54 protein-coding genes and 1 pseudogene (1 of these 55 running past the window's edge) are annotated in these 57,671 nt (G+C 31.4%); 35 read left to right on the top strand and 20 right to left on the bottom strand.

Annotation, left to right across the window (positions count from 1 at the left end; all coding sequences use genetic code 11):
* A protein-coding gene (gene dnaN, locus CD121_RS01480; RefSeq protein ID WP_017636724.1) for a DNA polymerase III subunit beta crosses the window boundary here: on the bottom strand, positions 1-436 show its start. The gene continues 698 nt to the left of window position 1, outside the view; the window shows 436 of its 1,134 coding nt (coding positions 1-436); the start codon lies at positions 434-436; the stop codon falls past the left edge of the window.
* A 321-nt stretch (positions 437-757) separates the two neighbouring features.
* Entirely contained in the window at positions 758-2,122 is a 1,365-nt protein-coding gene (gene dnaA / locus CD121_RS01475; RefSeq protein WP_017636723.1) for a chromosomal replication initiator protein DnaA, read from the bottom strand.
* 745 nt (positions 2,123-2,867) lie between these two features.
* Here dnaA and rpmH point away from each other — a divergent pair.
* The 9 genes from rpmH to CD121_RS01430 all read left to right on the top strand — a co-directional run bounded on the left by rpmH (position 2,868) and on the right by CD121_RS01430 (position 10,132).
* Positions 2,868-3,005, top strand: a complete 138-nt coding sequence (rpmH, locus tag CD121_RS01470) for a 50S ribosomal protein L34 (RefSeq protein WP_000240855.1) — start codon at positions 2,868-2,870, stop codon at positions 3,003-3,005.
* A 189-nt stretch (positions 3,006-3,194) separates the two neighbouring features.
* Positions 3,195-3,542, top strand: a complete 348-nt coding sequence (rnpA, locus tag CD121_RS01465) for a ribonuclease P protein component (protein ID WP_017636722.1) — start codon at positions 3,195-3,197, stop codon at positions 3,540-3,542.
* Positions 3,543-3,708: 166 nt separating this feature from the next.
* Positions 3,709-5,088: a tRNA uridine-5-carboxymethylaminomethyl(34) synthesis GTPase MnmE gene (gene mnmE, locus CD121_RS01460; RefSeq protein WP_029056640.1), complete on the top strand. Its 1,380-nt coding sequence runs from the start codon at positions 3,709-3,711 to the stop codon at positions 5,086-5,088.
* Between the two features lie 84 nt (positions 5,089-5,172).
* The gene (mnmG, locus tag CD121_RS01455) at positions 5,173-7,050 is read left to right on the top strand and encodes a tRNA uridine-5-carboxymethylaminomethyl(34) synthesis enzyme MnmG (RefSeq protein ID WP_029056639.1); all 1,878 of its coding nucleotides are present in this window, start codon (positions 5,173-5,175) and stop codon (positions 7,048-7,050) included.
* Entirely contained in the window at positions 7,050-7,769 is a 720-nt protein-coding gene (rsmG, locus tag CD121_RS01450; RefSeq protein ID WP_017636719.1) for a 16S rRNA (guanine(527)-N(7))-methyltransferase RsmG, read from the top strand. The genes mnmG and rsmG overlap by 1 nt, the downstream gene beginning before the upstream one ends.
* Before the next feature lie 42 nt (positions 7,770-7,811).
* On the top strand, positions 7,812-8,651 hold the full coding sequence (noc, locus tag CD121_RS01445) for a nucleoid occlusion protein (protein ID WP_017636718.1): 840 nt from the start codon (positions 7,812-7,814) through the stop codon (positions 8,649-8,651).
* A 201-nt stretch (positions 8,652-8,852) separates the two neighbouring features.
* Positions 8,853-9,212 (top strand): DUF3147 family protein, encoded by a 360-nt coding sequence (locus tag CD121_RS01440; protein ID WP_108000078.1) that lies wholly within the window; start codon positions 8,853-8,855, stop codon positions 9,210-9,212.
* Between the two features lie 19 nt (positions 9,213-9,231).
* On the top strand, positions 9,232-9,627 hold the full coding sequence (locus CD121_RS01435) for a DUF3147 family protein (protein ID WP_029056637.1): 396 nt from the start codon (positions 9,232-9,234) through the stop codon (positions 9,625-9,627).
* Positions 9,593-10,132, top strand: coding sequence for a TetR/AcrR family transcriptional regulator (locus tag CD121_RS01430; RefSeq protein WP_029056636.1), 540 nt, complete (start codon positions 9,593-9,595; stop codon positions 10,130-10,132). The genes CD121_RS01435 and CD121_RS01430 overlap by 35 nt, the downstream gene beginning before the upstream one ends.
* A gap of 171 nt (positions 10,133-10,303) precedes the next feature.
* Here the strand turns inward: CD121_RS01430 and CD121_RS01425 are convergent, their stop codons facing one another.
* The gene (locus CD121_RS01425) at positions 10,304-10,978 is read right to left on the bottom strand and encodes a YIP1 family protein (RefSeq protein ID WP_126567327.1); all 675 of its coding nucleotides are present in this window, start codon (positions 10,976-10,978) and stop codon (positions 10,304-10,306) included.
* Positions 10,979-11,211: 233 nt separating this feature from the next.
* On the opposite strand from CD121_RS01425, the gene CD121_RS01420 reads away from it, so the two are divergent.
* Genes CD121_RS01420 through CD121_RS01410 form a run of 3 tightly spaced genes read left to right on the top strand, consistent with a single transcriptional unit; the run spans position 11,212 to position 14,220 of the window.
* A complete protein-coding gene (locus tag CD121_RS01420; protein ID WP_126567326.1) occupies positions 11,212-12,342 on the top strand; it encodes an efflux RND transporter periplasmic adaptor subunit in 1,131 nt (376 codons plus the stop codon).
* Positions 12,339-13,025 (top strand): ABC transporter ATP-binding protein, encoded by a 687-nt coding sequence (locus CD121_RS01415; protein WP_017636712.1) that lies wholly within the window; start codon positions 12,339-12,341, stop codon positions 13,023-13,025. Before CD121_RS01420 ends, CD121_RS01415 begins: the two co-directional genes overlap by 4 nt.
* A complete protein-coding gene (locus tag CD121_RS01410; RefSeq protein WP_126567325.1) occupies positions 13,018-14,220 on the top strand; it encodes an ABC transporter permease in 1,203 nt (400 codons plus the stop codon). The genes CD121_RS01415 and CD121_RS01410 overlap by 8 nt, the downstream gene beginning before the upstream one ends.
* A 187-nt stretch (positions 14,221-14,407) precedes the next feature.
* Here the strand turns inward: CD121_RS01410 and CD121_RS01405 are convergent, their stop codons facing one another.
* The gene (locus CD121_RS01405; protein WP_029056632.1) at positions 14,408-15,142 is read right to left on the bottom strand and encodes a glucose 1-dehydrogenase; all 735 of its coding nucleotides are present in this window, start codon (positions 15,140-15,142) and stop codon (positions 14,408-14,410) included.
* Between the two features lie 244 nt (positions 15,143-15,386).
* On the opposite strand from CD121_RS01405, the gene CD121_RS01400 reads away from it, so the two are divergent.
* From CD121_RS01400 to isaB, 3 genes are all read left to right on the top strand, one after another.
* Positions 15,387-16,235: a patatin-like phospholipase family protein gene (locus tag CD121_RS01400; protein WP_126567324.1), complete on the top strand. Its 849-nt coding sequence runs from the start codon at positions 15,387-15,389 to the stop codon at positions 16,233-16,235.
* A 174-nt stretch (positions 16,236-16,409) separates the two neighbouring features.
* Positions 16,410-17,120 carry an SDR family NAD(P)-dependent oxidoreductase gene (locus CD121_RS01395; protein WP_126567323.1) on the top strand — a complete coding sequence of 237 codons (711 nt, stop codon included), beginning with the start codon at positions 16,410-16,412 and terminating at the stop codon, positions 17,118-17,120.
* Between the two features lie 583 nt (positions 17,121-17,703).
* Positions 17,704-18,225, top strand: a complete 522-nt coding sequence (gene isaB / locus CD121_RS01390; protein WP_126567322.1) for an immunodominant staphylococcal antigen IsaB family protein — start codon at positions 17,704-17,706, stop codon at positions 18,223-18,225.
* 870 nt (positions 18,226-19,095) lie between these two features.
* Here isaB and CD121_RS01380 read toward each other — a convergent pair.
* The 3 genes from CD121_RS01380 to CD121_RS01370 are packed head-to-tail and all read right to left on the bottom strand — an operon-like array spanning position 19,096 to position 21,938.
* Entirely contained in the window at positions 19,096-19,290 is a 195-nt protein-coding gene (locus CD121_RS01380; RefSeq protein ID WP_017636703.1) for a VraH family peptide resistance protein, read from the bottom strand.
* A 19-nt stretch (positions 19,291-19,309) separates the two neighbouring features.
* Positions 19,310-21,190, bottom strand: a complete 1,881-nt coding sequence (locus tag CD121_RS01375) for an FtsX-like permease family protein (protein ID WP_126567320.1) — start codon at positions 21,188-21,190, stop codon at positions 19,310-19,312.
* Complete coding sequence (locus tag CD121_RS01370; RefSeq protein WP_126567319.1) at positions 21,180-21,938, bottom strand: ABC transporter ATP-binding protein; 759 nt, start codon at positions 21,936-21,938, stop codon at positions 21,180-21,182. The genes CD121_RS01375 and CD121_RS01370 overlap by 11 nt, the downstream gene beginning before the upstream one ends.
* A gap of 277 nt (positions 21,939-22,215) precedes the next feature.
* Between CD121_RS01370 and CD121_RS12185 the strand changes: the two genes are divergently transcribed.
* The 3 genes from CD121_RS12185 to CD121_RS01360 all read left to right on the top strand — a co-directional run bounded on the left by CD121_RS12185 (position 22,216) and on the right by CD121_RS01360 (position 23,728).
* Positions 22,216-22,353: a hypothetical protein gene (locus tag CD121_RS12185; protein ID WP_017636700.1), complete on the top strand. Its 138-nt coding sequence runs from the start codon at positions 22,216-22,218 to the stop codon at positions 22,351-22,353.
* Positions 22,354-22,380: 27 nt separating this feature from the next.
* Positions 22,381-22,956 (top strand): signal peptidase I, encoded by a 576-nt coding sequence (gene lepB / locus CD121_RS01365; RefSeq protein ID WP_070451795.1) that lies wholly within the window; start codon positions 22,381-22,383, stop codon positions 22,954-22,956.
* 229 nt (positions 22,957-23,185) lie between these two features.
* Entirely contained in the window at positions 23,186-23,728 is a 543-nt protein-coding gene (locus CD121_RS01360) for a GNAT family N-acetyltransferase (RefSeq protein ID WP_046467320.1), read from the top strand.
* A 65-nt stretch (positions 23,729-23,793) separates the two neighbouring features.
* Here CD121_RS01360 and CD121_RS01355 read toward each other — a convergent pair whose 3' ends face one another.
* From CD121_RS01355 to CD121_RS01340, 4 genes are read right to left on the bottom strand one after another with little or no spacing between them, the layout of a single operon-like run.
* On the bottom strand, positions 23,794-24,426 hold the full coding sequence (locus tag CD121_RS01355) for an ABC-2 transporter permease (RefSeq protein WP_017636696.1): 633 nt from the start codon (positions 24,424-24,426) through the stop codon (positions 23,794-23,796).
* A complete protein-coding gene (locus tag CD121_RS01350; RefSeq protein ID WP_126567318.1) occupies positions 24,426-25,268 on the bottom strand; it encodes an ABC transporter ATP-binding protein in 843 nt (280 codons plus the stop codon). Before CD121_RS01350 ends, CD121_RS01355 begins: the two co-directional genes overlap by 1 nt.
* A 48-nt stretch (positions 25,269-25,316) precedes the next feature.
* Positions 25,317-26,039 (bottom strand): DUF3169 family protein, encoded by a 723-nt coding sequence (locus CD121_RS01345; protein WP_126567317.1) that lies wholly within the window; start codon positions 26,037-26,039, stop codon positions 25,317-25,319.
* The gene (locus CD121_RS01340; RefSeq protein ID WP_017636694.1) at positions 26,036-26,239 is read right to left on the bottom strand and encodes a helix-turn-helix transcriptional regulator; all 204 of its coding nucleotides are present in this window, start codon (positions 26,237-26,239) and stop codon (positions 26,036-26,038) included. Before CD121_RS01340 ends, CD121_RS01345 begins: the two co-directional genes overlap by 4 nt.
* Before the next feature lie 134 nt (positions 26,240-26,373).
* Between CD121_RS01340 and CD121_RS01335 the strand changes: the two genes are divergently transcribed.
* Positions 26,374-26,574: a hypothetical protein gene (locus CD121_RS01335; RefSeq protein WP_108000190.1), complete on the top strand. Its 201-nt coding sequence runs from the start codon at positions 26,374-26,376 to the stop codon at positions 26,572-26,574.
* Positions 26,525-27,085 (top strand): annotated as a pseudogene (locus tag CD121_RS01330) (MepB family protein). The gene CD121_RS01335 and the pseudogene CD121_RS01330 overlap by 50 nt, the downstream one beginning before the upstream one ends.
* A gap of 463 nt (positions 27,086-27,548) precedes the next feature.
* Here the strand turns inward: CD121_RS01330 and CD121_RS01325 are convergent.
* Positions 27,549-29,273, bottom strand: a complete 1,725-nt coding sequence (locus tag CD121_RS01325; RefSeq protein ID WP_126567316.1) for a glycoside hydrolase family 3 protein — start codon at positions 29,271-29,273, stop codon at positions 27,549-27,551.
* A gap of 14 nt (positions 29,274-29,287) precedes the next feature.
* The gene (locus CD121_RS01320) at positions 29,288-30,124 is read right to left on the bottom strand and encodes an HAD family hydrolase (RefSeq protein ID WP_126567315.1); all 837 of its coding nucleotides are present in this window, start codon (positions 30,122-30,124) and stop codon (positions 29,288-29,290) included.
* Between the two features lie 51 nt (positions 30,125-30,175).
* On the opposite strand from CD121_RS01320, the gene CD121_RS01315 reads away from it, so the two are divergent.
* The 10 genes from CD121_RS01315 (at position 30,176) to CD121_RS01270 (ending at position 42,213) form a co-directional block, all read left to right on the top strand.
* Positions 30,176-31,408: an AraC family transcriptional regulator gene (locus CD121_RS01315; RefSeq protein ID WP_046467328.1), complete on the top strand. Its 1,233-nt coding sequence runs from the start codon at positions 30,176-30,178 to the stop codon at positions 31,406-31,408.
* Positions 31,409-31,816: 408 nt separating this feature from the next.
* Positions 31,817-32,449: a bifunctional 2-keto-4-hydroxyglutarate aldolase/2-keto-3-deoxy-6-phosphogluconate aldolase gene (locus CD121_RS01310; RefSeq protein WP_126567314.1), complete on the top strand. Its 633-nt coding sequence runs from the start codon at positions 31,817-31,819 to the stop codon at positions 32,447-32,449.
* 12 nt (positions 32,450-32,461) lie between these two features.
* Entirely contained in the window at positions 32,462-33,472 is a 1,011-nt protein-coding gene (locus CD121_RS01305) for a sugar kinase (RefSeq protein ID WP_108000187.1), read from the top strand.
* Between the two features lie 15 nt (positions 33,473-33,487).
* Positions 33,488-34,891, top strand: coding sequence for a glycoside-pentoside-hexuronide (GPH):cation symporter (locus CD121_RS01300; protein ID WP_029056613.1), 1,404 nt, complete (start codon positions 33,488-33,490; stop codon positions 34,889-34,891).
* A gap of 14 nt (positions 34,892-34,905) precedes the next feature.
* A complete protein-coding gene (gene uxaC / locus CD121_RS01295; protein ID WP_119622768.1) occupies positions 34,906-36,309 on the top strand; it encodes a glucuronate isomerase in 1,404 nt (467 codons plus the stop codon).
* A gap of 12 nt (positions 36,310-36,321) precedes the next feature.
* Positions 36,322-37,368 (top strand): mannonate dehydratase, encoded by a 1,047-nt coding sequence (uxuA, locus tag CD121_RS01290; RefSeq protein ID WP_126567313.1) that lies wholly within the window; start codon positions 36,322-36,324, stop codon positions 37,366-37,368.
* Between the two features lie 20 nt (positions 37,369-37,388).
* Complete coding sequence (locus CD121_RS01285) at positions 37,389-38,231, top strand: SDR family oxidoreductase (RefSeq protein ID WP_126567312.1); 843 nt, start codon at positions 37,389-37,391, stop codon at positions 38,229-38,231.
* A 19-nt stretch (positions 38,232-38,250) separates the two neighbouring features.
* Positions 38,251-40,059: a beta-glucuronidase gene (uidA, locus tag CD121_RS01280; protein WP_046467333.1), complete on the top strand. Its 1,809-nt coding sequence runs from the start codon at positions 38,251-38,253 to the stop codon at positions 40,057-40,059.
* Between the two features lie 575 nt (positions 40,060-40,634).
* Complete coding sequence (locus tag CD121_RS01275; RefSeq protein ID WP_126567311.1) at positions 40,635-41,819, top strand: acetyl-CoA C-acetyltransferase; 1,185 nt, start codon at positions 40,635-40,637, stop codon at positions 41,817-41,819.
* Between the two features lie 139 nt (positions 41,820-41,958).
* Complete coding sequence (locus CD121_RS01270; protein ID WP_029056607.1) at positions 41,959-42,213, top strand: type II toxin-antitoxin system Phd/YefM family antitoxin; 255 nt, start codon at positions 41,959-41,961, stop codon at positions 42,211-42,213.
* Positions 42,214-42,259: 46 nt separating this feature from the next.
* Here CD121_RS01270 and CD121_RS01265 read toward each other — a convergent pair whose 3' ends face one another.
* The 4 genes from CD121_RS01265 to CD121_RS01250 all read right to left on the bottom strand — a co-directional run bounded on the left by CD121_RS01265 (position 42,260) and on the right by CD121_RS01250 (position 44,865).
* On the bottom strand, positions 42,260-42,901 hold the full coding sequence (locus tag CD121_RS01265; RefSeq protein ID WP_029056606.1) for an LPXTG cell wall anchor domain-containing protein: 642 nt from the start codon (positions 42,899-42,901) through the stop codon (positions 42,260-42,262).
* A 199-nt stretch (positions 42,902-43,100) separates the two neighbouring features.
* A complete protein-coding gene (locus tag CD121_RS01260; protein WP_126567310.1) occupies positions 43,101-44,021 on the bottom strand; it encodes a membrane lipoprotein lipid attachment site-containing protein in 921 nt (306 codons plus the stop codon).
* A 29-nt stretch (positions 44,022-44,050) separates the two neighbouring features.
* On the bottom strand, positions 44,051-44,371 hold the full coding sequence (locus CD121_RS01255) for a hypothetical protein (protein WP_017637593.1): 321 nt from the start codon (positions 44,369-44,371) through the stop codon (positions 44,051-44,053).
* A gap of 14 nt (positions 44,372-44,385) precedes the next feature.
* The gene (locus CD121_RS01250) at positions 44,386-44,865 is read right to left on the bottom strand and encodes an HTH domain-containing protein (protein WP_126567309.1); all 480 of its coding nucleotides are present in this window, start codon (positions 44,863-44,865) and stop codon (positions 44,386-44,388) included.
* 686 nt (positions 44,866-45,551) lie between these two features.
* On the opposite strand from CD121_RS01250, the gene CD121_RS01245 reads away from it, so the two are divergent.
* On the top strand, positions 45,552-46,697 hold the full coding sequence (locus tag CD121_RS01245) for an MFS transporter (RefSeq protein WP_126567308.1): 1,146 nt from the start codon (positions 45,552-45,554) through the stop codon (positions 46,695-46,697).
* A gap of 259 nt (positions 46,698-46,956) precedes the next feature.
* On the opposite strand, the gene CD121_RS01240 is transcribed toward CD121_RS01245, so the two are convergent.
* The 3 genes from CD121_RS01240 to CD121_RS01230 form a co-directional block, all read right to left on the bottom strand.
* On the bottom strand, positions 46,957-47,589 hold the full coding sequence (locus CD121_RS01240; RefSeq protein WP_185817736.1) for a class I SAM-dependent methyltransferase: 633 nt from the start codon (positions 47,587-47,589) through the stop codon (positions 46,957-46,959).
* A 191-nt stretch (positions 47,590-47,780) separates the two neighbouring features.
* On the bottom strand, positions 47,781-47,963 hold the full coding sequence (locus CD121_RS01235; RefSeq protein ID WP_126567306.1) for a hypothetical protein: 183 nt from the start codon (positions 47,961-47,963) through the stop codon (positions 47,781-47,783).
* Positions 47,964-48,224: 261 nt separating this feature from the next.
* Complete coding sequence (locus CD121_RS01230; RefSeq protein ID WP_257214178.1) at positions 48,225-48,530, bottom strand: SdpI family protein; 306 nt, start codon at positions 48,528-48,530, stop codon at positions 48,225-48,227.
* A gap of 345 nt (positions 48,531-48,875) precedes the next feature.
* Between CD121_RS01230 and CD121_RS01225 the strand changes: the two genes are divergently transcribed.
* From CD121_RS01225 to CD121_RS01210, 4 genes are all read left to right on the top strand, one after another.
* A complete protein-coding gene (locus CD121_RS01225; RefSeq protein ID WP_126567305.1) occupies positions 48,876-51,671 on the top strand; it encodes a type I restriction endonuclease subunit R in 2,796 nt (931 codons plus the stop codon).
* A 45-nt stretch (positions 51,672-51,716) separates the two neighbouring features.
* Complete coding sequence (locus tag CD121_RS01220) at positions 51,717-53,273, top strand: type I restriction-modification system subunit M (protein ID WP_126567304.1); 1,557 nt, start codon at positions 51,717-51,719, stop codon at positions 53,271-53,273.
* Entirely contained in the window at positions 53,266-54,465 is a 1,200-nt protein-coding gene (locus tag CD121_RS01215; RefSeq protein ID WP_126567303.1) for a restriction endonuclease subunit S, read from the top strand. Before CD121_RS01220 ends, CD121_RS01215 begins: the two co-directional genes overlap by 8 nt.
* A gap of 72 nt (positions 54,466-54,537) precedes the next feature.
* A complete protein-coding gene (locus CD121_RS01210; protein WP_126567302.1) occupies positions 54,538-57,501 on the top strand; it encodes a DNA-directed RNA polymerase subunit alpha C-terminal domain-containing protein in 2,964 nt (987 codons plus the stop codon).
* The last annotated feature ends 170 nt before the right edge of the window (positions 57,502-57,671 follow it).

Raw genomic sequence — 57,671 nt, 5'->3', positions numbered from 1 at the left:
TATTTTTTAATACTTTTACAGATAATTGAATTGCATCATCTCTAGATACCTCAGGTAATAATGGATATTGATCTGGATCTAAACCACTTAAGTTAAATTCAGAATGACCTGATGTAATTAGTGTTTGGAATTGTTCATTAGTAGATAATTTAACGTCTTTTCCTGGTAACTTTTTGATAATATCAACGAAGAAACGACCAGGAAGTACGACTGAACCAGTTTCTGATATATCTACAATATCTTCACCATCTACTTGTTTAGGGATTGAGATTTCAATTGAGATTTCAGAATCTGAACCAGTTAAGATGACTTCATTATCTTTAGCATCGATTTTAATACCTGTAAGTATAGGTAATGTAGTTCTTGGTGAAATAGCTTTTAGTGTATCGTTTAATTGATTAATAAAATAATCTCTTTTAATAGTGAATTCCATCATTAAAATTTAAACTCCTTCCAGTCGTTTATATATAATTATATAGGTTTTAAATTCATAGTAATAGTAGTAGGGCTTGTGAATTAGTGGATAAGTGACATTAAGTCTGATGTGCCAAAGTTATACACATGTGGATAAAGTGTGTATACTGTGTACACCTTTTCAACATTGTCCACAATCCACAAGTTGATTATCTCTGTTAGCTTTATAAAAGAAAAAATAAGCGAAATAAAATATTCGATGTAATTATTCCCTTTTAGAGTTAAATTCAATCTTAAATTATAGCTGTATTATAACAGCTTAATATTTAAAATTATTTCCCAACTATTGATTTCTAATTTCTTTCTCTAAATTCTCTACTTCTTGTTTGAATGTTGGATCTGCTTTAATATCATTTACAATTTTTTCGTGAGCGTGAATCACAGTAGTATGATCACGACCGCCGAACTCTTCCCCAATCTTAGGTAATGAGAAATCTGTTAGTTCTCTTGAAAGATACATCGCGATTTGTCTTGGATAGGCAATGGATTTAGTACGTTTTTTAGCACTAAAGTCTTCAATACGTACATTGTAGTATTGACCTACCACTTTCTGAATATCTTGAATTGTAATCTTTTTAGATTTAGGTGCTTGAATAATATCTTTTAAAGCTTCAGCAGCTAATTCAGTTGTTATTGGTTTACCTTGAAGTTGTGAATAAGCCAACAAACGTGTTAGTGCACCCTCGAGTTCACGAATATTGGATTGAATTTGATTAGCAATATAGTTTAGAGATTCCATTGGTATATCTAAATTTTCTTCTTCTATCTTTTTCTGTAAAATAGCCATTCGTGTTTCGTAGTCTGGTGGTGTGATATCCACAATTAAACCCCACTCGAAACGTGAACGAAGTCTATCTGATAGTTTAGAGATTTCTTTAGGTGGGCGATCGCTTGAAATAACTATTTGTTTACTATTATTATGTAGCTCATTAAATGTATGGAAAAATTCCTCTTGGGTTTGTTCCTTATTTTGGATGAACTGAATATCGTCGATTAATAATACGTCGATATTACGGTATTTCTCTCTAAATGCATCACCTTGATTATCACGAATAGATTTAATAAATTCATTCGTAAATTTCTCACTAGATGTATAAATCACATTAGCATTAGGATTATTACTTAAAACATGATGCCCAATCGCATGCATAAGATGGGTCTTTCCTAATCCAACTCCACCATAAATAAATAAAGGATTATATGCTTCTGCTGGTGCTTCAGCTACGGCTAAACTGGCTGCGTGTGGGAAGCGGTTGCCTGGACCAATAACAAATGTATCAAACGTATTATGTGTATTAAATTGTTCGATACCACCTGGGTTTTCAACATTATGTGAAGTTGTTTGTTCTTTAGTAGAAGTTGGTTCAGGTTGTTTTTGATCTGGGTTCATATATTTAGACAATTCTTCTTCAGTTATAAAATGTGGTTTAACCTCATAACCAATGACGTCATATATGATGCTTTGCATAATCTCACTATATTTTTGATTTAGCCAACTCGCATTAAATGATTCACTTACTAATACGATGGCTTCGTCATTTTGGAGTGAATAGAGTTGCGTATCTTTTACGAAGGTATCAAAGCTTATTTTTGAAATTCGTTCTTTGGCAAGATCTAATACTTTTTCCCAAATTTCTTTTTCAGACATAAATAACTCCATCTTTCTCAAAAATTTTTAGTTATACACAAAAATAACAGCCGTGGATAAAAATAATCACAGCATGTTAATAATTATCCACAAGTTAATCACAGACAGTGGATAACTTAATTCATACTATGATTTGTTCACAGACTTTTTGTATATAAATCTAATAAATAAATCCTTATAAAATCAATGATTAAACGACTTATCCACACAATTATACTTTTTCAGTCAGATAGATGTCAAATGACTGTGAATATGTTCGTAAAAGATGTGTAAACTTGTGCATAGTATAGTAATTATCCACACAGAAAACACGAATCACTGTTGATAAGTGGATAACTCAACGTCATACTTATTAATAATGAAAACAAGGGACTATAACAGTTTGGGAAATAATTTATAAAGCTGTATGAAAAATGAATATGAATAAGAGGCTATGTTTTTAAGGAAATAAAAAATCACTAATTACGGTTAAGATTAAATCGTAATAGCGTATTTAAAATGAGCTTGCTTTATAAGTAGTAATTTGTTATATTGTAGTAGTTGCTTGAAATATGACTAGATAATAAGTATATTAAACCAAGAATTTCTTATAGCAGTCAGTCAATAAGAGGTATCTCTTATATATAAGTTTTGTTGCTATTACATTAATAGTTACACACTTTAACAATTTATCTATCTATGAAATTTATCAGGAAGTTTAATCCTGGAGATGTTAGATAACTTAATAAAGATGGAGGTGTTTTGCATGGTAAAACGTACTTATCAACCAAATAAACGTAAACATAGTAAAGTTCATGGTTTCAGAAAACGCATGAGCACTAAAAATGGCCGTAAAGTCTTAGCGCGTCGTCGTCGTAAAGGCCGTAAAGTATTATCTGCATAAGATCACTGACTCATCAGTGGTCTTTTTTTTCGTTTAGAATAAGAAAAGCTAACTAACTTTAGACAAATGATACAACTAGACTTCAATTGAAATCAGCGTTTTCCCGATAAATGCTGGTTTATTTTTAGTTAAAAAATGAAATGAGTTATAATAATGCAGTAAGAGAATTTAATAAGCGAGTGATGTTTGGTGGAAAAAGCGTACCGTATAAAAAAGAACTCAGATTTTCAAAAGATATATAAAAAAGGAAAGTCTGTTGCAAATAGACAATTTGTTGTATATACCTATGACAATAGTGAACAAGAACATTTTCGCTTAGGCATTAGTGTTTCAAAAAAGATAGGAAATGCTGTCACAAGAAATAGAATTAAGAGAGCGATAAGAGAAAATTTTAAAGTTCATAAACAAGATATGATCTCGAAAGATATTATAGTTATTGCAAGACATCCTGCAAAAAATATGTCGACATTAGAAATACAAGGAAGCTTAGAACATGTTCTCAAAATAGCTAAAGTATTTAATAAGAAGATTAAGTAGGGTAGGGGAAAGAAAAAAGGGACGGACTTTTAGACGTACATCAGTCTAACCTCAGACAACCCTAAGTCTAACCTGTCTATTTAAAAACAAGATAATAGCTTTTTAAAAAGAAACAATTTACAATATAATATTGAAAATTTACTTGAATAAGGAGGCCAGCCTAACAATGGATTTTGATACAATAACTAGTATTTCAACGCCAATGGGTGAAGGTGCAATTGGTATTGTGAGACTCTCAGGTCCACAAGCAATTGAAATTGGCGATAAGTTATATAAAGGTAAGAAAAAATTAGCAGAAGTAGATTCACATACAATTAATTACGGTCATATTATTGATCCGGATACTAATGAAACAGTTGAAGAAGTTATGATTTCAGTTTTAAGGGCACCTAAAACTTTTACTAGAGAAGATATCATCGAAATCAATTGTCATGGCGGTATATTAACAATTAATCGTATTTTAGAATTAACAATGACACATGGTGCACGTATTGCTGAACCAGGTGAATATACAAAACGAGCTTTCTTAAATGGAAGAATTGACTTATCTCAAGCAGAAGCAGTAATGGATTTTATTCGTTCTAAAACAGATCGTGCTTCTAAAGTGGCGATGAATCAAATTGAAGGTCGTTTAAGTGATTTAATTAAACGTCAACGTCAATCAATATTAGAGATACTCGCCCAAGTAGAAGTGAATATTGATTATCCTGAGTATGACGATGTAGAAGATGCAACCACAGAGTTTTTATTACAACAATCTAAACGTATAAAACAAGAAATTAATCAATTACTAGAAACAGGTGCTCAAGGTAAAATTATGAGAGAGGGGCTCTCAACTGTTATTGTAGGTCGACCAAACGTAGGTAAGTCTTCCATGTTAAATAACCTTATTCAAGACAATAAAGCGATTGTGACTGAAGTAGCTGGTACCACACGTGACGTACTTGAAGAATATGTTAACGTCAGAGGCGTACCATTACGATTAGTAGATACAGCAGGTATTCGAGATACTGAAGATATTGTTGAAAAAATAGGTGTTGAACGATCCCGTAAAGCACTTAGTCAGGCAGATTTAATCTTATTTGTATTAAATAATAATGAAGCATTAACAGAAGATGACCAAACATTATATGATGTCGTTAAAAATGAAGATGTCATTGTTATTATCAATAAAACAGATTTAGAAACGAATTTAGATATAAATGAAGTAAAAGAAATGATTGGTGACACACCATTAATTCAAACGTCTATGTTAAAACAAGAAGGTATTGACGAATTAGAGATACAAATCAGAGATCTATTCTTTGGTGGAGATGTTCAAAACCAAGATATGACATACGTATCAAATTCACGACATATTTCATTACTTAAACAAGCAAGACAGTCTATTCAAGATGCGATTGATGCGGCAGAATCTGGTATTCCGATGGATATGGTACAAATCGATTTAACACGCACTTGGGAAATACTAGGTGAAATTATAGGTGAGTCAGCAAGTGACGAACTTATCGATCAATTATTTAGTCAATTTTGCTTAGGAAAATAAGGATTTACATGATTAAAGGCAGTCAAAAATAAAATCAAAATGTGAGATGTATATAGATTTACGATTAATAAGGAGGTTAAACAATTGGTTCAAGAATATGATGTAATTGTAATTGGTGCAGGCCATGCAGGTATTGAAGCAGGTTTAGCATCAGCAAGACGTGGCGCTAAAACATTAATGTTAACAATCAATTTAGATAATATCGCTTTTATGCCATGTAACCCATCTGTTGGCGGCCCAGCTAAAGGAATAGTTGTACGTGAAATAGATGCATTAGGTGGACAAATGGCAAAAGCAATAGATAAAACGCATATCCAAATGCGTATGCTGAATACTGGTAAAGGACCTGCTGTAAGAGCATTACGTGCCCAAGCAGATAAAGTACTATACCAACAAGAAATGAAAAATGTCCTTGAAGACGAAGAAAATTTAGATATCATGCAAGGTATGGTAGATGAATTAATTATTGAAGATGAAGAAGTTAAAGGTGTACGTACAAATATTGGTACTGAATACCGTTCTAAAGCTGTTGTTGTAACAACAGGTACATTCTTACGCGGTGAAATCATTCTTGGTAATATGAAATATTCAAGTGGTCCTAATCACCAATTACCATCTGTGACATTAGCAGATAACTTAAGAGGATTAGGTTTCGAAGTTGTACGATTTAAAACAGGTACACCACCACGTGTAAATTCTAAAACAATTGATTATTCAAAAACTGAAATCCAACCAGGTGATGAAGTTGGACGTGCATTCAGTTATGAAACAACTGAATACATTTTAGATCAATTACCATGTTGGTTAACTTATACAAATGATAAAACGCATCAAGTTATTGATGATAACTTACATTTATCAGCAATGTACTCAGGTATGATTAAAGGGACTGGACCAAGATATTGTCCTTCAATTGAAGATAAATTTGTACGTTTCAATGACAAACCACGTCATCAACTATTCTTAGAGCCAGAAGGACGTAATACTAATGAAGTTTATGTACAAGGACTTTCAACAAGTCTACCTGAACATGTTCAAAGACAAATGTTAGAAACAATCCCAGGCCTAGAAAAAGCAGACATGATGCGTGCAGGTTATGCTATTGAGTATGATGCAATTGTTCCAACTCAATTATGGCCAACACTTGAAACTAAAAAAATTAAAAACCTTTATACTGCAGGTCAAATCAATGGTACTTCTGGTTATGAAGAAGCGGCTGGACAAGGTATTATGGCAGGAATTAATGCTGCTGCGAAAGTATTAGGTAAAGAGGAAGTTATCTTAAGTCGTTCTGACGCTTATATCGGCGTTTTAATTGATGACTTAGTAACTAAAGGAACTAACGAACCATATCGTTTATTAACATCACGTGCAGAATATCGTTTATTGCTACGTCATGATAATGCTGATTTACGCTTAACTGATTTAGGTTATGAATTAGGTATGATTTCTGACGAACGTTATGAAAAATTCAACCATAAACGTCAACAAATTAAAGATGAAATTCAAAGATTAACTGAAATTCGTATTAAACCAAATGAACATACTCAATCTATAATTGAAGCAAATAATGGTTCTAAACTTAAAGATGGTATTTTAGCAATTGATTTATTACGCAGACCAGAAATGACTTACAATACTATTCTAGAAATTTTAGAAGAAGACCATCAATTACCTTCAGATGTTGAAGAACAAGTTGAAATTCAAACTAAATATGAAGGTTACATCAATAAATCATTACAACAAGTTGAAAAAGTAAAACGCATGGAGAAAAAGAAAATACCTGAAGACTTAGATTATAGTAAAGTGGATAGCTTAGCTTCTGAAGCAAGAGAAAAATTAGCTGAAGTTAAACCATTAAACATTGCACAAGCATCAAGAATTTCAGGTGTAAATCCAGCAGATATTTCAATTTTACTTGTGTATTTAGAACAAGGTAAACTTCAAAGGGTGAATCAATAATGAGTATAGAATGGCTATCTGAGAAATTAAAAGAACACGACATCGAATTATCTAACACTCAAAAAGAACAATTTCAGACATATTATCAGTTACTTGTTGAATGGAACGAAAAAATGAATTTAACAAGTATTACCGATGAACATGGTGTTTATTTAAAACATTTTTATGATTCCATTACACCTAGTTTTTATTACGACTTTAATGGACCATTAACTTTATGTGATGTGGGTGCAGGTGCAGGTTTCCCTAGTATTCCATTGAAAATTATTTTTCCTGAATTAAAAGTTACTATTGTTGATTCATTAAATAAACGTATTCAATTTTTAAACCACTTAGCAGATGCTTTAGGACTACAGGATGTAAGTTTTGTTCACGATCGCGCAGAAACATTTGGTAAAGGAGACTACAGGGAGTCTTACGATATCGTTACTGCTCGTGCTGTAGCCCGTTTAACAGTACTAAGTGAATTATGCTTACCATTAGTTAAAAAAGGCGGACAATTTATAGCTTTAAAATCATCTAAAGGCGAAGAAGAGTTAGATGAAGCCAAGTTTGCGATTAATGTGTTAGGTGGTAACGTGAAAGAGACGTTTAACTTTGAATTACCAGAAGATGCAGGAGAAAGACAAATGATTGTCATTGATAAACGACGACAAACATCTAAGAAATACCCGAGAAAACCCGGTACACCCAATAAATCCCCTTTACTTGAAAAGTAAGATGTGATGATATAGAAATAAATGAGAGGGAGCGAATGGATTATGAAGAAACCTTTTTCAAAATTATTTGGTTTAAAAAACAAAGATGACATCATGGGTTCTATTGAAGAAGACCGAAATAATAATGTTGAGTCCATTCATATTGAACGTATCGTACCTAATCGTTATCAACCACGACAAGTATTTGAACCAAGTAAAATCAATGAACTTGCTGAATCTATTAAAGAACATGGATTATTACAGCCGATTGTAGTAAGACCAATCGAAGAAGATATGTTTGAAATCATTGCTGGTGAACGTAGATTTAGAGCAATGCAATCTTTAAATATGTCTCAAGCAGATGTGATTATTCGCGATATGGATGATGAGGAAACTGCAGTTGTTGCACTTATTGAAAATATTCAACGCGAAAACTTATCTGTCGTTGAAGAAGCGGAAGCCTATAAAAAACTACTTGAACTTGGTGATGTGACACAAAGTGAATTGGCTAAAAGTCTTGGTAAGAGCCAAAGCTTTATTGCTAATAAGTTACGTTTACTTAAATTAGCACCTAATGTTATTACACGATTAAGAGAAGGTAAAATAACAGAACGCCATGCTCGAGCTGTCCTTGTACTATCACATGAAGATCAAGAAGAATTGATTGAACAAGTCATAGCACAGAAATTAAATGTGAAACAAACAGAAGATAAAGTTCGCCAAAAAACTGGTCCTGAAAAGGTTAAAGCTCAATCATTCCAATTTTCACAAGATGTGACACAAGCGCGAGATGAAGTAGGTAAAAGTATCGAAGCTATACAACAATCAGGTTTATATGTTGAACAAAAAGATAGAGATCATGATGATTATTATGAAATTAAAATAAGAATATATAAGAAATAGCGATAACTCCTTTTGTCTGTAACTGACGGAAGGAGTTTTTTTGTTGAAACAAATTTAGAAAAGACCTAATGGACGGCTGTAGCAAACGTTAATAATTAGAAAATTAGGTATATTTATTTTAATCTTTACAAGATAGTAGGACAGTTTTAAACTAAAAGTAAACGAAACGTTTCGTTTAATAATTAGCAAAGAAGGATTATTGTGTTCGGAATATCTATTTCAAGTGCGATACTTCATTTTGTCATTGGTGGGTTTGCAGTAGCATTAGCTTCTATTATTGCTGACAAAGTTGGTGGTAAATTAGGAGGTATAATAGCAACAATGCCTGCAGTCTACTTAGCAGCAGTAATAGCATTAGCTATAGATCATCGTGGAGATTCGCTCGTTAAAATGTCTATGCATTTAAGTACAGGTGCCATTGTCGGTATTATCTCTTGCATTTTAACTGTATTTTTCACCTCAATTTTTATAAAAAAGAAAGATTATAAGAGTGGTACAGTATTTGCCGTATTATGTTGGTTTATTATTTCTGTAGCTATTTTTATAGTCAGACATTTATAAAAAGGGAGGTACATTTTTGATGAAATTAACAATAATTAAGTTTTTAGTTGGAGGCTTAGCAGTATTAGTCAGTTACATCGTATCAGTAGTACTTCCTTGGAAAGAATTTGGAGGTATTTTTGCTACGTTTCCTGCAGTCTTTTTAGTGTCTATGTTTATATCTGGTATGCAATATGGAAATAAAGTAGCTATGCATGTCAGTAGAGGTGCGATCTTCGGAATGACTGGTGTTTTATTCAGTATATTAGCTACATGGGGCATGCTAAAGGTAACAAATATTTGGTTGCTTAGCATTATTGTTGGATTTATAGTATGGTTTGTTAGTGCATTTATAATATTTGAAATCGTGGAAGTCATTGCACGAAAAAGAAGGGAAAAATATGGCTGGAAGACCGAAAGACCCAACAGTAAATAAAAAAATTTATCAAGAAATTAATCGTTTATTAGAAACAACACATTTTAAAGATATGACCATTGATCAGATTGCTGAAAATACAAGTGTATCAAAGGCAACAATTTATCGTCGATGGAGAGACAAAGAATCAATGATTGTTGATATGTTTGTCGACCAATCACGTATTATTGAGCCAGAATTCGATACTGTATTTGATAATTTATATGACTTTTTAATAAAAATAATGAACATCTATAAGACACCTTTAGGTAGTGCAGTGATAGAAATTCTAATTAGTAATCAGCAAACTGAAGCAAAAGATAAGTTTATGAAAGAATACTTTGAACGTAATAGAAGTATTTTAAAGTCAATTATTAGTAAGGATATTGATGAAGCGGACCAAGATTTATTTATAGATATTATTTTTTCACCTATTTATTTTAATATTTTAATTAAACCGCAATCATTAACTAAAGAGTATATAGAAAATATGTTGAACATTGCTTTAAAAGCTTATGATATATAATTTTACGACGTCCTTGATAGAGGGCGTTTTTAATTTGTCTAGAATAAGGGGATAGTCTAAAGGAAGTCTTATGAAAGCTATTTTAAAGAGATAGATTATCGCAATTCGATTAACTATACTCATACATAAATATATCCTGAGACACTTTCCTATGTCCCAGGATAATTAATTTTATTGCATGTTAGCTAAGCCTTTCATAGATTCTGTAAACGCAGCTCCTCCTAGCGTAAAGCCAACCATCACGATTAAGGCAATGACTGCCCAAATAATAGATGCTTTTTTAGAAAGTTTACTTGTACCGTAATAAACTGTAAAAATAACATAGGCAGCTAATAAATTCGATAAACTAAAGGCGGCTAAATAATTATTACCCTTGTCGAATATATTCAGGCTATCTAATTGAGTTTCTGGAATTGTAAGACCAAATAATGCTTGTATCGCATAAACAATAATTGAAAATGAAGTTGTAATGATTAAGTAAGAGATAGATGCAGAAAAAATATGTATTGCTTGTGCATCAGATTTCATAATTTTAGAGATAACTAAGAAAATAACAAATGTGATTAATAATCCTAGGATAAGACCACCAATTGATTGTCCAATAGTAACTGCTAAATTGAATTGGTTTTGTTTATCAATTTCAGATTGGCTCATTCCCATATCTTTGAGCATTTTGGTGTTGTCAGTTATATGTGCAGTTAAAAGTCCTAAAATAATAGATAACACAATAAGTACAATTAATTTCACTATCCATTTAGGATTTTGACGGATTTTTCTAAAGTGATCAACAAAAGGTAAGTTAGAACTTGTCGCTTCTTCAGTCTGTGCTGCATTAGATTGTTCCATTTATGTATCTCTCCTTTTTTAATATTTATTAACAGAATAACATTGTTAACTAATATTTAAAATATCAATTTTTATTTTGAATAAGTATAATAAATAGACTAAGTAAAAATAATATTAAAAACATTTCATTAATCTCAAACTTAAAAATAACTTAAATATCCTTAAATTCAATATATATAATAATTAAAGTGTGTTATCATGCAAAATATAATACATTTTAAGGAGCATAGGATATGAATAAGAAACTATTATGGAGTATTATTGGCGTGGCAATTATCTTACTTCTTATCATTGCCGCATTTATCGCAAAGCAATCAACAAGCTCTGACGATAAAGATAGTAAGGGATACGATACATATACAGTTAAAAAAGAAACACCGATTAGTTTGGAAGGTAAAGCATCTCCCAAATCAGTCAAAACATATAACAACAATAGCCAAATAGGCACATTCCAAAGTCCTGCCGTAGACGATGGTCAAAAGGTTAAACAAGGCGACCGTCTCTTAAGCTACGACACGAATAATAGTAAACGCCAACAACTCGCAAATAAAGTTGATCAAGCACAACAACAAGTGAACGATGATTATCAAAAGGTCAATCAAAGTCCAAACAATAATCAACTACAGTCTAAATTGACGCAAGATCAAAGTTCACTCAATGAAGCACAACAACAATTATCACAACATGATAAACAAATGAATGACAGTATTTATGCATCATTTGACGGTAAGGTAAATATTAAAAATGGTGAAGATGCTGGTGATGGTCAACCTGTTCTACAATTGATTTCAGACAATCCACAAATTAAATCAACGGTTACTGAATTTGATGTCGATAAAATCAAAGAGGGTGACGAGGTTGATGTAACCGTGAATAGTAACGGTAAAAAAGGCAAAGGTAAAATCCTTAAAGTAGATGAACTACCAACTAGCTATGATGATAGCGCGAGTGGTGAATCAAGTGGAGCTCAGGCAAGTGCTGGAGGTCAAGGCGAAGATAGTGAAGAAGGCGCAAGTGCAGCCCAAGCTTCTAATCCAACAGTTAACAATCCTTCTGGTGGTAAAGAAGGAGACACGTCTAAATATAATGTTATTATTGGTGATTTAGACATCCCTGTACGTGCTGGATTCTCTATGGATGCTAAAATTCCTTTAAAAACTAAGAAATTACCTAATAATGTGTTAACAAAAGATAATGATGTGTTTGTAGTAGATAAACATAATAAAGTTCATAAACGTGATATTAAAATTGATCGTAGTAATGGCCAAATTATTGTGAAAAAAGGACTTAAAGCAGGTGACAAAGTCATCAAAAATCCTAAAGGTAATCTAAATGATGGAGAAAAAGTTGAGGTGTCATCATGATTGAATTGAAAAAAATCAATCGACACTTCAAAAATGGTGACGAAACGAATCATATCTTAAAAGATATTGATATCCATATTGATGAAGGCGAATTTATTGCTATTATGGGACCATCCGGTTCAGGTAAGAGTACCCTCATCAATATCCTTGGATTTATTGATCGTGGTTATGAAGGTGAATATCTTTTTAATGGTGAAAATTATAAAAAAAGTTCAGATAATAAACTCGCAACCATTCGTAATCACACAGTAGGATTTGTCTTCCAAAACTTTAAGCTTATTCAAAATAATACAATTCTTGAAAATGTCAGCATCCCACTCATATACAACGGTATGGGTAGTAAAGAACGTAAAGACAAAGTATTGAAGGGATTAGAAGATGTTGGCCTTCACAACAAGGAAGACTTACTTCCCAATAAATTGTCAGGTGGTCAACAACAACGTGTAGCTATCGCAAGAGCCATTATCAATGAACCTAAGTTTGTCATTGCTGACGAACCTACAGGGGCTCTTGATTCAAAAACATCAAAAGACATTATGGATTTATTCGTAACGTTAAATAAAGAAAAAGGTACAACCATGATTATGGTAACCCATGATCGTGAGGTCGCTAACAAAGCGGATCGTATCATTCACATTTTGGATGGTCGTGTGAAAGAGGAAGAGGTGTTGGCGCATGAGTAACTTTTCTAATATTTTGTCTGTCGCCTTTCGCTCTATTTTAAAAAATAAACGCCGTAATATCTTTACGATGATAGGGATTATTATCGGTATTGCTGCTGTTATTACGATTATGGCATTGGGTAATGGTTTCAAAAAGACAACCAATGAACAATTTGATGATGCAGGTGCAGGTAAAGACCAAGCCATGATTACTTATATGACAGAAGATATGAGTGCACCTAAAGACAACCCGTTTAAACAAGAAGATCTCAGTGTTGTAGAACAAGTTAAAGGTGTTAAAAGCGCGAAAGTAAAGGAAAGTAAAGATAGTACTTATGCCGCTAAAATTACAAATACTCATGGAAGTGGCGATGTTGATTTGAAAAAGGCGAGCCATGTATCAGATGTCGATCATGGGCATGGTTTTACAAAAGATGATAATGACACACAGGAAAAAGTTGTGGTTATAGATAATAAAGTCGCTAAAAAAGTCTTTCATAATGCAGATAGTGCGGTAGGAAAATCAATTTATATTAATGGGGAAGGCTTTAAAGTCGTTGGTGTTGGTGATGCAAGCGGCCAAGATGCGAGTGGCATGCCTCTCGAAACGGTTGTTCAAATGCCAACGAAAACAGCTGACCATTATATGAGTAACCTGTCTCAAGGAACACCTCAAATACAAGTAAAGGTCAATGATGGCGAAGATAAAAAAGAGATCGGTAAAAAAGTTGAAAAAGAACTGAATAAAAAAGGAACTGGTGTTTCAAATGGCCAGTATAGTTTTAATGATAACGAAGAAATGATGAAAAGCATTGGTAAAGTCTTAGATACCATCACATACTTTGTGGCAGCAGTCGCAGGTATTTCACTATTTATCGCAGGTATTGGTGTCATGAATGTGATGTATATTTCTGTTACAGAACGAACAGAGGAAATTGCGATACGTCGTGCCTTCGGTGCTAAAGGACGAGACATTGAAATACAATTCTTAGTTGAAAGTGTCGTACTTTGTCTACTCGGTGGTATTATTGGATTAATTCTAGGCATTATCATTGCCACAGTGGTCGACATGGTAACACCAGATATGGTTAAAAGTTCAGTTAGTATAAGTTCAGTCATCTTAGCTGTAGGCGTATCAACGCTTATTGGTGTTGTCTTCGGTTGGATACCAGCCCGCGCAGCCTCTAAAAAAGAATTAATAGATATTATTAAATAATAACATTTCAATTTTAACTAAATATATGAAAAGTTCGTCACAATTATCATTTGTGGCGAACTTTTTCTACTCCAATTATTACAATATAAATAATATTTTCTGAGATACAGTATTTATTTTTATAACTAAAAATTAACAAGTTTGTATGAGATGTATTTATGTTTAATTAACATTTTATCTATATTAATTAAATCGCTGTAATGCCACCATCTATAACAAATTCTGAACCTGTAGAGTAAGAAGCCTCATCGGATGCTAAGAAACAAACCATGTTTGACACTTCTTCAACTTCAGCTATACGTCGCATTGGTATTTGTTTAGCAAATTCATCGACGGCTTCTTTAACATCTTTTTGTTGAATCATAGGTGTATTAATAACACCTGGGTGAACAGAATTTACGCGAATATTATACGGCGACAATTCATGTGCTGCAGCTTTAGTCATACCTCTTACTGCAAATTTTGTATCAGTATAACCAATGGCACCTCCAACTAATCCATCAATAGAAGAAATATTGATAATGGCACCACTTTGTTGTTCTTTCATGACTTTAGCTACTGATTTGATACCTAAAAAGACAGAGACTTGGTTAATATTAACAATCTTCATATAATCGTCTAGTGTTAAAGACTCTAAAGGCTTGTTATAAGTCATACCTGCATTATTAACTAGAACATCAATTTTCTTCCACTTTGCTAAAACAGTTTCAATTACATTTTGCCAATCATCCTCACTAGTTACGTCATGCTTGATAAAAAGAGCATTAGAGCCTAAAGTTTTGGCTAATTCATTTCCTTTTTCCTCATTGATATCAGTGATAACGACTTTAGCACCATGTTCTATAGCTTTTTTTGCGTGCATTTCTCCCATACCTTGAGCGCCACCAGTAATAATCATTACCTTATTATTTAGCTTTTGCATATTGTTATTCCTCCTTAAAAATGCGACATCCCTTTATATGAAATAATTATAAAAATTATTATAAATAAAGTGTAATACTAACTAAAAGTTAGGATGATTTTTGTTGTGTAAATCCTTATTGTTTGAAATTTTACCTGTTATAAGTACAATGCTTTTAACTGTTTATATAATGGGAAATAATATATTGTATATAATCATAGTAACAACATGTAATTTAGACGGAATAACGAGGGGGTAGTCTAAAATGAGTAAGGATAAAGCACTTGTATTAGGTGGCGGTGGTATTACAGGCATTGCTTGGGAAACTGGCGTACTAGCAGGGTTAATAGATTCAGGTATAAAAATGGATCAAGTAGATAAAATATTAGGTAGTTCTGCAGGTTCATTTGTTGGAGCGATTTTAGCAAATAATCAAAACATGCAAGCATATTATCAAGATTTAGCAACACATCATAGTGAATCCGATAATGCTCAACTTGATCCAGCGATATATGGCTTGTGGACTAAAGCATTTATTAAAGGTAGGGATAATGAACAATTAATCGGTCAGTATCTAGGAGATATTATTAATAGTCACCCATCAAATGTTTCACCAGAGACTCGAAGTGATTCAATACAACAAAGATTAGGTAATGCTAAATGGACGGATCAACTTGAAATTACTGCGATAAATGCAAGGACAGGCAAGTTGTCGACTTTTAATGAGAATAGCGGCGTGAGCTTAAAAGAAGCAGTGACAGCTAGTGGTGCCGTTCCGGGTCTTTGGCCACATATTAATTTATTAGGAGAATCTTGGATTGATGGTGGTATGGTTTCATCAACAAATGCGATGTTAGTGTCAGACTATCAAGATATTATTATTCTGGCTCCTCTTAGTCAAAAACTAGGTCAAGTGCCTTCAGTGTATGAAGAAGCGGAGAAATTAAAAGAACAAAGTAACGTTACCTTAATTGTACCTGACGAAAACAGTAAAGGTAGTATAGGTCAAAATATTTATTCATCAAAAAATATTAAAGAAATTGGTGATGCTGGATATGAACAAGGGAAGACACTAGCGACATCCTTAACTGAAAATATCGAGAATTGGAAATAAAATATGAAATTGTAACAAAAAAAACCTCATTAATGATTGTAGTGAGGGAATTTTTTCTTTAACAATGAAAGTATTATTGTCAGCTATTATATTAAGAGGTGTGTCTAGTTAATAAAGCAATATTGTAGTAATGTAAATTTAAAGAGAGAAGTCATGAATAAAGAGGAATCATATATGACACAAAAAGTATTAATTACAGGTGCGAATAAAGGATTAGGATTTGAAACGGCGAGACAATTAGGAAACAAAGGTTGGACTATTTTATTAGGTGCTAGAGATGAAGTCAGAGGGACTGAAGCGGTAAAGACGTTACAGCAAAAAGGTATTAATGCGGAATGGATCAAAATTGATTTAAATGATTTAACGACGATTCATGAAGCGTCGAAGTATATTGAAGCAAAACATCCGGATTTAAACGTACTTATTAATAATGCAGGCATTTCGGGAAATATGGAAGCATCTCCATTAGATGTTGATATTGAAGAATTAAAAACAGTGACAGAGGTCAATGTTTATGGAAACTTTGAAATGGTTAAGTCGTTCACGTCAATCCTAGCACGCAATAAAGGGAGAATACTCAATTTAACCATTCCTACTAAACCAAGTAATTTTTTCCATCCATTTAGTTATATGACAACGAAAACGGCACTCAATTCAATGATTAAATTATTTGCGAAGTATTTTAAGAAACATAAGATTTCTGTTGAAATATTTGGAGTCATGCCTGGTGGTGTTACAACAGATTTAAATAATAACCAAAAAGGCTTTTTAATGCGTACAGTAAATGAAGGTGCACAATCAATTGTTAATGTAATAATGGATAAGCGTAATCATAACGGGAAAATTTTGATTCGATTGAGACCTTTTAAAATATTTAAAAAATAGAAATGAAGAGTTATAAGTACCGTTATTAAGAGCGTAAATTATAGAATAAAATTATAATATTTATTTTATCTATTATTGTATAATATTTAAAGTAAGCAAGTTGAATGGTGGCGGCTAATCTCAAAAAAATGGGGTGATGCCTATGATTTTGGTTTTTACTCCTAGAGAGGAGTAGCATGACTGATTATGAAATGCTGATGGTCGTTTTAACGATTATTGGCTTAATATTAATTAGTAGTAAGCAAAATTAATAGACCATCTCAACTTTAGCAATTAGATGGTCTAAATAGACAATTTCAAAAGCTACCGTCTTTTTAACGGGCTTACATAGGCGCAAGTGTTGGTAGCACTTGTGCTTTTTATTTGTTGCTCTCTATTAAATAGAGAAACAATTTACACTCTTATTATATAATCCATTCCTATATCTGTAAATATTTATATTATTTTTGAGAGTGATGTATCTAGAATACAGAATCAAGGAATGTGTAATTTGAAACGTTGTAACTTTTGTGTAATAATGTAATCGAAATGTAATCGCTTGCATTTGTATTGCATTTCAAAAAATAAAGAGGAGAGATTGAATATGAAAAAGACTACAAAAGCAGTTGTTGGATCAATGTTAGCAGTAGGAACAGTATTCGGAATCGGCGCCTCAGTAGAAACACCACAAAGTAACGAAGCACATGCAGCAACACAACCTTATTATAATTATCAAGGTCACGCTGGCAATGACACAAGCTTTTTACTTACTAACCAATTTAAAAATGGAGTTAAATACGGAAATGTTAAATTTAATGGTAAAAAAATAGTTCAGACAAAAGGTGAAGGTCGCGTTAATATTTATGATCAAAGATTTTCTGGTGTAACAAAATCAGGTAAAAGTGCATCAGATGTTTCGTTTGATGTCAAAGATAATTTATCAGTTTCGCAAATTAAGAACTTTTACGGCAATGACTTAAATAGAGTAGGTCCTCCTAATACACCGGAAAGTAAAGAGTCTGTATACAGTTATAGACCTTCTAACAATAGACCAAACGTTCTCTTTACTACGAAAAATAATAAAGTTACAAATGTTAGTGTAACTTATCAAGGAATTGGATTTTAATAATAAAACATAAGTTGATTTAAGTGAATAATTAAACCATTTAAATTTTAATCGATAGATTTATAAAAGAAGGGCAGTCTAATGAGATAACGCATTAGACTGCTTTTTTATATTGAGGTTTTGATATGACATCTAATTCAAAAATTTTGTAACTTAATGATTAGATTTGAGATAAGCGGGTATATAATATGAATTATTATTATTATTATTTTAATAAGTTGCATCTGTAAAAAACTTAATTTGTTTAATTATCAAAAGTAAGAACAAATTGTTTTTACGCTTAAATTAAGTTGTTATATACATTTTATAAAAATGGTGTTATACTACAAGTAGTTTGTTAGGTAAAAAATCTTGTTTTTTTTAAGTCTATGTACGCCCGTTCAGCGGACATAGGCTTTTTTTATTATATATAGAAGTTATAAATACAATCACAGCTAAATTGATTCAAAAAAAGCTACTCGCTTATTAAATAGCAAGTAGCATAAATATATGACAACTAATGAATGATCACGTAGGACAAACCCGTTAAAGTAAGTGTCAGAATAATCGTTAAAATAAGTATTGTTATGATTTTTTCTTTAAATGAAACAGGCTTTAAACCTATGAAAACTGTTAAAGTAAAGAAAAATAAACTTGCGATAAGATAAAATATAAACAATATGAAGATAAAACTATCAGGATGATTTAAAAACTCTTGATATTGATTCATAAGGAAACTCCTTAATATGTATTAATAATCCCAATATAACAAACATGTAAAGTGGTAGCTAATGTTTATATATTTAAATATTCCAAGCTATAAAATATGATCAAATCAAAGAATCGTGTGCGCTCAATGAATAACGAGCACACACGATTGTTATATCTACATTATAAATCCTTTTTTTCATCTCTGCGTTTTAAGAAGTAAGCGCCACCTAATAATCCGACTGGAATACCTGCAATCGGCGTGATAGCACTACTTAATACTATGATTATAAGTGTGAGCATCACCACATTAAATAAGTTCACTTTTAAATTTTTTAAATCCTCATATGATTGTTTGATTAAGTCTTTGAATTTCATTATAAATCTCTCCTTTAATTTATATCGTTTTTTTAATAATGCGATTTGAATGTATGAAAGCAATGAGTGCAAATGCGAAATAGACGAGTGAGTATACGACCATTACGACAATAATAGGTGTGTAAGAGACGTTACCCATCAATTTCATAAATGCAATTGCTGCAAAAAGTGCGTGTAATAAAGCAATGATAAGTGGTAAACCGAAATTAAAGATAATTTTCAATCCGAGTCCTTTCAACATATCCATTTGAGTGAAACCAATTCGTTTTAAAATACGGAAGTTATCAATCTCATCTTCGGTTTCGTCCATTTGTTTAATATAAATGATACAACCGGCAGCGATAAGGAATGATAAACCTAGGAATGATGTGACAAAGATTAATATGCCATTGGTTGAATCTAAGAGTTTTTTAACTTCATCGCGTGGTTGAATTTCAGGATTGATCTGTTTAGCAATAGTTGCTGCTTTCTTCATATCAGTATGATCTTTGATATTGATGCCATACATATTTTGCATGATGTCGTTTGTCTTCAATTTATTAAATTCGGCCCTGCTAATTTCAATGACCGGCATATTAGTCGTCAAATCAAGGGGAAGCATTGTTTCTTTATCCTCTTTAGTTACTTTAAAAGTTTGTTGCTGTTTACCTTTAACGGTGACTGTCTTATTTATATTAATTTGCATCATACCTGGTGTATTTTTAGTATTTGTAATAATTGCATTGGTGCCTTTAAGTTGATCATTAGGTACTAAAACGTTTTTGGCAGACATACTTTTACTATCATCTTTTAACGTCATCACCTTATCTTCTATTGTTTCGGCTGAAATAGACTCATACGTTTTAGTGCTATATCCGATATGATTTTTATCTAATTGCTGTTTGAATTGTTGTGCTTGTTTTTTGGATGAAAAATCAAAATCTTGTGGTGACATTGTTTGGAAAGTATTATTACTATTTTCCTGAGTTATTGTCGCAAAGCAAAGGACAGTTACCGTGATCGCTGAAATCACTGCAATAACAGTAAGCGACATCGCATTTTTCTTCATTCTATGCATGATTGAAGCTGTGAACACGACATCCGTAATAGATACATGACCATTTTTGAAATGTTTCATTGATTTGAAAATGAGTGATACAGAACTTCTGAAAAATAAATAGGCGCCAACGACTGTTAAAAATAAAATGATAAACGGTGAAGTCATAGTAAATGTTAATTTTTTAAATGTACCAAACATTTCAGTCGCTATATAGTAACCGAACGCTATCATGACAATGCCTAATATACCGCTTAATACTTCTAAAAATGTAATTTTAACTTTTGTTGTTTCAGTCTGACGGCGGGCTTTCATCAATGCCAATATACTGCGTTTTTTCAAAAATAAATAACTTTGAAATAAAATAAGTATAAAAGCAGTGAGTATTAAAAATAATGTTAATGCTAAAGCCATAGGTTCAAAATTAATAGATAATTTTACTGTTAAATGCATTAACTTAGATGCAACATATAGTAAAAATTGAGAACCAAATATACCTAAAACGATGCCCAATAATCCAGTTATTACAAAAATAGCGATTTGTTCAACACAAAGCATTCTTAAAATATTATTTCTAGTAAGACCTATCAACTGAAATAATGCAAATTCTTGAGTACGTCTTTTAATAAATAGGTGGTTGGCATACATTAAGAAAATCACGATCATAATAAATAAAAATATTGAGCCGACTGATGCACCTTTTCGAATAATAGCTAAAGACTGATCGTTGTTAATACTGTCAGTGAACTGTAATGTCGTAAAACTAAAATATAATATGATACTCAATAACAATGAAAATAAATACATACTATAATGCTTTATATTCATTTTTAAATTTTTGAGTGTAATTTGATTAAATGACATTCGCTACACCACCTAAAGAAGATTGCAGTTGAATAATGTTTTGATAAAAATCTTGTTTAGAATCTTCTTCTTGGTTTATTTCAGAATGAATATGTCCGTCTTTTAACATAATGACGCGTTTGGCAAAGCTCGCTGCGACTGGATCATGTGTGACCATAATAATTGTTGATTGGAATGTACGATTCATTTCTTCAAGACGGTTGAGTAAATCTTTCGCACTTTTCGAATCTAATGCACCAGTTGGTTCGTCGGCAAAAATAATCTTCGGTTTATGCACAAATGCTCTGGCAGCGGCTGTTCGTTGTTGTTGACCTCCTGATATTTCACTTGGGTATTTATTTCCCAGGTCATGAATACCTAATGCTTCAGTGACTTCTTGATAAGATTGTTCCATTTCTTTTTTGCCGTAATGCTGAACTGATAAAGGTAGCATAATGTTTTCTTTAACCGTGAGTGTTGGTAATACACTGTAATCTTGGAAAATAAATCCTAATGACTTTTTACGATATTGTGCAAGTTGTTTATTCTTTAATTGACTAATATTGTGACCGTCAACAATGACTGAGCCGCTTGAAATTGTATCAATTGAACTAAGAACATTGAGCAATGTTGTTTTACCAGACCCTGAAGGCCCCATAATTGCTACAAATTCTCCCTTTTCAACTGAAAAATTAATATCATTCAATGCTTGATATTGCTTTTTCTTACCATAAATTTTTGATAAATAATCGACTTGTAAAATTGACATGTTATCACTCCTTATTGCTTATATCTTAATTTTAGGAGTAATAAGATATTCTAGCCTTTATCTAAACTTACAAAATACGCTACCAAACTTACAGCATTGAAAGGTTAGATTTAAGAGGGAAGGGATAGTGGATTTTTGAATTTTTATAGAGGATTAACTAATAATAAAAAATAAAAGTTTAGTTTTTGTAAATATAATTGAAATAAATAATTAAGTTATGTAATGATAGAATTAATTGATTTTACATATGAAAATTTAATTTAAGTTGAAGCATCAAATGAAAAACGGAGAAAAATTATATACCGTTACAGTTGATACTAAACAAGGTAAACGTATTGTTGTTTTACCTAAAAAACAGTACGACAAAGTGCAAAAAGGACAGCACATTAAAATAAAAAATGGTGTTGTAGAATAGTGATTAATAAATGCGAGGAGAGCTTATATGGGAAAAGAATTAGTTGAGTGGATTATTACCTTAGCGACAGGTATTATCATAGCTATCATTCTAACTGTATTTATCGGTACTTCATATACGGTATCGGGAGAATCAATGCATCCCACTTTTGAAGATAGAGATAAAGTTATAGTGAGTAAAATTTCGAAAACATTGAATCACATTGATTCAGGGGATGTTATTATTTTTCACGCTACTGCTAAAAAAGATTATATTAAACGGTTAATTGGTAAACCTGGTGATACTGTTAAATATAAAAAAGATCAACTGTATATAAATGATAAAAAAATAAAAGAGCCTTATTTGAAAGAAAATAAAAAGAATAAAGTAAGCAAATATTTAACAGAAGATTTTAATTCCAAGACACTGAAAGGTGCTAAAGGGCATGCTAAAATTCCTAAAGATAAGTATCTAGTATTAGGGGACAATAGACAGAACAGTATAGATAGTAGATATGACGTTGGGCTAATTGATAAAAAGCAGATTGTAGGAAAAGTTATGTTTAGGTATTGGCCTATCAGCAAATGGGAAGGCGGTTTTAATCCAGATACTTTTCCAAATTAAATGTTAACAATCTCCATAGTTGATTCATTTTTATGTAAACAATGAATTGATTATGGAGATTTTTTATAGGCGTGGATAATTGGCACGGCTGTGGATAGATTTTGATTGATATTCTTTAAAACACTGTTATATCAGGGGTTTGATATGTAATTTGAGTTATCCACAGCATATGTTAAAATGTTGATAATTAACAGAATTGTGTGACAATAATGTAAATGGGGTGTAAAGCATGTTTGGATTTAAGGTAAACGATGAAGTGACTTTAAAAATATTAGAAACAAGAGAAGCGGATGCACTTTTTAAACTTATAGATCAATCACGAGCGTATTTAGCAAAATGGTTACCTTTTGTAGAATATACAAATCAAGTTGAAGATAGTCAGAAATTTATTCAAGCAGCATTACAACAATTTGCTAGTGGTAATGGATTCCACTGTGGCATTTGGTCAGAAAATGAATTAGTTGGTGTGATTGGCTTACATTATATCGATACTGTTAATAGAAAAACGTCTATTGGTTATTATTTAGGTGAAAGTCATCAGAAAAAAGGAATTATGACGCAATGTACTAAGGCGGTTATTGATTATGCATTTAATGAGTTGGATTTAAACCGTGTGGAAATTAGAGCTTCAGTGGAAAATACGAAAAGCCAAGCTATTCCAAAAAGATTAGGATTTACAAAAGAAGGAAAATTACGAAGTGAAGAATGTGTACAAGGAAAATTTACAGATAGTTATGTATATAGTTTATTAAAATCAGAATGGCAATCATAGAAAAAAGACTAGGCGAGATTAGTGCATAATCATAAGGTTAGCCCAATCTTACCTAGTCTTTGATTTTATAAATCTTGCTTGTTGAAAATCTTAATAGATAAAATGTATGAAATTACTGTTGTCATAATACCAAATAATGCATAAATGATTAGTACAACTTGATTGAAAGGTGTTAATACATTTTCAATATTATCTGCACCACCCATACCAGGGAATACAAAGGCAAATACTACAATGAAATAGAATAGCATTACAATAAGAACCGTTGTTGTTAAAACAGCATTTGAATTTTCAGGACCAAATTTAAAAGTTAATGGAAATGCGACAGCATATGTGCCAGCAGCTCCTATGCCAATAAGAGCAGATGCTATGATTATATTTAGATTATGATTAATAATCGTAAGTGATACTGTACCAATTACTAGTCCTATTACTATTAAAATACAATTTAAAAGAAAGTAACTTTTGATATAAAGATTACGACCTGTAGGTAATGTTGATACATAATACATCCATTTTGATTCTTTTTCATGTTTTAAATTATCTGAGATTGGTGAAATGAGAAATAACATTGAAATAAAGCAAGATATTAATGGACTTGTTAAAGCCATAAATAAAGATACAACGATAGAAACAATGAAATAAGTGATTAATGATTTTTTTGCTGTATAAAGCATGCTAAGGCATAGACCTTTCATTATTGTTCACCTCTCATTAAAATTTTTGTCGCATCATCAATGCTAGAAAGTGGCTCTGCACCTTCAATTTGATGATAATTATTAACTAATGCGATTATTCTATTTTGTCGTGTTCGAGATGCAACTATCATTTCATTAGGTACTTTGAATTGCTCTTCATCAACGTCTAAAACTCCGTAATTTTCAAGTAATGTTCGTTTATCTTCTTCTAAAATAATACATCCATCTTTCATAAATACGAGTTTAGTGGCTAATTGTTCAATATCTTCAGAGATATGGGAAGAAATTAATATACCATTATCTTCAGCTACAAAATCTTCTAATATTTCAATGACTTCTTCACGACCTGAAGCGTCCATACCTGCTGTTGCTTCATCAAGTATTAGTAGATGACTATCATGAGCTAAAGCAATAGCTAAAGCAGATTTCATACGCATACCTCTTGAAAATGATTTAATTTGATTTTTAGTTGGCAATTCAAACTGCTTAATTATTGAAAAGAAACGATCACTTTTCCAAGTTTTGTAAATATTACTAAAGACTTTATCTATATCAGTTAAAGTAAGTTTATTCGGTACGCGTAAATCATCAAAGACGACACCAAGATATTCTTTATATGAAAGATCATTATTTGAAATTTTTTGGTCGAAGAAATAAATATCTCCTGTATCTTTATGACGATTGCCTACTAAAGTATTGATGAGGGTAGACTTCCCTGAGCCATTCTTACCGATTAATCCTACAACTTCTTGAGGTGTAATCGACAAATTAATATTTGAAAGTCGAAATTCTGAATCTTTATAAGACTTATTAAGATCTTGAACATTTAAAAGTTGTTCCATGAATATGCCTCACTTTCTAAAATATATTTAAAAGTATGGTAATTACATTTAAGATTTATAAAATTTTCTAACTTTAGACAGATAGACAAATGCATTATATATAAATAAAACAATAAGAAATATTACACCCATTGTTTGATTAATACCAGAGCTTATTGAATGGATTGCTAAAAAGATAGCAAATACAATGATTAGAACTAAATTAATGTGATAAGTTTTAAACATTGATGTAAGAGTTATGTGACGCTCTCCTTCGTCCATAATTGATAATAACTTTTCAGTATATTTATGTTCTCCTAGTTTTGGATAACGTTCATCGACTTTTCTGGCATATAACCCTATTAGAAGAGCAGGAATGACTGTTATCATATATGGGATAATAGCAAATAATACATAAATATCTTTAATATTTCCTATAACAAGAATTAATAAAAAGATTAAACTAATTAAAATTTGAAAGTAGTATATAAAACTGGCATTTAAAAATTTCAAATTAGATTTTTCTTCGGATTCATCTTCGCTATATTTATTATCAGGATTGTTTATTTTATTTTTAAAATAAACAGAATTTTTTAACTCTCTGTACAAAATTACAGTTAAGATAATATTAATTAATGTCGCGATGAAACAAACAACCATAATAGAATTTTGATTGGTAAAAAGAATTTTATTAAAGAAACCCATGTCATTAAGGGTTGGTATTAAGTAGCCAGCAGCTCCTCCGATAATACCTCCAAGTAAAACTAGTAACAGATATCTACCTACTTTCATAAATCTTCCTCCTCAATGATAAAGATGTTTTCAACAGGTTCGTTAAATATTTTGGCGATTTTTAACGCTGTGAGCACTGATGGCGTAAAATCTTTTCTTTCTATCAAAGACACAGTTTGTCTCGATATTCCTGCTAGTTTGGCCAATTGTGTTTGATTATAACCATCACGAGCCCGTAATTCCTTAAGTCGATTTCTCAAGTGGACCAACTCCTTGTTGATTTTAGTGTATATTAATCGCGTCATTTTGACAAGTATATTTGTCAAAATGACATCGATAATGTATATTGAATGTATCAATGAAATGCATTTTTAAAACAAAGGGGAGATCGAACATGGAAGATAAAGGATTTATGATTTCGAACTTATTAAATATATTATTAATGGGGGTCTTAGCTTTAATACGAACTTCAGAAAATTTAATTTTAGTTATTTTAGTTGTTACTGTAATAATGTTAAATTCGTTTTATCTAATTTATAAAAGTAATGAAATCAATAAAAGGAATAAAGGTAAAGCAAATGGCAAAAAATCTTGAATCATTTCAGTCAATAACACCATTGCAAGAATTGGAAAATATTTATCAAACTAAAATAGTAAATACAGTTCAAGTCGAAGAGTGGAATCAAGAATATGAAGCGATGGAATTTGAATTGTTTCAATATCGTATTAAAAGTAGATTGGGCAAAAAGACACCAAAGAAAAAGGGCTATTTTGTAACTCTATAGGAGAAGGATAAAAATCATCAAAATATACCTATACATTTTGATAAAATGAGTGACTATTTAATTATTCACATTTTTGATCAGGAACTTAACGGCATGTTTGTGTTTGATAAGAAGACCCTTTTAACCAAAGGCATTTTAAGAAATATGAACCATAAAGGTAAGATGGCATTTCGTGTTTATCCAACTTGGGATACAGATTTAAATACTACGGCCTTTAAAACACAACAGTGGCAGAAATCCCATTTTATAGATTTAAGCCAAACTTCATTAAAACAACAAAAGCCCAAACTAGATTCGTTACTAAATCATGAAATAAATTAATTAGACTTTTTTAATTTCTATAAATCAATCTCCAAAAATAAAAGTAGTTATTTCATGGATTTCATTAAGGTGTTGTGACATATCATTTATGTACAAATTGGACAAAGGATTTTATCTTGGAGCATCTTTTAGTTTCAATTTACATATAAATACGGAGCATTTTGGCGAGACTCTTGAGGGAACAGGACAAGCTGAAGACCTTAGAAATCCTTACAGATTTATCTGTGTAGTATTTCTGGCTGAAGCTGTCCCCTAAGAAGGGACCCAACACAAAGAAACTGGTTTATCCAGTTTCTACAAGCAAAGCAGGTTGGACATAGGGAGCCAATAATGCGAAGTATTATAAATAAAGAAGCCAGTAAATGAATTTATAAAACTCATTTACTGGCTATTTTTCTAGGGTTTATTCTTATACTGTTTTTTGTTCTATAACAAGCATATTAAGCAGAAATCCCACTAACTTCTATAATTTAGCTTGCCATTTATTTGTCCAAACTAGGTCGTTTGGTACCCCTTTAAAGTCTGATTCTCCCATGATTTTATCTACCACTGTTTCTAAACTGATTTGATTTGAATGATAAGCATTGATATATGCTTTAACCATTGTTGCGTCATGTAAATGAGTTGTGAAGTTAAGTGAAGTGAATACTGTTGGTACTTCATGTACATACCAAGGGATTTCATTACTCATAGCAGTTGACCAACGGATACGGTAGTTGTTTTCAGCAGCGTAACCTACAATATTGGCAAATACTAAAGCAGCATCAACTTCATCACGATATTCTAAAGTTTTACCTTTAATACGTGTTGAACCGTCGTTTACTGTTACATTAAAGCCTCGTTTTTCTAAGATATCTACTAAATTATCTGTAAGTGAGTCATCAGATTTGTACAATCCATTTTTTTCACCTTCAATAACATAAAGACGAATGTTTTTATGTGTTTCAGGTCGAATAGGTAATTGGTTAAGTGTATTTTTCACTAGTGTAATACCTAAATCAGCTGCTTCTTTTTGCATTTCAATATGTTTATCACAACCAACAAATTCTAATGCTTTTTCATCTTTTTCTAAAGTGTTATTAGCTTGTTTTTCATGTAGATTAATTTTTGCTTTTAATCCAAGAATACGTCTTACAGCATCATTTAAACGTTCGTCAGTAATAACGCCGTTTTTATAACCATTAAGCATGAAATTAAAATCTTCTTCAATATCGTTAAAGAATAAGAACATGTCACAACCAGCAGCAATGGCTTGAGGTACATAATCTTCACGTTTCATCGCAGCTGTCATACCTAACATATGACTCGCATCAGTTACAACAAGTCCGTTAAAGTTTAAATCATCTTTCAATAAATCTGTAATTAATTCTTTAGATAATGTTGCTGGTAAAATGTCTTCATCATTTAAAGCTGGGTTTAATTTTTTAGAGTAGTGAGGTAGTGCGATATGACCAGACATAATCATTTCAACGCCATTATCAATGTGATTAGCATATACTTTACGGAAACTTTGATCCCATTCGTCTGGAGTCATTTCATTTACGCCTAAAACAAGGTGTTGATCTCGTTCTTCTGTGCCATCACCTGGGAAATGTTTGATACATGTAATCATATCTTTTGTTTGGTTAAAGCCTTCGATAAAGGCATTTGTATATTTAATCACTGTGTCAGCATTTGTTCCGTATGCGCGAGTATTAACGATAGTATTTCTCCAATTTTCAAGAATATCAACACAAGGGTCAAAGTTGATATTTACACCTAATGCACTAGATTCTTGTCCAGAAACATATCCTGCATTATATGCAACTTTAGTATCTTGAGCTGCTTCACATTGAGCTGCAGAAGCAATGTAAGTACCGTCTTTACAAGCGCCATTACCACCTGAATCACAATTGGCAGCGATGAGTAATGGGATTTTACTGTTATGTTGTAAATCGTTAAGTAAGTGTTGTACTTGTTGTCCATTGCCACCTTGGAATCTTGCGCCTCCAATATGGTATTTATCAAGAATATCTTTATTTGTTAATTCATTATCATTAAAGTTTGCATCGTCTTCTAAAAAGAATAAATTGAAAAATAATTGACCAATTTTTTCTTCATCTGTAAGTTCTGATAGTGTATTTTCTACCCATTGAATTTGTTGATCGTTAAGATTATAAGGTTTAGATTTTAGATCTACTTTTACCATAAATAAGCCACTCCTTAGTCAAAATTATTATAAAATTGTTGAATTACACGGTCTTGAATAGTATTATCAAACTGATTATTAGTAAATAAATCGATATAAGTATGATCTAGGTCATACCAAGATTGTGCTTCATGTCCCGCTAATATTGGATAAAAATGAACATGGTTGTCTTGAGCTGCTTGTAAATCTCCTCTGGCATCTCCTAATACTAAAATATGGCCAGATTTGTAAAATGGTTTTAGTTGGTTAATACAATGCTTTTTAGTGCCTGCTTCTTGCGCAAATATACTTGAAAGAAATGGTGTAAGTTCATGCTCTGTCCATTCAGTTTCTACTGCTTTTAAATTGGCAGATGATACAATAACAATATCTGCATCTTTATGTGCATGTTTCAAAGCAGAATGTACATTATCAAATGGACCTATACTAGGTAATTTCACGATTAATTCATTTACTCGATTAGACCAATCTAAAGCTAAGCGTAGTCCTTTCTTTTCTGGATGCGCTTTCATATATTGTTCTAATTGAGGATTAGAAAATGTTGAAGTGTTGTCTACCCATTCTTTAATGTCTTGATAGCCGTCAACTGTACGACCTTGCTCATGTAATTCTGTGAGCATTTTTTCCAGACCTTGAAATCGATTAATACCTCGTGTGATTTCATATAGGTTAAATTGGTTCCAACGTTCTAGTACTTCGTCTTTTATATCGTCCAAGTTCCAAATATCAAGTAGGGCTGGACCAAAAGCACGTTCATGTTTAATCGTCATTGTATCCATTCCGCAACCATCTGAATCTACACAAATGAGATAGTCATGTTGAGGTTGAAAATGTTCTAGTGAATAATTCAAATTTTTCAATCCTTTCCATTCTGTTTATAGTCTTAAGTGAAGGTGATTATTATGTTGAATCAACAAATTTTTGATGTTTTAAAAGTTCATGCATTTGAATTATTAATGGTTGATATAAATCATTATGACTTATCCGATATTAAAAATATCAGTAACCATTTAAAGTCTCCTTTTACCAATACTAAAAGTAAAAAATACAAATTAGAGTTAAAGAAACTTTTAGAAAATATGAAAAGTGATTGTATTTATCATTATGTGAATCAATTTGATGTTAATTTTTTATTATTTAAGTATAGAAAATATAATCGAGTTGTCATTCTCGGACCTTTTTTACATCAACGTCCTAATGAAAAAAGATGTCATGAGATGTTACAACAAGTACAAATTAAATATTCTAAATTATCAATTTTAAAACAATACCTTTTACAAATACCTGTTTGTCAATATAGCCAAGCATTAAAAATGGGGCGTCTAACAGTACGATATTTGAAAAATAGAAATGTAAATTATAAAGTTGAAGAATTAGATTTTAGTTTTCACCGTAATCCTGAATCCCATTCGCACGACAAAGAACAATATGAATATACATTTAACCAAATCAAAACAGCTTATGACATTGAGAATAAGATGCTAACAGCAATTCAAAATGGCAATATTGATGAAGCGTTAAATCTATATTCCGTAATGAAAGTTTCGGTTTCCGGTATTAGGCGTGTAAAAGATGATTTATTAAATCAAAAATACAAAGCCTATCTGCTTAATACGCTATGCCGTAAAAGTATAGAAAAAGCAGAAGTGAATTTACTCATCATCAATGAACTATCAGCATATTATGCTGCTAAAATTGATGATGCTATGGATGTCGAAACGTTAGAAATGGTTTCAAAACAAATGATCAGTGATTATGCGCGAACAGCATTAAATGTAACATCATTAAATTATAGTTCTAATATCAACACAGTCATTCAACATATTAAAATTAACTTAGACCACCCGATACATCTAGAAGAATTGGCTGATTTAGTTGGGTTGGCGCCATCATATCTTTCAAGATTATTTAAGAAAGAAACAGGTCAGTCTATGTCACAATACATTATGAAACTACGTGTTGAAAAAGGACGAGATCTATTAATCAATACGCCTATGACAATTGAAGAAATAGCAAACTATGTAGGTTTTAAACAACAAGGCTATTTTTCAAAATGTTTTAAGGAACAATATCAACTTGCGCCCTTAGAATATAAAAAATCTTACAATGGTGAAAACGATGAAAAAGTTACATAACGTAAATGTTTATGATTTTGTTTAACTTTTACATTACATTTTAAAATTATCATTCATTTTTGTTTTTCACTAGCTAAACACAAAGAAAAATATGCAAATAGCTGATTTTTCTGAAAATAACGTCAAAATTTTATAAAAGACTTAAAAAAATTATAAAAAATCATATAAAATTATGCTTCTCAAATGCAATTTAGTACGTCTAATTGTTTCACTCGTTGAATTCACACTGAAAATGAGCATATTTTAAAAACCCTTTGATACCAACTCTTTTTAAAGATTGGATGAGAGGGTTTTTATTTTTTATTAATTCCTAGTAACTTACACTGAATTGACGTTTTCTCATTTGGAAATATAATGAAGTTGGGTTGGCGAAGAAAAAAACTTTTTAAATAGCAAGGAGCTGAGTAAATGAAAAAAGCAGAGATATTAAATCGTTTACATGAAAATTACCTTGTAGCTGTTGTAAGAGGTAAAAGTAAAGATGATGCTATCGCAGCTGTAAATCAAATGATAGAAGGCGGTATTTACAATATCGAAATTACCTTCACAACACCACAAGCTGAAGAAGTTATTCAATATTTAAATCAACATCAAACACATGACGATGTAGTGATTGGTGCAGGTACAGTTTTAGATAGTACTACCGCTCGATTAGCTATTTTAAATGGAGCAGAATATGTAGTTAGTCCACACTTTGATCCTGAAATTGCTAAAATGTGTAACCGTTATTCAATACCTTATTTACCAGGTTGTGGATCAGTCACAGAAATTGTTCAAGCAATGGAAACAGGTGTTGATTTAGTAAAATTATTCCCTGGAGATTTATTAGGAGCTAATTTTATTAAAAATATACATGGACCTATTCCACATATTGAATTAATGCCATCTGGTGGCGTGTCATTAGATAACATGGAAGACTGGTATCAAAAAGGTGCGTATGCAGTTGGAATTGGTAGTGCATTAATGAAAGGTTCCAAAGACGGTAACGATTCAGTTATCAAAGAAAACACACAAAAATTTGTCGAAAAATTCAAAAAATAAGAGGGTGATGAGATGTCATTCATCACATTTGGCGAAATTTTAATGCGATTAAGCACACCGAATCATCAAACCTTCAATCAAGCTCAATCATTTGATACGTACTACGGCGGTGCAGAAATGAACGTCGCCATAGGATTATCAGGATTAGGCGTTGATACTGCAATGATTAGCGCTGTACCTAACAATGATTTAGGAAACCAAATCATTCAAAACTTAAAACGGTATAACGTTGATACAAAGCATGTGAGCCAAGCAGAAGGAAGGTTAGGACTCTATTTTACTGAAAGTGGATATGCACAACGCGCACATCGACTTATCTATGATCGTCAAATGAGTACATTTAGTCAATTTTATCATCGTGATGATGATATCGAAGTAATACTAAAGGGGCATGATTGGTTCCACATAACAGGTATTACAGCTGGTTTGAATAACGAGCTATTACAATTTTTGAAAAAAGCTGTAAAAGTAGCCAAAAAGCTAGGTCTATTTGTAAGTTGCGATTTGAATTTTAGAGCTGCTTTATGGGATTTTGAAACAGCTAGAAAAGAAATGTCAGACATATTATATGATGTGGATTTAGTCTTCGGTTATGAACCAATTGCATTGCCAGACAATGAAGGACATGACCAAAAAGATGGATTAGATAGAATGGCTGACATTGAGGAAATACAACCATATTTAGAACAAATTCACGATAAATACAATATTAAATATATTGCGTTTGTACAGAGAAAAATTTTTAGCCATAAAAGAAACCGCTTACAAGGATTTCTATCTACACAGAATCAGATAGTAAAAACTGATCCTATAGATGTCGATATATTGGATAGATTAGGAACTGGGGATGCATTTAGCGTAGGTGTCATTTATGGGATTATGCAGAAATGGAATTTAGCAAAAATTGTTGAATTTGGAATTTATAACATGAGCTATAAACACAATATATTTGGTGATTTTAGTTATGCAAGTCTAGAAAATATTTACGCGTCTATTCAAAGTAACCGAGACATTAATAGATAGAAAGAAGGCACGATTATGGGAGACACAGTTGAAAAAAGAGAAAGTAGAAAAGTTAAAAAACTTAATCATATTGCAGAACCTGCTTTAGGATTTAAAGAAAAGTTATCATACGGTTTTGGTGACTTAGGTAACGGTATGATGTTTGACATGGGACAAATTTATTTAATGATGTTCTTTACAGACATTTTAGGTATTTCAGCATTTTATGGTGGTCTTGTATTTTTGGTAGCAAAAATATTTGATGCATTTGTAGATACTGGTGTAGGTACCATCGTCGATTCACGTCGAAACATTGGTCCTAAAGGTAAATTCAAACCATTTATTTTATATGGAACTGTACCATTAGCAATTGTAACGGTCTTATCATTTACTGCACCCGATTTTAGTTATACAGGAAAAGTAGTGTGGGCATTTGCTACATACTTACTATTCAATGCCGCATATTCAGTTGTTAACATTCCTTACGGTTCATTATCTGCTGCTATGACAATGAACTCAGATGATAGAACACAATTGTCTGTATTTAGAAACTTAGGTTCACAAAGTGCATTATTTATAGCAGGAATTGTCGTTATACCATTAGTATCAAAATTTGATAACCATGCTATAGGTTATCCAGTAGTTGTTGCTGGATTAGCAGTATTCGGTGTTATATTCCATTTGATTTGCTATAAAGGTGTTAAAGAACGTCACGTTGTTGAACGTCCTAAAGAAAAAGGTCTTAATAAAAAAGCATTCTTTAACTTAGTGAAAAACGAAGCATTTGCAGTATTAGCAATCTTTACATTATTAACAATCATGTCAATGTTCTTAATTCAATCTTGTCAGCTTTACTACTTTAAATATGTATTAGATGAACCTAATTTAGTAGGTTTAGTAAGTACATTGAACTTTGTTGTATTATTACCTGCATTATATGCAACAACACTTATTAGTAAAAAAATGGGTAAAAAAGCAACAGCACTTATCGGTATTGGTGGTTTTGTAGTATTCGAATCTATAAATTTCCTATTATTTAGTGAAAACCACATCATGTTCTTAGTAATGAATACTATTGCACAATTCTTCTTAGTTATTCCAAACACTGTTATTTGGGCATTCATTGCTGACGTTGTGGAATACGGACAATGGAAATTTGGATTACGTTCTGAAGGTATTACGTATTCTAGTTACAGTTTCACAAGAAAAGTATCACAAGCACTTGCAGGATTTGTACCTGGTTTAGCTTTAACATTAATAGGATACAAACCAAATGTAGAACAATCAGCTGGTACAATTCAAGGTCTTAAAATATTATTCTTCGCAGTACCGGCAGTGGCTTGTTTACTTGCATTAATTATCTTCTTCATATGGTATCCATTAACAGATAAACGACATAAACAAATTGTTAAAGAACTTGCATTAAGAGAAGAAATATAAGGAGTGAAATGAGCATGGCTTTTATTAACGAAGACTTTATGCTAGAAAATGAAACAGCTAAACACTTGTATCATGATTTCGCGAAAGAAATGCCGATTTACGACTATCATTGTCACCTAGATCCAAAACAAATTAGTGATAATGTTAAATGCGATAATATTGCTGACTTATGGTTAAGTGGTGACCATTATAAATGGCGTGCAATGCGTGCACAAGGTATTGAAGAAAGATACATTACTGGAGACGCTGAACCACTTGAGAAATTTAAAAAGTGGGCTGAAGCATTAGAAAATTCAATTGGTAATCCACTATATCACTGGTCACAATTAGAATTAAAAATGTACTTTGAAATTGAAGACTTATTAACAAGTGACAACGCCGAAGAGATTTATCACCGGGCAAATGATTATTTAAAAGAACATAACGTGACGACACAATCATTAATCACTAATTCAAATGTTAATTTGATTTGTACAACTGATAACCCAACAGATGACTTAAAATATCATGATGAAATTAAAGAACAAAACGATTTTAAAACTGTAGTCTTACCAGCGTTTAGACCTGATGATGTGTTCAAAGTTGGTGACAAAGCATTTACTGATTTAATACAAAAATTAGAAGGCTTAACACATAAAATAGATAATCCATCTCAATTTGTAGATGCGTTAAATCAACGTATTCAATACTTCCATGACAAAGGCGGACGTCTTGCTGACCATGGTTTAGAAGAAATACATTTTGAAAGTTATACAACACAAGATATTGAGGCGATTTTCAATAAAGCTATAAATAATGAAGACGTTTCAAAATATGAAGCATTCCAATTCCAAACATTTATTTTGAACGAATTAAGTAAAGCCTATCATGAACATGGTTGGGTAATGCAAATTCACTTTGGCGCTATCCGAAATAACAATACTAAAATGTTTGAAAAAGTAGGTAGAGATGCTGGATTTGATTCTATCCGAGATCAAGACAACTTAGCGTATCATTTAAACGCAACGTTAGACATGATGGAACAAGGTAATCATTTACCAAAAACGATTTTATATAATTTAAACCCAATTTATAACGATATTGTAGGTTCTACGATTGCAAACTTCCAAACTGAACCTGGTATTCAAAGTAAAGTTCAACACGGTGCTGGTTGGTGGTTTAATGATACAAAACGAGGTATGTTACGCCAAATGTCATCATTAGCAGATCAAGGATTGTTAATGCACTTCGTAGGTATGCTAACTGATTCAAGAAGCTTTATTTCATACTCAAGACATGATTACTTTAGACGAATTTTATCTACATTTATTGGTGATTTAGTAGAAAAAGGTGAAATTCCAAATGATGATCAATTGTTACAACGAATGATTGAGAACATCTGTTATAACAATGCATATCATTATTTCAAACTTATTTAGGAGGACTACACTATGAAAATGTCATTTAGATGGTATGGGAAAGATGATCCCATTAGCTTAGAATATATTAAACAAATACCAGGGATGAAAGGTATTGTAACTGCGATATACGATGTGCCAGTTGGAGAAGTATGGCCATTAGATAAAATCAAAGCATTAAAACAAGAAGTAGAAGATGCAGGTATGGAAATATATGTGATTGAAAGTGTACCAGTACATGAAGATATTAAATTAGGTAAACCGACAAGAGATAAATATATTGAAAATTATTGCCAAACTTTACGCAATTTAGGACAAGTCGGTATTAACACAGTATGTTATAACTTTATGCCAGTATTCGACTGGACAAGATCTCAATTAGATTATCGCTTAGACGATGGATCTACATGCTTAATTTATGATGAGAAAGATGTTGAAAAAATGAATCCACTAAGTGGTGAATTATCATTACCTGGTTGGGATTCAAGTTATACAAAAGAAGACTTAAATCAATTATTTGAAGATTATAAACAAGTGGATGAAGAAAAATTATGGGAAAACTTAAATTACTTTATTCAAAAAGTCATTCCGGTTGCTGAAGAGGAAGACGTTCTAATGGCGATACATCCGGACGATCCACCTTGGAATATCTTTGGCTTACCACGTATCATCACTAACAAAGAAAACTTAGAACGATTCATTAACTTATATGATTCTAGAAGTAATGGATTAACAATGTGTTCTGGTTCTTTAGGTGCAGATAGAAAAAATGACTTTGTAGATATGTTACGTTATTTTGGTCAAAAAGACCGTGTTCATTTTGTACATGCACGTAATGTTAAATTAATTGGTGACAAATCATTCCAAGAATCTGGTCATTTATCTGAAGATGGATCTATTGATATGTATGAAGTCGTTCAAGCAATGTATGATTTCGGATATGAAGGACCAATTAGACCTGACCATGGACGTATGATATGGGGCGAAACAGGTAAACCAGGTTATGGATTGTATGACCGTGCCTTAGGTGCAACATATTTAAACGGGTTATATGAAGCAGTTAGTAAAACTAACAAATAAACTAAAGGAGAAATCAATTTATGAAATTACCTTTCAATATAGATTTAACTAACAAAGTAGTAGTAATTACAGGCGGAACAGGCGTACTTGGAAGTGCGATGTCAACAGCATTAGCACAAAGTGGCGCTAAAGTCGCTATGGTTGGAATTGCAGATGATAATAATGGTTTAGTTGATCAAATCAAAGCATTAGGTGGAGAATCTAAAGTATTTTTAGGAGACGTCACTAAAAAAGCGGACATGGAAAGAGTAAAACAAGAAGTTAATGAAGCTTTCGGTAGCGTTGATATTTTAATCAATGGCGCTGGCGGAAATTCTCCAAAAGGTACAACTGATGATGAACGTTTTGAAGGCCAACTTGATCAAGAAGGTAAGACATTCTTCGACTTAGATGAAAAGAGCGTAGGATTTGTGATGGATCTTAACTTCTTAGGTACATTTATTCCTTCACAAGTATTCGCAACTGATATGTTAGATAAAGAAGAAGCATCAATTATCAACATTTCATCTATGAACGCATTTACACCATTAACTAAAATTCCTGGTTATAGTGGTGCTAAAGCAGCAATTAGTAACTTTACACAATGGTTAAGTGTTTACTTCTCTAAAACTAATATTCGCGTCAATGCGATTGCACCAGGATTTTTATTAACAAAACAAAATGAAGCATTATTATTAAATGAAGACGGAAGTTACACTGATCGCTCTAGAAAAATCATCAATGCGACACCTATGGAGCCCTTTGGTAAACCAGAAGAACTTATTGGTGCATTATTATTCCTAGTAAGCGAAGAAGCATCTAGCTTTATAAATGGTGTAGTATTACCGATTGATGGAGGATTTAACGCATATTCTGGTGTTTAATGAATAGGAGGAGCTTAAGTTGTTATATCCAATATTTACAGAAACAAGACAACTACTTGATTTATGTGGAACATGGAAATTTAAATTAATTCAGCATCAAGAGAAAATTGATGTAAGCCAACCTTTAGATACAGATGAGGTAATGGCTGTTCCCGGTTCATTTAATGATCAAGGTGTGATTCAAACTATTAGAACTCACGTAGGTGATGTATGTTATGAACGCGACATCATTATTCCTAAACATCTAAAAGGAGAACGCATTGTATTAAGATTCGGCTCTGTGACACATCATGCTAAAGTTTATATCGATGGTCAAGAAGTCGTGACACATTCAGGTGGATTCTTACCATTTGAAGCGGATATTTCTGATATCGCTACTGTTGGTGCACACCGTTTAACAGTTGTTGTGAACAATGTTCTGACACACAGTACATTACCTGTAGGAAACTATAGTGAACGTACAGATAAAGACGGCAATGTGACACCTGTCAATGTACCTAACTTTGACTTCTTTAACTACTCAGGTATTCATCGCCCAGTGAAAATTTATTCAACACCTCAAACTTATATTGAGGACATTGTTATTAATCCTGAAGTAAAAAGTGAATCACAAAGTATTGTGAATTACAAAGTGAGCACACAACAACACGGTGATCAAATCGACAAAGTTAAAGTAACTGTTTTAGATGAAGAAGGAACAGTAGTCGCTGAACATGAGGGTACTGAAGGTCAGATTACTATTGAAAATCCACGTCTATGGGAACCATTGAATGCTTATTTATACAATATGAAAGTAGAATTATTAAATGGTACTGAGTGCGTGGATGTTTATACTGAACGTTTTGGTATTCGTTCAGTTGAAGTGAAAAACGGTCAATTCTTAATTAATAATAAGCCATTTTACTTTAAAGGATTCGGTAAACACGAAGATACTTTTTATAATGGACGTGGCTTAAATGAATCAGCTAATGTGATGGATATTAACTTGATGAAATGGATTGGCGCAAACTCATTTAGAACATCACACTATCCTTATTCAGAGGAAATGATGCGTCTAGCTGATGAACAAGGTATTGTTGTGATTGATGAAACAACTGGTGTTGGTATTCATCTTAACTTCGCAGTCGAACTTATTGGTGATGCCGAACAACAAGATACGTGGAAAGATATTCAAACACATCAAGCGCACAAAGAAGTGATTGAAGGATTAATTGAAAGAGATAAAAATCACGCATGTGTAGTAATGTGGTCTATTGCGAATGAACCAGCTTCTAATGAAAAAGGTGCGAAAGAATACTTTGAACCATTTATTAACCTAGCAAGAGAAAAAGATCCACAAAATAGACCAGTGACAATTGTTACAATTCTAATGGCGCAACCAGATGTTTGTGAAGTACAAGATTTAGTTGATGTACTTTGTCTCAATAGATATTACGGTTGGTATACACAATCAGGTGATTTAGAAAGTGCTAAAGAAGCATTGGATAAAGAATTATCTGAATGGTCTAAGCGTCAACCTAATAAACCAATTATGTTTACAGAGTATGGCGCTGATACAGTTGCAGGTATGCATGCGATTGATGATCAAATGTTTACAGAAGAATATCAATTAAGATACTATAAAGCCAATCATGAAGTGATGGATCAATATCCTCAATTTATTGGTGAACAAACATGGAACTTTGCTGATTTTGAAACATCAAATGGTATTATCCGTGTTCAAGGTAATAAAAAAGGTATCTTCACTCGTGATCGTAAGCCAAAAGCTATCGCACATTACTTTAAAGAGCGTTGGCATAATATTCCAGATTTCGGTTATAAATCATAATCGAACTTAAACCCAAACCTTAACGAAGAGGTATAATGTAAGCTAAAAAATATAAAATATAAACAGACCAACATATAAAACCAACTAAAGCCCCCAACTTTAGTTGGTTTATTTTTTATGTACTGTTTTAAATCGACTCTCCTCCCAGGGCACAGTTTCAGCCGGAAATACTACACAGATAAACCCGTGAATATTTCTAGGGTCTACAACTAGTACGGTTCCCTCGGGAGTCTCGCTATAAATATGTCGTATTAGTCTATAGATTTATTTTTAAATACTGAATACTATTTTAATCATTTTAAAGAACTATATGAATTTTCTAGTGTTTCATTTTTAATTATTGTTTTAATTTAAAATAATGATGCTTGTTAATAGGCTCTTTCTGGTAAATGTGAATAAGATTTTGGTAAAATGTCAACAATGAGTAAATAAAAATTTAGTCACTAACTTTTCATGTTAACTCAATTGATGAGTGATTTATCCATGATGTTATGGGTGAGGAAACGTTGATTTATTCATTAATGATGAAAACATGACATACCTATATATAAATGAGAAGGAGATGAATATGTCTTATGTCTAGAATCGTTTTAGCTGAAGCATATCGTACACCAATTGGCGTTTTTGGAGGTGCATTTAAAGACTTACCTGCCTACGAATTAGGAGCAACTTTAATACAACACATTTTAAAAACAACAAATATCGATCCTAAAGAAATTAATGAAGTTATCTTAGGCAATGTTTTACAAGCTGGCCAAGGACAAAACCCTGCACGAATTGCGGCGATGAAAGGTGGCTTACCAGAAACAGTACCATCATTTACAGTTAATAAAGTATGTGGATCAGGTTTGAAATCTATTCAACTTGCGTATCAATCTATTCTAGCTGGCGATAATGAAGTCATACTCGCAGGCGGTATGGAAAGCATGTCACAATCCCCAATGCTAATGAAAAATGCGCGCTTTGGATTTAAAATGGGGGACCAAAAATTAGTCGATAGTATGGTAGCAGATGGTCTAACGGACGTCTTTAATGACTATCATATGGGTATTACAGCTGAAAACTTAGTCGACAAATATAACATTAGTCGTGAAGCTCAAGATGAATTTGCAGCTCAATCCCAACAAAAAGCAGAAGCAGCACAAAATAGTGGCGCTTTTGACGCAGAGATTGTGCCAGTTGAAGTACCACAACGTAAAGGTGAACCTCTAGTAGTATCTCAAGATGAAGGCGTTCGCAAAGGAACAACAGCGGATAAATTAAGTCATTTAAGACCAGTCTTTAAAAAGGATGGCTCAGTGACTGCAGGTAACGCTTCAGGCATTAATGACGGTGCATCTGTGATGTTAGTGATGACTGAAGATAAAGCTAAAGAATTAAACATCAAACCTATCGCAGTGTTAGATGGTTTCGGTACAAGTGGTGTTGATCCTTCTATTATGGGCATTGGACCAGTTGAAGCGGTTAATAAAGTATTACAACGTACAAATAAATCAGTAGAGGACATTGATGTATTTGAGTTAAACGAGGCATTTGCATCACAAGCCTTAGCTGTAAATCAAGAACTTCAATTACCAGAAGACAAAGTTAATACAAAAGGTGGCGCAATTGCGTTAGGTCATCCTATCGGCGCATCAGGTGCACGCATTTTAGTAACACTTTTACATCAATTAAACGAGGACAAACAAACAGGACTTGCTTCTTTATGTATTGGTGGCGGACAAGGTATCGCAACAGTCGTTTCACGTTATCAAGATTAAATAGAGATATCAATTATGGTTTATTAAGGAAATAGGGGGAGAAGATATTTATATGTCCTCTCTCTAAATAGTATTAATAAATTAGAAACACTTTCGTTGAATTTATAATAAAATAAATTTAAACGGAGGTGTTTTTATTATGACCGTAGTTTCTTATTCATATGCTAGAAAAAATTTTAGAAGTCTGATAAATAAAGTGAATACTGATTTAGATTTTGTGACTATTACTACTAATGAACATAATGCTGTATTGATTTCCGAAAATAATTATAATGCCATCATGGAAACATTGTACTTACAACAATCACCGGCCAACGCTAAACATTTAGCTAAATCTATAGCTGATTTAGAACGTGGAAATACTACAGAAATAGATATGGATTCAAATGAATAATAAAAAAGGGAGTATCTATGATTTGAGATACTCCCTTAATTAGTTGTTATTGGTTTTTAGACACACGTCTGAACGTTAATAATGAACCTACAGCTAATAAAATAGCTGCTACTGTTGTAACGAATGTTGTATTAGATTGTCCTGTTTCTGGTAATGCTTTCGCTTGAGATTGTTCTGGAGTATTGCTTTGAGTTGCATCATTACTATTTGTAGCTTGTGTTTGTTGATCGTTTTGTTGAGTATTTACTGTATTGTCAGTCGCTTTTTCTGATTGATTATTGTTTTGAGTAGCTACATTATTGTCAGTCGCTTGTTGTTGGTCATTACTTTTTGAATTATCAAAATCATATTTACCTAATTTATAAAATTCAGCATCAGAATCATCGTTTGATGCTAAAAGACCTGAACCATTTTCTACAGTTCCGTCTTTATATACTCTGATAGCACCACCGCCAACATTAGAAGCATTATGATAATTTAAAAGATAATAGTCTCCTTTATCTTGCGTTTTGTCGAACTTAACTCTGTCAGGATTGCCACCATTATTTTGCCAAACTGATGTAGCAATAGATTGAACGTTATTACCATTTAATTGGTATTCAGATGCATTTGCATCATGTGTATTAACTCCTGTAAATAATAAAGTTCCTGCTAATGTTGTTGCACCTAATATGGTTAATTTTTTCATTTAAAAACACTCCTCTTTATTTTTGTGATTTTTATTTATATTTCACAGTGATGATTAATCGTAAAATATAAATTTAGATAAATAGTTCGTCATGGTTTTTAACCTCCCAATACAGGTTTTTTAAAATGAAATAAGATAATGATTTATAAAATGAAAGACACCATAAATACAGTGATTAATGGTGCCTATACATAGAAGTTTATAAATTGTCGAATGAATGATCTTCTTTGTCTTTCTCTTGTTTGCCAGAATCGGTATCGTTATAATCAATGACTTTAGTTACGTCATCTTTGTCATCTTTAGTGACTTTAGTATTTTTTGGTACTTCAACTAATGTTAATTCTGAAATATATTGATCAATTTTAGGTTGATTGTCATTATCAACATCACTCGTTAATTTCGCAAATCCGGCAAATGTTTTACCTTTATATTCAAATGGCTCGATTTCGTAGTCTGACGATTGAGGGAAGTTACTTTTTAAGCCATCTTCATCAATTTTGTTATGGTTAGATAGCCAATCTGTTTTTTCTTCACTAATGTCACCACTCATATCCATTTCTCTTTGATAATCGGCTAATTGCACGTCTTCTTTGAGAGCGTCACCTTTTTTAGTGTATAAAATAGTTTTCAAATCAGAAGGCTCGTATTTAATGTTGACTTTATTTTGGTCATCATTAATGCCATGATTCATCTCATATTCTGTTAGCTTAGTTAATTTACGGTCAATATCTGAAACATCAGTACTAACGAGTTGATCAAAACTTACTTGATCATTGATTTTGTCGCTATAATTGTAACCTTGTCCGTCTTTAATATAGCCAATATTAGTGATACTGAATTTTTTCAAACTATCTTTTGGATGTTTGATGAAATCGTTGTTAGATACTTTTTCACTTGGAACACTATCGTTTTTTAATGTAACGATTAATTGTTCTTTTGGATTGTCTAACAATTGTTTAAGTTGAACAGTTTTAGTTGAATGATGTGAACTATCCTTAGTTTGATGTTTGTCTGATTCCGCTTTGTGACTTGAGTTAGACTGACCGTCGTCTTGATGTGATGTACTACAAGCTGTTAATAGTAATGTTGCACCTAATATACTTACTAAAATTCTTTTCACTATAAAAAACATCCTTTGAATTTAAAATATTATTTCACACGTGTGAATGTAGTTTCGTCATCTGCTGCTTCACCGGGTTCTTCGGTAACTGTAAGTGTGTCATCTTTGACTTTAACGTAAGCTGTTTCACCTACCAATTTGATCTTAGCTAAATCTTTATGGTCTTCATCGTCTTTAATCGTTCCTTCAACTGTAGATCCTTCAATGTTAACTTTTAATTTATCGTCTTTAACTGTCAGTTCTTGACCTTCACTGTTTTTCCATTTTCCTTCAGCTTGTTTTGCGGGGCCATTAGAACAAGCCGCCGCAAAAGTAATTAGTAAAGTTAATAGTATTAGAATTTTTTTCATGTGGTTAATCTCCTTTAAATTTTGTTTAATATATAATTATTTTGTAATTTCCATAATTCTTTGCTAAATGTCTCAATTAATGTTTGAGGTGAAACCAAACGTAAAGAATGTCGATACATGAAACAGAGGTTAAGTGCATCAGATTCTGATATCGCAAGTACCACTGTGATTGTTTGACGCGTTCTTTGAATGGTATACGTTTCATATTGTTTGTTTAATTGTCTATAGAGTTGATAAGTCATTTCATAAGTTACATTGATATAAGTAGGGTCATCGTCTTGGGTGAGTTGATGTGATAAATAATAATTACATGTTGATTTTTCGTATATTATTGTTTGATTATGTGTATTTAAAAATGACTTAATATCTTTAATATCTCTTTGAATTGTTCGTTCATTTGTATTAAAAAATTCAGCCATATGTTTGACGTTCACGTGATGGTTAGATAACAATTTTTTATAAATAGATAAAATTCTTTTTGTTTTGTACCCCACAGTGTCGTGCCCTCCCTAGCCATATTATATTGAAAAAGTTGCTTGATAATTGTCGTTTCAATGATTTTGTAGATATGGATTTAAAACGCTTTATCATGATGTTTTGAGTGTTTTAAGTTGGTAGAAATAAAAATAGAACCACTGACAAAATGTGTCGTGGTTCTAGTCGTCTTAGTAATGATTGATTTGTGATTATGGTGGGGCACTGTTTTTTATTAATAGTTCAATATAAACTTGAATATATGTCATGTCTCTTCCTCCTTTTTTACGTATTCAAGTTGTAAACTAAGAAACAATTGAAAATTGTTTCTCTTGAACTTGAACTTTGGAATGAACAAAGTTTCATTTGGAGGAGGGGATAGGGATGTGTTGCAGTATAAGGAGAGAACGTGCAGTTAAAAATTATTTTTTCTTTGAAAAAATAATTTCGATTTTGGTTTTGTGGTGTGTTGATTTATGAATTGTCGAATGAAATTGAAAGGGTTATTAATGTATTTAAAAAGCCCCAAAGGTGGATTGAATATCCACCTTTGGGGTGATTGCTTTTGTATTCTCGTCAAATGTCTAAATAATATCGTTATCCTTTAAAAAAATAATCCATTAATTGATTAATTGTAATTAATTTTAAAATTCAAATTAAAAGGATTACAATTATATATAGATAATAAATTTTAGAGGTGTTGGTCGTGAATATTAAAATTACTAAAATACTAGAATTAGTAATTTCATGGATTACGTTATTTATCATTGGTACGGATTTATTTGTCATATCGCCTGTGTTGCCAAACATTCAACAAAATTTTGATATCTCTAAATATGAAGCTAGTTGGTCTGTGACAGTATTTTCAATTATGTATGCTATCATGGCTCCAATATTTGGGATATTAGCGGATAAATGGGGGAAAAAACGTAATATAGTTGTTGGTTCAATCTTCTTTGCTTTATCTAATTTTTTAACTTTTTTAACTCCCAACTTTGTATTACTGTTAATTAGTAGAATTATTGCTGGTACCTCTGCATCTATGATTACGTCTTCAGTATTTGCTATTACAGGAGATCTTGCACCGTCTTCTAAAAAAGGACTATGGCTATCAATAGCAACTTCTGGATTTTTAACTTCAATTTGGATTGGTGCGCCACTCGGAAATCTTTTAAGTAACATTACAAATTGGAGAACTGTCTTTTTATATCTTTCAATAACTTCAATCATCAGTGCTATTTTAATCATCTTTATTTATCCAAATCATATTAATTCCGGAAGTACTCGTCAGCTTGATGCTAAAACACTTTCTCCTATTATCAAAGATGTTGTTGTGACTACATTTTGGGCATTTGCGATTTACGGTTTATACACTTATTTAGGCAGTGCACTACGAGATATTAATCATTTAAATTCAAGTATTGTGGGTGTTGCCTTTGTATTTTATGGTGTTGGTGCACTTGTAGGTAGTCTACTAGGTGGCGTACTTTCCGATCGCTTAAAAAATAACACATTGATTTCTAGCACATTTATCGGACTAGCCATTGCTTTAGTACTAGTAGGTATTACGTTTAAAAATATCTATCTAGTTTATCCTTTATTAACATTATTAGGTATTAGTGGCTATATTGTATTTTCAGCCTTTCAAGCCTTTATATCTAAACGTCATCGTGAAACATCAGGCAGTGCCATGTCATGGAATCAAACTGCCATGTATTTAGGGATCACATTAAGTTCTGTCGTTGGAGGCATTTTAATAGAAAACAGTCATATTGTATTACTAACCCTATCATGTGCATTATCAGCAATTTTAGGAATGATTTGGTTTAAATCTCGTATACAACATAGCTAATATGTAAATCTAAGTGTTTTAGAAGAATGGTCGATTTTGTTGAACAGGGCATATGTTCTTTATATTCATGGTTTTATTTTTAAAACGAAATTTGTATGTTTTATCAACGAAAAATCCCCTCAAAATTAGAATTGGAATCTAACTTTGAGGGGATACATTTATCTATAATAATATAGTTTATTTTTTATTTTTCTTATTACGTTCAAAACAATGAAGTTTATTCTTAAACACTAGTGTATGCTGTTAATATCATAAATCATCATTTGTTTTCTATGATAATTTCCCATGCAAAAGTATTTTTTTGAGTGATAGTATATTGGAAATCATTTTTCTTAAGTAAAGTGTCTATCTCTTCTAGATAGGGATAGTATTCAGTTTTTAAGTCTTCAACTAAATTAATGTAGTTCTTTTTTGTATACTTCTCTATAATTTCTTTTTTAGATAATTCATCTTTGAATAACGTATCTAATATAATAATACGTCCATCCGTATTTAAATGCCTTTTCATATTCTTAAACGCAGTATCTTTCTCTTTATAAGTAAGGTGATGAAAAGAAAATGAAGCAACAATAAAGTCGAATTTCTTAGTTGTAGGAATATCTAAAAAGTGTCCATATTCAATATCAATATTCTTATCTTTTTTAGCAACTTCGCGCATTTCTTTGGAAGGATCAATAGACAAAATGTTTTTTATATCATTATTTTTATACATTAACTCTGTTAAATTTCCGGTACCAGCACCAATATCTAGAACATCACCATAAACCTTTTTAGATATTTGTGAAATTAGATCATTATAGTTATAAAATACATCATAATATTCCTCGTTATTACCGTTAACTGTTTGGTCATAATCGTTTGCCCAATTTTTAAAAATATCCATAAACCGCATAAATAAATCCCCTTTTTGAGTAATCATATAGAAATCGTCAACTTTAAAATACTACTTTTTGTTTTATATTTCATCATATAAGTCTTATTACCTTACGGAATATGTAGGATTTATTGCAAAGTCAGAAAAAAGACAACTTAATTAAAAGTTGTCTTTTGTATTTTAAGTCAATATCTGACTATGATAGTTTTTCAATTTTTAGAATTTTTGTTTTGATAATAGCGAGTAATTATCAAGGCAGTAATAGCACAGGCGATGCCACCAATTAATCTAACAATCCATATATTGATTGGAGCACTTTCGAAAATCATCAATACCATATTACCAACAAAAATAGATATAAAAATTATTAAAATAGTTCTTAATGTAGACATATCATCGACCTCTTTCATCTATAAGTACTAGCATCGAACTTTTATTTATTTTTATCCTTCAGTAAATCAGAAGTTGGAGTAAAAAACAAAGCTAATATAATACTGGTTGCTAGACAGTCACCCCATGAAAAATCTTTACCTAAAATCCAGTCAATAACGTAATGAACTATAAAAATAAATACAAAAAAGAATAAAAATCTCCGAAGATGCTTCATCATAACTTCTCCTTTTTATCTATTCTTCTCCAATAGAAATCATTTGTTAGATTTTTTTATTCACAATCCAATAAAGGTATCCAAGTAATATGAAAATCAATCCTGTTTGAATCAAGATGGAAACAATTAATGAATTCTCTAGTTTGCACATTAAAAAAATAATATCGACTATTAAAAATAAGACAGATATTACAGTAGTATACTTAAATATCATTCTAGTGTAATAAACAAAGTAACGTTGAGCTTTAACCCAGTTTTCATCACTTTTCATAGATTTTTTTGATCTAAATCCATAAAAAGAATTTCTATCATTAGGGTATGTATTTTTAAATAAAGTAGATATTACAATCATAAAAAAACTCATAGGTAACAGTATCACTAACATCAACACTCTTTTCTTATATGTCATCTTGAGAGCTCAAATAATAATGTATTTCTTTGTAAAAATAAGCAATTGCATAAATTAGTTCATAATTCATTTATTAATTTCACTATACTATAGGCAAAAATTTCTGTTAACCATTGCTGACACATTTCCAACTTCACTTTTTCTGGATTTGTATTACGAATTTTAATAAATATTACAAAACTCAAACTATACACAGTTACATTGGCAATTAATATTAAATTTATTTATGAGAAATATAGGTATTATGATATATTTTAATTAATAGTAGAAAACGAAGGATGGGGTATCTTGGCGTATCAAAGTGAGTTTTCCTTAGAGAAGGAAATGATGAATCAATTAAAAGAAAATGGATATGAAATCGTAACGATTAGAAACGATGAACAACTATTAGATAATTTCCGTTCTATATTAAATGAACGACATAAAGATAAATTAAATGGCCAACCATTAACAGATAAAGAATTTCAACGCCTATTAACAATGATCAATGGTAAAGGGATCTTCGAAAGTGCGCGTATCTTGCGCGACAAATTACCATTAAAACGTGATGATGAATCAGAAGTATATTTATCATTTTTAGATACAGTAAATTGGTGCCAAAATAAATTCCAAGTGACTAACCAGGTGTCTGTTGAAGATACATACAAAGCTAGATATGACGTGACGATTCTTATTAACGGGCTACCACTCGTCCAAGTGGAACTCAAACGTCGTGGCGTAGATATTAATGAAGCATTTAACCAAGTGATGCGATATCGTAAGCAAAACTACACAGGTCTATTCCGTTATATCCAAATGTTCATTATTAGTAATGGTGTCGAAACACGCTATATTTCTAATAATGATGGCGAAATTTATAAGAGTCATATGTTTTATTGGAGTGATAAACATAATAAACGTATTAACACACTCAATGACTTTACTGAAACGTTTTTAAGACCTTGTCATCTTGCGAAAATGATTTCACGTTACATGATTATTAATGAAACAGATAAAGTATTAATGGCGATGCGTCCGTATCAAGTACATGCTGTAGAAGCGTTGATACATCAAGCAACAGAAACAGCTAATAACGGTTATATTTGGCATACAACAGGTAGTGGTAAAACCTTAACGTCATTTAAATCGAGTCAGGTGTTATCAGAACAAGAAAATATTAAAAAGGTTATCTTCCTAGTAGACCGTAAAGATTTAGACAGTCAAACTGAAGAAGAATTTAATAAATTCTCAAAAGGTGCCGTTGATAAAACAAACAACACATCACAATTAGTCCGTCAATTGAACGACAAAAGCTTACCGTTAATTGTTACTACAATACAAAAAATGTCTAAAGCCATTCAAAACAATGCAGACGCTTTAGAACAATATAAAACAGATAAAGTCGTATTCATCATCGACGAGTGTCACCGTAGTCAATTTGGTGATATGCATCGTATTATTCGTCAGCACTTTAATAACGCACAATACTTTGGATTTACCGGTACACCACGTTTTGAAGAAAATAAAAGCCAAGATGGGCGTAGTACAGCAGATATCTTTGGCAAATGCCTACACACATATTTAATTAAGGATGCCATTCATGATGGCAACGTATTAGGGTTCTCTGTTGATTATATTAATACTATTAAAGAGAAGACTATTGAAACTGAAACAGAAGATATGGTCGAAGATATTAATAAAGATGAAGTGTGGATGGCAGATGACCGTATCGAACTCATTGTCAGACATATTATTGAAAATCACGATAAATACACACGTAATAGACAATATTCAAGTATCTTAACGGTACAAAGTATTCCTGCGTTAATTAAATATTACCAAGCCTTTAACAAGGTGAATCAAGAGTATGACCGCCCATTAAAAGTGGCAGGTATCTATTCATTTGGTCCGAATGAAGAAACAAAAGAAAGTGACAATGATGTACCAACAACAACGGCACGTGAACATTTGGATAAAATGATGAAAGACTATAACGTAAATTTTGACACGAACTTTACAACAGACACGTTCCAAGAATATTTTAATCATGTTTCTAAAAATGTGAAAAAAGGTGTTAAAGACAATAAAATTGATGTCTTAATTGTCGTTAATATGTTCTTAACAGGCTTCGACAGTAAAGTATTGAATACATTATATGTTGATAAGAATCTTAAATACCATGATTTAATTCAAGCCTATTCACGTACCAACCGTGTTGAAAAAGAAACGAAGCCTTTCGGTAAAATTGTGAACTATCGTGACTTAAAAAAAGCGACTGACAATGCACTACAATTATTCTCACAAACAGAAGATACAGATCGTGTGTTAATGAAGAGTTACGAAGAATACAAAGCTGAATTCGTAGATGCTTTAGCTGAATTAAAAGCGATTGCGCCATCACCACAACACATGGATGAAGTGCAGGGTGACGATGAAAAGAAAGCCTTTGTAGAAGCGTATCGCTTATTATCTAAACTCATATTAAGAATGAAGGCCTTTGATGAATTTGAATTTACGTCTTCAAGTGTTGGTATTGAAGAACAAGATTTTGAAGATTATAAGAGTAAGTACTTTGCGATTTATGACCAAGTCAAACCACTAAAAAATGATAAAAATAAAGTATCGATTTTAAATGACATCGATTTTGAAATTGAGATACTACGTAACGATACGATTAATGTGTCTTACATTATGGATTTAGTACGTCAAATTGACTTAACGGATAAAGCAGAACAACAACGTAACCGTGAACAAATTAGACGAATTTTAGATACAGCAGATGATCCTAAGTTACGATTAAAACGCGATTTAATTAAAGAATTTATGGATAAGATTATTCCGGATTTATCAGAAGATGAGAATCTTGATGAAGCATATATCACCTTTGAAAATGCGAAAAAAGAAGAAGAATTTAATAACTTTGCAGGTCAAAAATCAATTGATGAAGACATGTTAAAAAGCATTACTAGCGAATTTGAATATAGTGGCATTCTTAATAACGATAAAGTTAAAGATTTAGTATCAGGCATGAAACTACGTGAAAAGAGACAAACCAAAGCAGCCGTCGCATCATTCGTCGAAGAAGTCACAGAGAAATATAGCTAATAAAAAACGAATATACAAAATAATCACTAATGGGGGAAGGACACATTGTCTATTACAGAAAAGCAACGTCAACAACAACAGGAATTGCATAAGCGTCTATGGTCTATTGCGAATGATTTACGAGGCAACATGGATGCGAGTGAATTCCGTAATTATATTTTAGGTTTAATCTTCTATCGATTCTTATCTGAGAAGGCAGAAGCAGAAGTCGCTGAAGCATTATCTGATGAAGATATGACTTACGAAGAAGCATGGGAAGACGAGGAATATAGAGAAGATCTCAAAGAAGAATTAATTGAAAATGTTGGTTACTATATCGAACCGCAAGATTTATTCAGCAGTATGGTTAAAGAAATTGAAAATCAACGTTTCGATATTGAACATTTAGCACAAGCGATTCGTAAAGTTGAAACTTCTACTTTAGGACAAGACAGTGAAGAAGACTTTATCGGATTGTTCAGTGATATGGACTTAAGTTCAACTAGATTAGGTAATACGGTAAAAGATAGAACGGCTTTAATAAGTAAAGTCATGGTGCATTTATCAGAACTACCTTTTGTGCATAGTGATATGGAAATAGATATGTTAGGTGATGCTTATGAATTCTTAATTGGTCGCTTTGCGGCAAATGCAGGTAAAAAAGCAGGCGAATTCTATACACCTCAACAAGTGTCTAAAATCTTAGCGAAGATCGTGACACAAGGTAAAGATAAATTAAGAAATGTCTATGACCCTACATGTGGGTCTGGTTCATTACTATTACGTGTTGGTAAAGAAACGAAAGTGTATCGTTACAATGGTCAAGAACGTAATAATACGACATACAACTTAGCTCGAATGAACATGTTATTACATGATGTGCGTTATGAAAACTTTGATATTCAAAATGCAGATACATTAGAAGATCCTGCATTTATGGACGAAAAATTTGATGCAGTTGTCGCAAACCCACCATACAGTGCCAATTGGTCAGCAGATAGTAAATTTAATGACGATGAACGTTTTAGTAATTATGGTAAATTAGCTCCTAAATCAAAAGCTGACTTCGCTTTTATTCAACATATGGTGCACTATTTAGACGATGAAGGAACAATGGCGGTAGTCTTACCGCATGGTGTTTTATTCCGTGGTGCTGCAGAAGGCGTTATCCGTAAATATTTGATTGAAGAAAAGAACTATTTAGATGCGGTCATTGGTTTACCTGCAAATATTTTTTACGGTACAAGCATTCCAACATGTATTTTAGTATTTAAAAAATGTCGTGAAACAGATGACAATGTCGTATTTATCGATGCATCACAATCATTTGAAAAAGGTAAAAACCAAAACCATCTTACAGACGAAGATGTAGATAAAATTATTGAAAATTACAGTAACAGAGAAACAATTGATAAATATAGTTATGTCGCAACATTAGATGATATTAAAGAAAATGACTACAATTTAAACATCCCTAGATATGTCGACACATTCGAAGAAGAAGAACCTATTGATTTAGACCAAGTACAACAAGACCTTAAAGCTATTGATAAAGAAATCGCTGACGTCGAATCAGAAATCAATGAGTACCTGAAAGAACTAGGAGTGTTGAAAGATGAGTAATACACAAAAGAACGTTCCTGAATTGAGATTTCCAGGATTTGAAGATGAGTGGGAAGAGAAGACTTTTGGTGAATTCACTAAAACTAACCAAGGTTTGCAGATTGCTATTAACGACAGAGAGACAGAGTATAAAGAGGGGTTATATTTTTATATAACTAATGAATTTTTAAAGCCTAATAGTAAAACAAAATATTTTATTAAAAATCCACCTAAGTCGGTTATTGCCAATGAAGAGGATATCTTAATGACTCGTACTGGAAATACTGGAAAAGTTATAACAGGTGTTTTCGGAGCTTTTCATAATAATTTCTTCAAAATATCTTTCGATAAGAATTTATACGATAGATTGTTTTTATTTGAATTACTTAAATCTTCGAAAATAAACAATAGGATACTATCATTAGCTGGCACATCTACTATCCCAGACTTAAATCATTCAGATTTTTACAGTATTAGAACTTTTTTACCTAATAAAAATGAACAACAAAAAATAGGTGACTTTTTTAGCAAACTCGACAAACAAATCGAATTAGAAGAGAAAAAACTAAAATTATTAGAACAACAGAAAAAAGGATACATGCAAAAAATCTTCTCCCAAGAACTAAGATTCAAAGACGAAAATGGCAACGATTATCCTGAATGGATATTAAAGAAAATAGAAGATGTCGCAAAAGTTAACAAAGGGTTTACTCCAAGTACTAAAAATAATAAATATTGGAATGAAGAAAATCAAAATTGGTTATCTATTGCAGGAATGACTCAGAAATATTTATACAAAGGTAATAAAGGAATTACAGAAGAGGGGGCTTCAAATCATTTTAAAGTTAAAGAAAATACATTGATTATGAGTTTTAAACTCACTTTGGGTAAGCTAGCCATAGTAAAAGAACCTTTATTTACAAATGAAGCTATATGTCATTTTGAGTGGAAAATAGATGATGTTGATACTGAATATATGTATTACTATTTAAATTCAATCAACATTAGTACATTTGGCGCACAAGCTGTTAAAGGTATAACACTAAATAATGATTCTATTAATAGTATTATCGTTAAATTGCCTACAATTGAGGAACAAAGAAAAATATCTAGTACGTTAATCAAAATAGAGCAATTAATAGATAATCAATCAAATAAAGTTGCGCTATTACAAAAACGTAAACAAGGCTTTTTACAGAAAGTGTTCATCTAATTCTGAGAAGTGACTAATGGGAATTGCTGAATATAGTAATAAACCAATCCTATAAAAAGTTAGGGGAATTTTATGGAAGATTTTAAGATAAGTGATTCGACTTTGTCGAATCGTAGTAAAAACCAATTAATAAAAAATGGTTATATTTATACTTCTCAATTAGAAAATCTTACTGATGAAGATTTAGGAAGAATTAGAAATTTAGGTGCTAAATCTATTCAAGAAATTCAAAGTTTTAGAGATAATATGATTTATGATTATAAAGTCCATATTAATATACCGATAGACATGACTATTGAATCGTTAAGGTCTGTGAATATTGAAGAAATGATTGATGATAAGGACATTTTAAATGTCTTGAAAATTAATAATATAAAACTAATGGGTATATTTTTGGATTTGAGTTACGAGGATATTAAGAAATTAAGAAATATTAATGATGGTCTTATAAATGAAATTCAAAGTATTTGTAGCCAAGTGAAAGAAAAAATGAATCTAATTGATAGAGATTTATTTAAACTAGTATATAAAAATCCTCATCAGGATATTAGAGATATTATTCTAGAAAATATACCTAAAACTTTTTCTAAAGTGACGATAAAATATTTTTCTAAATCTAGATATGTAGATGAAATAAATATTGAAGACCAAGGTTTTTCTAATAAAGAACAGAAACTAATACTTACACATAGTCTGAATAAAATAGATAATCTGCTTTCAACTTCATATAAAGAATGGCTCATGAAATCATATATATCGAAAAAAACTTTGAATGCCGTTCTCGAAAAACTTTTAAATCAAGTTGTTGTTAGGAATAAGTATGAATATTTTATAGGTGATATTTCAAGGCTTTATTTAAAAGAATCCTCATATAGTTATTTATTAGTTATGAGGGAAAATATATTAAATAATATTCAAATGGATTTAAACGATACTATAAGTAAAGTATTGAATGGTAAACAGTTTTCTATTAATCATGAAATAGATTTGTTATTAGAAAATCAACTTATGGATGATTGTATTAAAAATTTGGAGTTTAATGAACAGACTGCACAAGAGATAGTATATGCCTACGTGAAAAATAGTACACGCTTATATAGTAAAAACGAAATGTTTAATAAATTGAGTAACCATTTCTTGAATTTAGATATTTATAAGTATTTTGATGAACTTATCGAATTAGATTTAATTTCAATTGATGAACTTGATAAAGTTTATTCAAAAAAACCATCAATATTATTTTACACAGCCGAAAATTATAATGAAACTACATTAGAAATGATAAAACTAAGATTAGAAGGTAAAACTTTAGAAGAAATAGGTAATGCTACAGGTGTTTCAAGAGAACGAGTAAGACAAGTAGTAAAAAAAGTTATTAATAGTACTAATCAAATATTTAAAGAAGATGAAAATGCATATTGGTTTAGTAACTATGATTTAGATAATAAGCAATATAAACGGTTGTTCAACGATAACTTATATTACTATCTATCTGTTAGATATGAAAAAGGCCTCAATTCATGGGAAGAAATTCTAAATGATGATAAAGCTTCAACAGAATTAAAAAAGAGCATTAGGAATGAACAATTAGAAGGAAAAATCGAAATAGGAAATAAATTAATTTCAATATCGAAAACAAGTATAATTGACTATGTATTAGAAGAATTTGGAGAAGATATATTACATGTTAATGAATTATCAGAAATAATTAATTTATTTCTTGAAGATTTAGGGTTAGATATAGAAGGATTTAATATTGATATTAGATATATCGAAGAAAGATTAAGTGATATTTCAAATGCTGTAAGTCGTGGTAAAAAATACTATAGATACTATAATTATAATGAATATGATTGGGATTTGTTTTACGAAAAAATTAATTTTGAGGAATGGAAAAATGTTGAGATATCAACACTTATTTTATTTAAGTATCATCCTTCACTTATGAAAAGTTATAATATTAAACATGAGAATGAGTTGCATAATATAATCAGAAGAACTAAAGAAAATAGAAATAATTTGAACATAAAGTTAAATAGGATGCCTACTATATCAATTGGTAATGTTAATAGAGAACAACAAGTGAAAGACTTGATGTTTGAGTATGCACCTCTTTATGTAGACGAGTTTGTGCATTTATATTATGAAAAATTTGGAATTAAAGAACAAACTGTCAAAGCCAATTATTTAGACTATATAGATAAATATATTGTTGATGATTATATTAAAGGTAATTTTAGTCCAATTAATGAAGAAAAACTTAAATATATAGAAAGCATTCTTGACGATAATGATTTCATGTTTATAGAGGATTTAAAAGAAAATTTAGATTATAATATTGTAGACTTATCAATTATTTTAAAACATTTGAATTATAAAACATTCACATCATATGCTTTAAAAAGCGAATATGATACAACTTTTGATTACTTTAACAAGCATTTTTATAATAATATGGATATTGTTGATTTTACGGATATAGATAAAAGAATATGGAATTTAAGTTCATTTAATAGCTGGATATATGATAAGTATAAAACAATGGAGTTGTTGGAATTTTCGCCTAAAATGTTTATTACTAGAAAGAAACTTAATGAGATAGGATTAACATCAGATGTATTAGAGGATTTTAGAATGAAAGTTTTAGAAAAATCAAATGATAAGAAAGTGTGGTCTATTAATAATATAATTGAGACCATTGACAATGAACAAATTGATTCATTTGGTTTTGAACCTATATTCTATCGGTCTATTTTAAGAGGTTTAGATAATATATATAGTAATAAAATTGGTGGAAATTATCTCCTGAAACGAGATGAAGATTTTACTGTTAGGGATTTAATTGAAGAAGAAGTAACTAAAGTGAAAATGATAGATATTTTTGATTTGACGGAATTTATAAATGAAAAGTATGATGTGAATTTCGAGTATTATAAATTAACTGAAGTAATTAAGAGAACTAACATGTATTACGATGAAATAATGGAAAAAGTTTATTTAGATTTAAATTATTATTATGAGGAGTTTGAATATTAATGACAAAAATAAATACAAATGATTTAATTAAAACTGATTTGACTACTAGATTAACGGTAGATGGAATAACTGATACCTATGATGTATATAAAATTAAACTAGATAAACTTTAATATAATGATCAAAATGATAGAATTGCAACTTGGATTAGTAAATATAAAGCAGATAAT

The organism is Staphylococcus pasteuri, from assembly GCF_003970495.1.
Classification (GTDB): domain Bacteria; phylum Bacillota; class Bacilli; order Staphylococcales; family Staphylococcaceae; genus Staphylococcus; species Staphylococcus pasteuri.
This window is presented reverse-complemented; position numbering and strand designations above follow the sequence as displayed.

Excerpts from the sequence above, each read along its gene's own strand:
- CD121_RS01275 (WP_126567311.1), top strand. The coding sequence starts at position 40,635 with ATGTCTAGAATCGTTTTAGCTGAAGCATATCGTACACCAATTGGCGTT.
- CD121_RS01235 (WP_126567306.1), bottom strand. The coding sequence starts at position 47,963 with ATGTCTACATTAAGAACTATTTTAATAATTTTTATATCTATTTTTGTT.
- CD121_RS01310 (WP_126567314.1), top strand. The coding sequence starts at position 31,817 with ATGAAAAAAGCAGAGATATTAAATCGTTTACATGAAAATTACCTTGTA.
- uxaC (WP_119622768.1), top strand. The coding sequence starts at position 34,906 with ATGGCTTTTATTAACGAAGACTTTATGCTAGAAAATGAAACAGCTAAA.
- CD121_RS01370 (WP_126567319.1), bottom strand. The coding sequence starts at position 21,938 with ATGTCAATTTTACAAGTCGATTATTTATCAAAAATTTATGGTAAGAAA.
- CD121_RS01265 (WP_029056606.1), bottom strand. The coding sequence starts at position 42,901 with ATGAAAAAATTAACCATATTAGGTGCAACAACATTAGCAGGAACTTTA.
- CD121_RS01350 (WP_126567318.1), bottom strand. The coding sequence starts at position 25,268 with ATGGAACAACTTTTAAATGTTCAAGATCTTAATAAGTCTTATAAAGAT.
- CD121_RS01335 (WP_108000190.1), top strand. The coding sequence starts at position 26,374 with ATGGAAGATAAAGGATTTATGATTTCGAACTTATTAAATATATTATTA.
- CD121_RS01300 (WP_029056613.1), top strand. The coding sequence starts at position 33,488 with ATGGGAGACACAGTTGAAAAAAGAGAAAGTAGAAAAGTTAAAAAACTT.
- isaB (WP_126567322.1), top strand. The coding sequence starts at position 17,704 with ATGAAAAAGACTACAAAAGCAGTTGTTGGATCAATGTTAGCAGTAGGA.
- CD121_RS01230 (WP_257214178.1), bottom strand. The coding sequence starts at position 48,530 with ATGATTGTAATATCTACTTTATTTAAAAATACATACCCTAATGATAGA.
- CD121_RS01215 (WP_126567303.1), top strand. The coding sequence starts at position 53,266 with ATGAGTAATACACAAAAGAACGTTCCTGAATTGAGATTTCCAGGATTT.
- lepB (WP_070451795.1), top strand. The coding sequence starts at position 22,381 with ATGGGAAAAGAATTAGTTGAGTGGATTATTACCTTAGCGACAGGTATT.
- CD121_RS01395 (WP_126567323.1), top strand. The coding sequence starts at position 16,410 with ATGACACAAAAAGTATTAATTACAGGTGCGAATAAAGGATTAGGATTT.
- CD121_RS01435 (WP_029056637.1), top strand. The coding sequence starts at position 9,232 with ATGAAATTAACAATAATTAAGTTTTTAGTTGGAGGCTTAGCAGTATTA.
- CD121_RS01380 (WP_017636703.1), bottom strand. The coding sequence starts at position 19,290 with ATGAAATTCAAAGACTTAATCAAACAATCATATGAGGATTTAAAAAAT.
- CD121_RS01345 (WP_126567317.1), bottom strand. The coding sequence starts at position 26,039 with ATGAAAGTAGGTAGATATCTGTTACTAGTTTTACTTGGAGGTATTATC.
- CD121_RS01355 (WP_017636696.1), bottom strand. The coding sequence starts at position 24,426 with ATGAAAGGTCTATGCCTTAGCATGCTTTATACAGCAAAAAAATCATTA.
- CD121_RS01410 (WP_126567325.1), top strand. The coding sequence starts at position 13,018 with ATGAGTAACTTTTCTAATATTTTGTCTGTCGCCTTTCGCTCTATTTTA.
- CD121_RS01425 (WP_126567327.1), bottom strand. The coding sequence starts at position 10,978 with ATGGAACAATCTAATGCAGCACAGACTGAAGAAGCGACAAGTTCTAAC.
- CD121_RS01255 (WP_017637593.1), bottom strand. The coding sequence starts at position 44,371 with ATGAAAAAAATTCTAATACTATTAACTTTACTAATTACTTTTGCGGCG.
- CD121_RS01285 (WP_126567312.1), top strand. The coding sequence starts at position 37,389 with ATGAAATTACCTTTCAATATAGATTTAACTAACAAAGTAGTAGTAATT.
- dnaA (WP_017636723.1), bottom strand. The coding sequence starts at position 2,122 with ATGTCTGAAAAAGAAATTTGGGAAAAAGTATTAGATCTTGCCAAAGAA.
- CD121_RS01325 (WP_126567316.1), bottom strand. The coding sequence starts at position 29,273 with ATGGTAAAAGTAGATCTAAAATCTAAACCTTATAATCTTAACGATCAA.
- rpmH (WP_000240855.1), top strand. The coding sequence starts at position 2,868 with ATGGTAAAACGTACTTATCAACCAAATAAACGTAAACATAGTAAAGTT.
- mnmE (WP_029056640.1), top strand. The coding sequence starts at position 3,709 with ATGGATTTTGATACAATAACTAGTATTTCAACGCCAATGGGTGAAGGT.
- CD121_RS12185 (WP_017636700.1), top strand. The coding sequence starts at position 22,216 with ATGAAAAACGGAGAAAAATTATATACCGTTACAGTTGATACTAAACAA.
- CD121_RS01430 (WP_029056636.1), top strand. The coding sequence starts at position 9,593 with ATGGCTGGAAGACCGAAAGACCCAACAGTAAATAAAAAAATTTATCAA.
- CD121_RS01400 (WP_126567324.1), top strand. The coding sequence starts at position 15,387 with ATGAGTAAGGATAAAGCACTTGTATTAGGTGGCGGTGGTATTACAGGC.
- rsmG (WP_017636719.1), top strand. The coding sequence starts at position 7,050 with ATGAGTATAGAATGGCTATCTGAGAAATTAAAAGAACACGACATCGAA.
- CD121_RS01240 (WP_185817736.1), bottom strand. The coding sequence starts at position 47,589 with ATGCGGTTTATGGATATTTTTAAAAATTGGGCAAACGATTATGACCAA.
- CD121_RS01415 (WP_017636712.1), top strand. The coding sequence starts at position 12,339 with ATGATTGAATTGAAAAAAATCAATCGACACTTCAAAAATGGTGACGAA.
- CD121_RS01270 (WP_029056607.1), top strand. The coding sequence starts at position 41,959 with ATGACCGTAGTTTCTTATTCATATGCTAGAAAAAATTTTAGAAGTCTG.
- uxuA (WP_126567313.1), top strand. The coding sequence starts at position 36,322 with ATGAAAATGTCATTTAGATGGTATGGGAAAGATGATCCCATTAGCTTA.
- CD121_RS01305 (WP_108000187.1), top strand. The coding sequence starts at position 32,462 with ATGTCATTCATCACATTTGGCGAAATTTTAATGCGATTAAGCACACCG.
- CD121_RS01405 (WP_029056632.1), bottom strand. The coding sequence starts at position 15,142 with ATGCAAAAGCTAAATAATAAGGTAATGATTATTACTGGTGGCGCTCAA.
- CD121_RS01375 (WP_126567320.1), bottom strand. The coding sequence starts at position 21,190 with ATGTCATTTAATCAAATTACACTCAAAAATTTAAAAATGAATATAAAG.
- CD121_RS01315 (WP_046467328.1), top strand. The coding sequence starts at position 30,176 with ATGTTGAATCAACAAATTTTTGATGTTTTAAAAGTTCATGCATTTGAA.
- noc (WP_017636718.1), top strand. The coding sequence starts at position 7,812 with ATGAAGAAACCTTTTTCAAAATTATTTGGTTTAAAAAACAAAGATGAC.
- CD121_RS01210 (WP_126567302.1), top strand. The coding sequence starts at position 54,538 with ATGGAAGATTTTAAGATAAGTGATTCGACTTTGTCGAATCGTAGTAAA.
- CD121_RS01420 (WP_126567326.1), top strand. The coding sequence starts at position 11,212 with ATGAATAAGAAACTATTATGGAGTATTATTGGCGTGGCAATTATCTTA.
- CD121_RS01360 (WP_046467320.1), top strand. The coding sequence starts at position 23,186 with ATGTTTGGATTTAAGGTAAACGATGAAGTGACTTTAAAAATATTAGAA.